The organism is Bradyrhizobium diazoefficiens (assembly GCF_016612535.1).
In the GTDB taxonomy this organism is placed as follows: Bacteria; Pseudomonadota; Alphaproteobacteria; order Rhizobiales; family Xanthobacteraceae; genus Bradyrhizobium; species Bradyrhizobium diazoefficiens_C.
The window spans coordinates 115,344-160,543 of record NZ_JAENXS010000006.1; the positions used below are offsets into that span (position 1 = coordinate 115,344).

A 45,200-nucleotide genomic window follows, 5' to 3' on the forward strand; every position below is an offset into this window, starting at 1 on the left:
GGCACAGGAATTGTGGCGGTTCCCTGCGACGTATGATGAAACCAGTAGCGCTGCTGTGCGCTCCAGTTCTGCGGCAACCAGTAGGCTTGCTCGATTTTCGAGGGCTGTGGCAAGGTCGCCGGCAGCAACTGAGCGACAAGGTTCGCCTTGCCCTTGATCGAGAGCGCGACATCGCGGAGCTTTTCCGGCACGAAGTACGCCATGCCGAGCGCAACCGCGGCGGCAACGCCGATCGCGACGAGTAAACCCGCCAAGCAGCGCCAACGAGCCATCCAAGAATGAAGACCACAGACGACAGAACGAAGCTTCGTAAGCAACCACCCCATCATTGTCCCCCGACCTTCAACTGCGCTGAAAAACCGCCACTTGCAGCGACCCGCCTTATCACTTGTTGAGCAACTGGCTGTTGACGAAAGAAACCACGTCCGCCGTTTCAGCTGCTGCGCGGCGTGTGATCGTTGGTGCGACTCCACCGTGCAGGAACGACGGGAACCACCCGAAATTACGAACGTTCCAGTTTTCCTTTGGCCAGACGGCATTGTTGACGCCCGGCACCGTGAAATTCTTGACGTTCCTGGCCAGGGGCTGCGCCGTCTCGGTGTGGCAGCTCACGCAGTCGGTGTTGAAGAAATGGCTTTGCTTCGGATCGGCAATAATCTTGAGGGTCTCAATGATGCGGCTGTCATCGACATGACCGTCGAGGAACATGGCCGTTGACACGCCCTTGCGATCGGCGATGGGCTGAGGCGGGCTCTGAAGCGAGGCGTGACGACACGTTATCGGGTTTTGATTATTCGTCGACGGCTGCGGGACGACGTGTTTTGCGCCAGAGAAACTGAGCATCTGGGCAACATGCATCCCGTCAAGCGTCGGACTGGGTACCGGTATAAGGCCAGCCTGAGGGACCTTCAGCATCGATACGAAAATCCACGGCTCGGGCGGGCGGGTCCCCATGACCGCCATGGTCTGGAGGCGCTGCGGAGACAGATGCTTCTCGAGCAGCGCCTTCAACGCATCCCGAAACGGCTTGGCCGAGGCGCCGCGCAGGCCCGGATGGACATTCATGTCACCCGCGGTCACAATTTTTACGCCACCAAACGTTCCGGCCGCCAACTGATCGCGGAGCGCCGCTACGTCGCGAATGATGCCTTTGAACGTCTCATCGTCCGGCTTCGATCGGGGAAAAGGTGCGCAACCATCGAGCGGTGGGTCAGGTGGCGAGAGAGTAAAACTGAATATCAGATGCCCGGCGATATCGTGGACCTTGAACCCGTCGGATCCGTTCGTCACCGGCTGGACGATGAGACGGATCTGTGGCTGCCGGCCGAACTTTGCGATGATCTCATTCGACAGACCGGGCGCTCCGGGATCGATCCGGATACCGGCAACGAACCAGGCCTTGATGTCTTTTACGCTGTCAGGCAGGGCGATCCTGGCGACACCGGAATCTGGCACGCCAGCGCGCTCGGGATTTTCTGCGTTCGCTAGAAAGCGCGCAAAATCCCCGTCCGACCAGAGCCGCTGCGGCGATCCGGTCGGACCGGCGAGATCCGACAGCGCAATCAGATTGGCCAAGTCGGCCGCATTCTGCGGTGGCGGAAACAGGATGGATAGGTCGTTGGCCGAAAGCGGCCTCAAAGCCGTTTGCGCGGCAACCGGGCGGGGTTCTGCGGCAGGGGCTATGGTCGTGCCCGCTGCCAGAAGCGTGAGTGACAAGAAAGAAGATCTCCAAACATCTCGCCATATCGCCATCACTTACCCCCTCCTAGATTCACGTCGCGAACCGATCTCCGCGACGACCACGTCACGCATTTGCAATGCGATTGCATAAGCCGCCCGCGGCCTTTTCAGCCCATGCGAGCATCTGCGCACTGCCTCTCATTGTTCGCCCCGGAACGCACTCGCCCATGTCTCAAGCGCGGAAGGATGCAGGACGCTTTGGATGCAGTTGAGAAACATCTGGCTTCTCGCCGCGACGATCTTCTGGATGGCCGGACCATTTTCCATGTCCGCCTGGAGCGAGCGCACTTGCTTCCAATCAAGCGAGTTGTCCTTGAGCAGATCAAACAATGTCCGGTGGCCGTAAAGATGCCCCCTGAAGTGAGCGAAGGCCACCTTGGCAGAGATCTTCGAATTCCAGAGCGCATCGGGGAACGTCATCAGGTCGAGCCCAGGCAGCTGCCCCAGTTGCTGCATCTGGGTCTGCGCTTCCTGGTACTGCTCGCGTCCGACCAGTTGATACATGCCCCGCAGCCGAAAATCCCAACCATCATCTGTCCCCGGCCGGTTGCCAAATTGATTGCCGTCGTAGCCCAGAACGGCATCGGCCAACTGTTCGGGATGGGCGAGGAGCGAGGTTAATTCGACCGATGGCTTGCCTGCGGCGACAAGAGCGCGATTGCCTTGATCGATACGATCGCGCCATTTCTGGGGAATTTGCGAAGCGTCCACAAACCAGAAATTCTCGCTCGTATGGGTAAAGTCCGCGCTGTCGTAGGAAATGGAACCGAGAATATAAGCGAGGATGCGAGGATCGGTTTCGGTGACCCGGTCCCATTCCTGCAACAACGCCTGGACCTGCTCGGTCTGAAAATACGCCAGATAGCTCTTTCGATATGGCGGGATGGCTGCCGGCATGGGCAGGTTGTTCTTGGACGCCTTCGCCAGCTCATTGTCGTGGGCCTGCACTCTTTCCAGATAGTTTTGATAGCCGCGCTCCTGCAACCATTTCTTTTCATAACAAGCAAGCAGTGGCTGCGGCTCGATCTTTATGGCCGGTTGCCTCTCCTTGGCGAGTTGATCCGCATACGCGGCCTCGGCCAGTCTGGAGTCCTTCAGTGTCTGAAACGCGCTTGCAACGTCTCCATTCAAAATATGAAAGATCTTGACCTGCAGGCAATCGGCATTGCTTTGCTTTGCGCGAGACTGATCGAAAGTGTCATTCGGCAGGCAATCCCAAAATCGGCCGCTGCTGAGCGAAATGATGTTCCCGGTTTCCTCCGACAACGTCCAGCCAAGCGGCAAGCTGTAGAACAGGCCGGCTATTTCAGTTCGGCCGAAGGTCGCAAACCGGGGCGCACTCGGTGCGGCATCCCGAGCCGTGAGGCGATCGATATCGGCGGCACGGTTGAGCGCAATATAGGTCCGCGAACCTTGCGTGCTAAACAGCGCTCGGACCGGTTCCATGAGCTCGCCGAACTCGAACGATCCATGATCTGCGAAATCACCGTTTACCAGAGACAGCAGATAAATTCGGAATTTTGGCGCGTCCGACGTCCCTTCAATACTCTTCAGCTTCGCAATCAGATCGAGCGCAGTTTCGATGCCGGAATTCTCCACATAACCACCGTCCACCAAGCGGGCGCGTGGATTGGCGGTCATGCAGTCGTTCTTCAAGGTTACCGTTGCGGCCGGCGTCACCCAAGGAAACCGCGCACTGGCAAAAGCCGCGGTGCTCAGCGGAATATGCAGCGACCGGCTCGTGACGGTCTCTATGCTTCCGTTTTTATCGCGTTTCAGGTTGGCGAGAATACACAGGTCGCTATCTTTCGGGTGAGACGGATCGATGTCGAAGGGAGAAATGACAACCCGTTTGCCACTGCCGGTATCGGTCGTGTTCAGGAGCAGTGCCGGCATGTTGCTGTCGGGCGCCCAATGCGATTGGAAGTCGGCTCTCAGCAAGTTAGATCGGTCGCCGCTGTTTTTTTGGGTCTTGATCATGCGATCTGCGGCATTCTCAAAAGTATATTCGAGAAAGCGCGCACGATCGAAGAAGCGGAAGGTGACCGGAGAGAACAACTGCGTGAAATCGGAAAACAGAACGCCGGCGACCAAGGGCGAGATAAAGTCGGTGGTCAGAATGCCCGCAACGCGTTGCTCGACCGCACCGGGGACATCGAGATCCTGAGCCCGGGTGACGCCGGCCAGGAACGCCGCAATCTTGTCGCAGGCCTGTCCGGCAGGAGCATTGGCATTTTGCTGCGCGGGGTCGGCATGAAGTGCGGCAGCGAAGGTGGCGGCGCCGACACTGCCACCGGACACAGCGCTGATTGCAAACAAATGCTGTCGAAATGCCGGACAGAGGTCCTGCATCCGCGCGAGAAATCGCGCCGCGTTATGGGCGGCGTAAATGCCGCCGCCCTGGGCCGTCACAATGAATACGGGATACTCACCGAGCCTCTTGGCCTCGGTGAGCCGAGCCGGCTGCAGCAACCAATCGTGAAAGGCGGTCGCAGCGGAGATGCGCGCATCGCCTGCTTTTGCCTCGACTACCGGACGCAGTTCATGATCGTCGCTTCCGGAGAGGGACGCGACTGCGAACAAGGCGCCGAAGACGAGCGGTATATAGGGAATGCCTCGCCGGATGGTCAAAAGTGCAAAGTGGCTCATGACCCCGACCACGCAGATCGTGAACAGAGCTATGACGCCGAACGTTCCGACAATCTGTGCAAGCCTATCCGGAAAGAGAACAAATGTGGTTGTCAGCAGAGCTATACCGAAAATCGTGAGCGCGAAAAACCTGAGGCTATGGAAATAGGACTCGTTTGCCCGTTTCGAGAGATCGAGGAGGCGTTTCTTTCCGCCCACCCACCACGCGAATAAGACGAAACAGATCAATAGGATCGCAATTCCGCTCGCAAGCAACACGAGCATATTCCGCTCGAACGCCAAGGCCTGATTCTCGATACGAAAGATGCTGCCGACCTCTTCGACGCCCGCCGGATATGCCGGTCGCGACAGGAACTGACCTGACATCGCAGCCACCATTGGCAGCGCTCCAAGGACAATCGGAGCAAGCCTGTAGATGATCGGCTGGACGGTCGCACCTGGCGCTCGGAGTTGCGACTCGGTCGTCAGTTGAAATGCGCTCAGCCAGACGGCGATCGCGATCACACTGATGGCGATGAATTCCTTGAGAGCCACCCAGCCATGATCGTCGGCCGCTATGCGATAGAGCTCGCGAATCTGATCAGGCAGGAAGAGCAGGCCCGAAAGCAACAAAGCCAGAACGATGATCCACCGGAGATCGCGCATCAACGCAAAAAGGTGCTCGCGCGTCGTCATGGTCCCTCCCGCGCACAAAGTCGGCAGACATCGCTTACCAGCAGGAATGCGATGATCGGCTGCAAATTTTTGCTATACTCGCTGCAACCAAGCGTCAGTCTCCTCTAAAATAGAGCCGGCCGATGAAAATGGCTCGGGAGGCACTCTCCCTAAGCGAGTACGGCGGCGAGAACCTACCTATAGTAGTTCTGACGCTTTGTCGAGAATTTCCATTGAGCGACAAAAATCCTTCAACCATCGACGACCAGGATGGGTGTGCCGCATTCCAGCCCTTCGTGAGCACAACATATTCGTAAATCCCACGGGCCGCCGGGGCGAAGCATGCTGCCGTTTCTTGGTTGTGCTCGCTGTCGGGACGACTGCCTCGCCGGTCATCCAGCACGCCGCATTCGCGCAAGCCGGCCCGGCATGGCTCGAGCAAGCCAAGGCCGACTACCAAAAGGCGGTTGCGGAAAATGACGCTGCACGGCAGCAATATGAGGCGCAGGCAGCCCCCTATTGGACATTCGTCAGCGACAAACGCCAACTCCGCAATACCAAGCGTCGCAACGGTGAGCCTCTTGTCGTCGACGACTATGTGCTCGCCCAACCGCCTATCTATGCGGGGCCGCCCAGACCGGTTGACCCCACGGCCCCAACCACTAAGGCGCCGGTCACGCGGACAGCCATCCCTGGCGTTGCGGATTTTCTCAGCAACGCCTTGACGCAGTTTCAGTTTGTGCCCCAACGGCCTCATTTTCCGAGCTCGAATTCAAAGCCGCCTATGTCGGGGTTGCAGCAGAGGCTGTTCTGACACGGAGCCAGATCGTAAGGGTCTATGCGTTTGAATCGGGAGGCAACGGAACGTACGACGTCCAGGCTGGCCTCGAGTATGACAGGCCTGATGCCCTGCCCATTTTCAACTGCGCTCGGTTACAATCAATTGCTCAATACCCACAGCGTCGAACTCATGGCCGAGAAAGGCGACCAGTTTCTAACCGCGCTCACCAGGAAGTCGGCGTCCCTCCGCGGTGAAGCACGGAAGGCGCTGGATAGAAAGATCGAGGTCTTGCGCCGAATGATCGAATTTGCTCGCTCAGTTCCCGACGATTGAAGCCAGCACGAGAGGATTGCTTCACGACTTTCCGCGTCCGAACTCGAGATGATGAACCTGACTGGCGATGGTAATGGATCTGGCCTGGTCAGCATGCCGCCGGACATGCGAGACCGAGTTCCGACGTCGAACTTGTTTCAGCGCGCAGGGTACGAGCGCAATCCCGTCGCCATCTGTCATAATACCGCAGCCGGCCTGTTTGCCGCCATCAATGCTGAAATAGATGTCGAGGGCATGCTGCCAGGGCCACCGAATTGGCCGCGGCTTACGAGGGCGCGATACGCCGCTCCGCGCGCTGAAGAACAAGAGACCCATTGCAGACGAGCTCCGAATATCGGAGAGATCACTTCGATTGGACGGACCAGGAAGCTCGAGCTGGCGAGGATAGGCCTGATGAGAAATCTTAAGCTATCGATGGGCCTTGTGACTGCGATGGCGACGCTATTCGCTATCGGCAGCTTGATCGAGGACAAGAAACTCTCGTTCTTGGTTTGGAGTTTGTCGGCGGTGCCGATCGCTGCCCTGTTCTATTCGGTTCGCCGAAAAAACAGAGTGATTTACGGCTCGATCGAGATGATCGCCGCGATAGCCGCGCTCTTTTTCCTGTTCCTGCGTCTCGGACCTGGCGAGCTGACCGTCGAGCTTATTGCGGCACGGACCGTGGCCATGCTGGCTATCGTGTACGTCATGGTACGTGCGTTGGATAATATCGGCGAGGGACTACGACCTGGGTCCCGCCAGGAAAGCCGTTGGACTGGCCTGTTTCCAAAGGCACAAAAGTGAGCACGGCGCTCATGTGAGCTGAAAGAATTGCAGGGCAGCATCGACCGGCCTAAACTAGGTGCATCGAACTTGCGACCGTTCCAGAGTTCCTCGGTGCACGTCTTGTCGACCCTTCGCGAGTCCTCGAACGAAATGCCGACACAGTTTCCCCAGCAATGCAACAGCTCAATGATCTGTTGCCGCAGCCAGAAAGACGTTGTCGTCGCCCAGAAGAGCTGGCGTCATCTCGATGGCCACAATCAGTAGCCAAGACTCGTTCTTGAGATGACGTGCACGATGAATTGAGCGTCAATGGCCCTCAACCGCCGCTGCCTGACTGGCCAAGCCGCCTCCAAAATCCGGCGATAGACGGCAATCTCTCTCGTTCGGATACCGCGTCCATCGCTGCGTCGGAAGATAGCTTGCGAAATTGCGGCTAAAGATGCTTTGGGAGGAAATGCTCAACAGGCGTCGATATCAAAGTCATCGGCGAGCCCGACCGAGCTGCACCCAACTTTATGCACGGCTATGCTTTCTTCCCAGTGCAGGTGTCAGCTTGGGGGCAGGCTCCTCCTTGCGATCGATCCGAGATGAGGCGAGCTTGTAACCGACCGCCGGTTTGAGCAGCCCTACGCCTGGAGACGGGTTCTCTCATGTCATCAAGTCTTTTGGATTCGGACGCGAATCTCCCATTTCCGCTAAGAAGCCGATTGGCGGCTGCGAGGACATTCGGGGAGGTGCGTTGATGACAGTCGCGGGATGACTTTACGAGAGCGGCCCCGGGTGTCTGCCCAATTGCCTTGGGCTCGGGATCTTGCCTCCATTTTTGGCTTGCACCTCCGGACCACGAGTGGGAAGACAAGCACACAAGCCGACTGTAAGCGAAGAACTGCGCATCAAAGAAGCCAACAAATTACCTGGCTAGGAATTTAGGGACAGACGACAGGAGCATTCGTCAGTTCGTGCCGACTGATCTCTGGCATACAGCGCTTCTGCTCGCCGTCCCGCAAAAGACGCGGCGATCAGTCGGATTGAGTGGACTGCTGAGCACAGCATGCTTGATTGAGCTCATCTTCAAAACTACCGGCGAATGTCCCAGGCTCACATGTTGAGTACTCTATGAGGATACTGACGCCACCATTGTAACTCGCCATCGTCGCAAAACCGGTTTCACTTGGCTGCGTGACGACGTTGGTCGTCGTCACGCGAAATGTCGGGCTATTTGCGGTTTTTGGTATTGGAGAGTTTCTCGCCTGGCCCGTCCTTGGCCTCCCCTTTGCCAGCGGATATCAATTTCGACTTGTCACCGCTGCCGAACGTGAAAGTGTCAGCGCCGGCACTGATCCCATTCCATACAACGGGCTCGGCGAGCGAGAGGAGCCAAAGCCCTTGAAAATTCGATGCGGCATTGAGTTGTCCCGTCCACACGGTCGTTGAGCCGCAGCCCCCGAAGTTGACTGTAAAGCTGATCGCTGTGCCGCTATTGGTTTGGGCGAGCCAGCCTGTCATCGCCTGAGGGGTGCCTTCGTCGCAGCTATTCGTCGCGTTGTTCATATAGGTGCCGGAGATGGCGCCCGTGCTCTGGTCGTAGTCGTTGACCGCCAGAACTGAGCCGTATTGGTTCTTCCAGGTCCAGATGGGCTGCGCCCGTGCGGGTGCCGTCAATAGCAGCCCCAGGCCAGCCAAAGCCATCCATCTTGTGAGTTTCCATTTTTGATGCATCACCGACTCCCATGTCGCTTCAGAAAGATCGCGCTTTGCCTATAAACCTCATTTTCAAGATGCGCAATCCCGCCGTGTATTACGTCATACTACTCCTGCGGGTTGCCGCGCGCATATTATTTTCCTGTCGACGGCAGAGGCGTCGTCTCGGTGCGGGTGGGCAGTATCGGATACTCAACCTTGGGCAACTGCCCGGTCAGCGAATTCAGAAACGCGACAATATCGTCTTCTTCCTTATCGCCAAGCTTGGCGCCAAGCTGAACTTCGGCCATTACGCCGACAGCTTCTTTAAGGCTCCAAACCTGACCCGAATGGAAGTATGGCGGTCGCAACGCGACGTTGCGCAACGGTGCTGCACGAAAAACGTATTCGTCGCTGGCCACTTTTGTGACGGCGGACCGGCCTTTGTCGGCGGCCGGAAGCAAGCTTGTGCTTGGCTTTTCGACCGCGCCAAACGGAAAATAGTCTTGTCCGCCAACGTTGATTCCATTGTGGCAGGAGGAGCATCCTGTTTCCATGAATAGCTTCAATCCTGCTTTCTGCTGATCATTGAGAGCATTTGGATCGCCTTCAAGGTACTGATCGAAAGGGGCTGCGGGCGTAATGAGAATCGCTTCAAAGGCTTCGATCGACTTCGCGAAATTGTCGAAAGTGACTGGCGATGCCTCGATTGGAAACGCCTTTTTGAACATGATCACATACTCGCTCATCGAGTTCAGCGTGTTGATGACATGATCTGGAGTGGCGTTCATTTCAGCACTCGCCTGCACGGGCCCCTTTGCTTGCGCCTTGAGATCCGGCGCCCGTCCATCCCAGAACTGCGCCACATTGAAGACTGCGTTATAGACGGTTGGGGCCCGACGTGGTCCCAGCTGCCAGCCGTGTCCAACCGACGTTGGACCGGCATCGACTCCGCCTGTACCAAGATTGTGACAGGTATTGCAGCTAATGACCCCACTAGCCGACATTCGCGGATCGAAGAACAGCATTTTACCGAGTTCGACCTTCTCGTGAGTGACCGGGTTGTCCTTCACCGCAGGGACGACCGAGGGGATCGGCCTGAACGTGCGCCTGGCAGCCTTCATCAAATCATCTTCTGCATCAACGTGTGATGTGACCAGCATCGCAATGACTGCAGCACACACCTTGCGTACAAGGGGGAATTGCAGGATCACGCACTTCTTTCTAGTAAGTACCATCGTTGCCAGTTCTCATTGATGCTTTGGGGAATTGGAAGGCACGACGCCGCGTTCGGCTATCCTGCATGGCGTAGTTCGGTCTCGCGAAAGCGCGTCGGGCTGGCGCTACCTCGTAGCTATTTGCGGTGCTCGATCTGACCGCGCGGCGCAGGTGGGCGCCCTTTAGACTGACTGGACCGCGCCGCGAGTTCAGCTAAGACAAATCTGACAAAGACACCTTTCTTTTGACCCACGGGTACGATTCGCGGGCACGCTCAGGTCGGCGCAATCGGCAGCCAGCTTGATCGAGGCGATTCTGTGCACACAGGTCTCCAACTTCCGACGACGTGGAGTGAGAATGGCAAGTCTTGTACCAGTTCTGGCGCGCGTGAAATCAGCGCAAAATCGCACGTTAAGAACATCGCGTCACACGATCAGAGCGATTGCGACCTATGTCCGAAATCAGACACCGCCGCTTCGAGGTAACCGGAACACGAGCTAACACCGAACGAGCCTGGCCGGGGCCGCATTTGTTCGATGCATCCTTACGAGAGCAAGGGACGTGAACGCCGCGTCCACCAGGGATACTTCCACCCGATTTACCTGGACCACGCTTGACAACGCCAAGCTACGCCGAGGGGGCGTCAATCGCGTACGCGCATCTACGTTCGGCCAAATCAATGATCAATATCTTGCAGCTGCTGGAGGCTCGCCGCAACCGCTGCATGTTTAGGGCACGTTGCAACTACCAACGCCGCCAATTGATCCGGATGACAGTTGCATGTCAGCTGTTGATTGGGCCGTGGGGTTGCCCGAGCGCTTTGGTCACGGGCAGCCGGAGCAGCGCGTGTTGAGAGCCCGACGAGTCGAGCGCTCATGCAAGGAGACAGCGCGCAACATCAACCACACCCGGCGGCCACGAATGTCCCTGAGCGACGCGCGGGCTCCCTACTTTCGCAAATGCTGCGTGCTGAGATTTGCTCCAGGAGCACCCTCTCCTTCCTGATGGAGGCTCACGATGCGCTTTCCGGTGCGATTGCCAAACGCGCAGGCTTCAAAGGCCTCTGGGCGTTAGGCCTGTCCATTGCCAGCTCCCTCGGCTACCGCGATGCCAACGAGGCTCCCTTGCACATCGTTGACGTCCTGAAACTTATCGACGAAATTGCGACGCTCGCCGTCTCTCGGGAAACGGAATGCCCTCGACCAGCACCGCAGGACGAATTCGTGCTCCTATCCGGACATACTCCTCGAATTCCGCACAGGGCCAGATCGCAACGCTAGGAACACCCGGTTTGGCTGCCGCCGAGCGAACCTCACGGAAGCGAGCGCCGCGCGGAAGCCTGGCTGACCTGGATCTCTCGCCCCGAGGTCCGCGAACGGTACGGCGCACTCAGCAGCATCAGAAAAAGCGCCCTGTGAGCTTCATATCGAGCAGCGGATCGGCTGCTTCTTGACCCCGTGATGACCAGCATGCCTTCGTTCGTGCGGACCGCCCACACACAGCTTCGTCTTCGCCGTTCCAAGACAATTTCGAAGATTGGAAATCGATCAGACATCTCGTTCAGCCCCTCAAGAAATAACCTCCACTCGTAGTCTGCATTTCTGCATCGGTAGCCAAATCTACCCCGTGGCGCTTGGTGCTTCGCTCCAGTGATTCTACGGACCGCGGCGCGGGTTCTCAGAAGGCTTTGATGAGCGCGTAAGGCCCAGATGGTATTCAGCCGGCATGTTTTTCCTTGGACACACCGAACTCGCTTCGCACACTCGCCTAAGATCCGTTTTTGATCCGGATAGCAGTTCCTCTGCCTGCAAGCTCGCCGCGCAGGGATCAAAACACGCAGAACTCCAGCTCTTTTTGTGCCATTATGCAGGATTCCGGACGACTCACTTTCCGCATGGTCGAGGGCGCCGCCCGACCCGCCCGCAATCTCGCTGCTCGGCTCGGCCGCGTTCATCCTCATCACTCGCGCACATAGCGCATCGCAGGCCTCTCCGTTCGCATCCATGGTCGCCCCGTTGCAAAGCCGACAGTGGCGGCTGTCTGGGAGCCAGAAGAGGCCGGGACATCATCGCAGATTATTGGGTGACCTCTTCTTGGAACGGAAGCGACTTGAGATCAGAATGATGGGTGAGAACATCTCGGACCGGGTGGGCGACATAGAGCGGAATCCGCACTCCGGGTCGCGCGTCAAGTTCGAACAGATATATTCAAGTCGTCGACCAGTCTTCACACTCCGCTCTCACCCTCGCCGCAGACTTTCCTTCTCCGCTTCGCACTCTTGCTGCCTTTGCGCACCCCTTCTCCCACCAGCAGGCCCCGCTCCCCTCAATTTGAGCCGTTATGGCCCCCTTCCTTCCATAGCATGAATTCGATCTTTCCGGGGACATCAAGATGCTCTGGAAAGTCAGGAAACAAAATCGGACTTCCATCGCGCACAAAGGTCGCAACATCACGATCATCCGTCGCGGTATAGTTTTCTCGCCGCGCCTTTCCGCTCTTGGAGTCGAATACAAAGCGTGTCGAATTGATCCATGATGGCGAGGTGGCGTTAAGACGATCAGCTATGCGCCACACACGACTCAAGCGCACGCGGAATGCCGCGGAGAAGTTGATGGGATCTGGAATGAATATCGAGAGATTGCGTACGCCCATCTGGTCGAGCATCTCCAGGAGTTGATAGAGGACGAAATGGTGATCATTCGTGTTACGTAATAGCGGAAACTGGTTGTAGAGCCTGATCTTGCGCTCTCGAAGTTTTTTGATCTTTTCAGACACGTCCCCGCAGATTTCATATGGGTGCACGATGTGAAAGACGAGACGGATGTTATGCTTTGCAAAGAGATCAATTTTCTCGGCGGTGAAGGCTTTCGGTTCATACACAATAGCCCTCGTATGAATTCGGATTGACTTAACGGATCGAACCGAACGGATTCCCTCAATGATTTCCGCCAGCCTGGACGTCGGCAGAATCAACGGATCACCGCCTGACAGGATAACCTCCATGACTTCTGGGTGGTCGCCCAGATAGTCGCGCAGCAGGTGCAGATCAGCAAGTCGTCCAGCTCGTTTGTCGGGTGCACCGATTTCTGTAAGCACGTCTGTGCGGAAGCAATATTGGCAATTCCCAAAGCATTCCGATGTGGTGAGGAAAAGTATGCGGTCAGCATACTTTCTGACGATGGACGTTTTGTGGGTGCGGCCGAACGCATTGGACCGATCGTCGACGAAGTCCTTCACCTCGTTCGGCGCCCTCAACAACAGTCTGTCTTGCGTTGGAAAGGACACTCGGTGAAGCGGGCCCAGATGATTGCCTAACGCAGCGACCTCCTCCTTGATCTTCCTGTGATAGAACGGCGTCACCTTCAGCGGCAGCAGACCCTCTTTGATCGAGATGGTCTTGAACCTCTCGTTGACAACGGATTGATCCATATCAGGTCAACTCCGTTCGATTGTTGCGGCTCAAGACGTATGCAAGGATGGCACTCGATGCGATAAAGGGGTGAGAAGACCTGAAGCCGGCGATGATCAGGACAGAGCAAATCACAATCGGAGTAGCGAGCAACCACGATACCAGCCCTCCCCGAAGCCTCACGAGTGCAAGCGCCGAAATCATGTAAATGAAAAGAAGATTCATTCCAGCAAGACTGAACATCGTTTCGATGTCGAGCCACCCAATCAGGTCGCAGGCCAGAACCAATAGCAAGCATCCAACCACGAAATAGACACCGGTCCGGGGTGCACCATTGTGCAAGCGCCCGAGGCAGGCCGGAAGGACGTGTCGTCCGGAGAGGTACAGAACGAGCCGTGAGATCGCGACAACTGACCCGAAGAGGTTCGCGGCGATCAACGATATGCCTAGCAGGGGAACCAGCCAGCCTGGTGCGGATGGTGCAAGTTCGGCCGCCGCCTGAAAGACTGGCGCACTGAAATTCGATTTTATATCAGCGACATGGACGAGCGCTGCGCTGCAAATGTAGACTCCACAGACAACAACAAAGGCCAACAGCATCGCCAGACCAAAATCCCTTTTGGGATTGCGAAAGTCTGCAGCTAGATGGGTCGCAATCTCCCAACCGCTGAAGGAGAAGAAGATCACGGGAATCTGGCTCGCAATGGACAATAGGTTTGCGGGTCGATCGAACTGAACACCCTTGGCCCGCACTGCCAGCACCATGAGGGCGAACAGGGTGCCTACCAAAAAACAGACTGACCAACTGCCGATGAGCTTCACGCCACGATGGAGTGCCTCGCCACCGGACAGGGCAAAGACGCCAGCCAGTAGGATGAGCAACGCGGCAAGCAGATGGACGTCGACACTGGGGCCTGTTAGCTTCTGGAGGTAGACAGCCCCCGCCAGCGTGATGGATGGCAAGCCCACCATCGTCGCTCCCAGAAACAGCAATGACACCAGCAATTCCAGGTATTGGCCAAAAGCCAGCTTGGCATAGTATGCAACACCTCCGGAACTGGGATATGCGCCCCCTAACAGGACCATCGTCGCCAGGATCGGCGCAGAGAGCAAGGCGCAGGCGAACCACACATAGATGCCGTCCTGGCCAATGTTTTCGAACACAAATCCTGGAAGGACAAGGATCCCGGATCCAATGATGACTGTGACGATCAGTAAAATCCCGGAGGCAAGCCCCAGATGTCCCTCGAGTTTGCTCTCGCTTCCATATTTCACGCTGACCTCGCATGAGCTTCCCGCAATAGCCGGCCATACGATCTGTCAATCGCCGGGCTAACGAGAGGGGTAAGCCAATCTACAAAACCTATGCTGTCATCGACGCCGCCGCTGAGTTCGCCATTGGCGAGCCACGGTCCTGCACATTCAAGGCTCAGGGTTCAAGCGGCAAGAACGGCCACGCCGCTGATGTACTGACCGTCACTTGAAGTGCAGAGGGCACTCGAGCGGGGCGTCCTCGTTGTTGTCGGGTATCATGTACTGCTGCCACTGCGCTTCGCCCAGAACGTACGATCCCAGCAGCCCGCTGTGTGCAACGTCATCGTAGGTGTCGATGTTCTGTCTGATCTTTGCCGTGATGGCGCTGCCTTGTTGATTGGCAGGTGCAGCAATGTCGAAGATCTTTCGTGGATTGATAATGAAAGCCAGCCCGGCGCCCATGTTTCTGCTTCTGCGGAGAACATGCGCTGGATGGCTTACATTCACGAAGAGTTCGCAGCCGTGAAAGCACATCGTCCAGGTGCGGTGCGCGGGATCCTTGGACACAAGCGAAGGCCACGGTCGCTGATCTTCATCGAGTAGAAACTGCATCGCTTCGATGAATATATGCTTGAATTGATCCGTGGTCGTGAGGGTCACGACCGGCTCAAACAGCACCAGGAGCGAACGGTTGTGGTTGACGTCGAGCGTGTCGATATTGATCTGATCAATGTAGGTGCGTAAGCCGGAAGCAAGAAGCCCAAGCTCATACCGCGAATTTTTGGGTTCGTATGGAATCAGGAGGAAACGCAAATTGCCGCGCTTGACCGTGTTGCGCGCGAAAACGCAAGGAAATGCGGTGCGGGGGCCTGCTTCATTTTCGAATTTCGAAAGGATGTGCGAAATCGCTGATTGGCCCCAGCGGAACTTATCAGGGAGCCCAGCAAGTTCGTCCTGACTGAATAGCATGTTTTCTCCCCTCATTTGTGCATTAGGCGCGTGTGTGCGATTGCCCGAGCCCTCCGCGCGCCACCAACCGCTTCTGCAGCGAGCGATTTCATAACCTGTCGCAGCATGTCGGCTCACCGCTCGATTGGACATATCAACGGCGTGAACCATCGATCACATGATGACTGTGCGCAATGTCCGCGTCGGCTCGGGAAAGCGCGGCTTTCGCTCAGTGATCGCTGCGCGGCGAACCTGATCATGGCATCTCCTGTCGTTGGCGCAGGCGTTTGTGGCTAGTCGTGCATGTGTCGTGCCAACGGGGACTCAACACGATCAATCTGAGAGCGATGGGTCTCATGTCCGACATCGTCGGAGATCCGACAATGCGTGCAAGCGTAAGCGAGAGCTCCGAGAGCTCGGATCGGCGAGCATCCTTCGGACGCGGGCCTATGGGCGAATTCGCTGATGGAGAAGGATGTACGATATGGCTTCAAGCAAACCGCGACGGCACGCGATGGGTCCCAACATGATGGCTCCTTCCGGCATCGGTCGCGATTCGATCCATGCAGACGTCGATCGAAAAGCTCGATCATGAGAGAACCATCAAATCCGCATCCACGGAGCAGATTTGGGCGCTCGGAGTGCGATCCAATCAGGATCCGACCACGACCGCTCCACTTCGAAGCTGAACAAAGGGATCAGATAGTCCCGGATGATGATCGTGACGTGAGGTTCGTGGGCCTCATCCTCGGTCAATTGCCTGCTTTCATCGGCATCCGCATATTGAGCCGTCGACTGGACCAAATGTCTCTTTCCGAAGCAAAGCCTCACGTCGTCGAAAAGGAATAGGGCGCCGGGCCTCAACAGCCGCACTGCTGCAAAGGCAGCCGCCAGATCGACATAGATCGAATGGCTCCCGTCGAGATAGATGACGTCGAAAGTCTCTCGACTTCGCGCCAACCTGATCAGGTTGAAAAGGTATGTTCCTGACGCATTTCCCAGAAAGGTGATGTTTCGATCGGCGATGCCCGGCCGCCGCCAGATCGGCCCGGCGTTCCGCGCAAACATGTTCGAAGTCCAAGCCGACATACTGGATGCCGAGCTCATTGATAGCCCTGAACCGCTCCTGCCTTAACGTCGGTCGTACACCGATCTCGAGAAAGCGGCACCCCGGATGCTGCCGAAGCAACTGGACCAGCCGAGCATGAACCGAGTGCCTGTACGCCCGATAGTTGCTGGGGAGCGGATGGCCGCCGTCAAATAGGACATCGTGACGGTCACCATCCATCATTCGTCTCGCAGTTGGTCGGAACATACATCTGACATGCCGTACGCACGGCCAAGAGCCCCACCTTCCCGGCCACGACCAACGATGGCTAATATCGGCCGTTTCCGGCAAACACTGCAAGACAGAGTGCCGAGGGCGCGCTGAAGCCAAAGCGGCGACATTCATGCCGGCACTTTGCTGAGGTCGCCTAATGGGGTCGCTTGATTTCGCTTCGCTCCATCCGTCGTGAGCGCCGCCAAATAGTGAGCAAAGAGCGATATCGTTCGGGTGTGCGAATCAAGGGAACTCTTGTCGCTCCGTCCCGCCAGCCAATCGTCAAACAGCCTTTTGCGGCCAGCGCCGAGATCAGCGTTTCGGACAAGCGTGTCCCGCGCGGGATAAGTCCGTTCGCGTAAAACTACGCCTCCGAGGAAGCCGGCATTCCGCCATACCGTGATGTGCGCCTCCCTTCGCAGTTGCGGATGACCTTCCACGCTTAACTGTGGGCGCTTGAAGATCCTGGCCTCGATCGCTGCGAAGGGACCGATATTCAAGCGAATGGTCTCGGACCCGTACCGTCCGTTCTTGTTGTAAATATCGGCCGGCAGTTGCCGCCAATTGCGCAACGACACGCTGGTCTGCAGAAGGTCGAGGCGAAACAGGCAGACGGTCTCGCGGCTTCCGGGACGCCTTGCGGCTCCAGACGAGACAATATCCGTCTCACCCCAGAACGGTGGCGCCGGAAACTGTGCAGCGCCTGGCGCATCGCCACGAAGCCTGCGGACCGCATCCGGGCCAACCTGCCCGACCTGGTCGGCGGCGGTCGCCCGGTGGACATCAAGCTCGACCGCCAGCCTCCCGAAGTGGTCCTCATTGTGAGCCAGCAGACCGGAGAGAATATCGATGTAGTGATAACCGGAATGGCAAAGCATTCCGTAGCCGTAGCGGTAAGGATGGTCCTCCCGGGAGAGGATCTCCTCCTCCGTGTTCCAGACTCCCGCGTGATGCTCGACACCGATGTAGGTGACCGGCGTGCCGAGGTTTCGGGAGGCGCGGCGCGCATAGCGTCCAATTAATTCATACACTGCGTTGTAGCGGCGCGGCGTCATGACCACGCAACGGCCGCCAGTCCGATCGCAGATTTCCTTGAGCTCGGCTACCGCATCAACGAGACGGTCCGCTGTAGGGCGTCCATTCGACCCCATCGGAAGAACGACGGGCTTGTCGACCAGGCAATCAAGGCCAAGTCCAAGAGCCGCGCGAAGGTAGCCCAAATGAGCCTTGGGTTCGGTCGAGACGATGACTTTTGCGCCGGGACGTGCAAGAGCCGTCAGGACGTCCTCCCCATGGCCGGAATACCAGATCGCCCGTCGCCGGAGATCGGGTACCCATGAGAGGCCCGCCGGCTTGCAAATGCGGGTCCGGAAAAAGGCATCCACATCGTCTCGCGCACTGTCGAGCTCGACGACATGGAAGGCCGATGCTCGACCGCTGGCCACGGCATCCTCGATCAGAGGAATATATTTCGCCCGGGCATAAGCACCGAGCCCGACGAGAATGATATCTCCTCGCATGCCTTCTGATACTCTCTCACTTTTCTCAATCAGAACTTCGGATGCGATGAGGGCAGACACTTGGTCGACCTGACGGATGCTGATAGGGTGAGATACTGCCTCCTCGCACGCCGAGAACCGCCGATATGGAGACGCCTTGAGTCCATCGATCGCTACGTCATGCGCAGGCGAGCGCACGGTTCTCGATATTCTTCAGGAGGGCGACCTGGCTCGGGCATTGGCCGCAGCCGCTGTTCGCCCGAAATTTCTTCAGAGCCGGCGAGGTACGCCAAACCTTCTCCAGGTCGAATTCCGGCGATCGGATATTGCCGAGGAGGAACTCGCGGCTATCGGGATCCCCGACGACGAAGGAACAGGGATACAAATCGCCGTTTGTAGAGAGGTAGACCGCGGTGGCACCACAGTCGCATTCGGTATATCTGACGTTTGGCCGCGGCTGCGAGGTATCGACGAAAATCGGCGGCGGCAGTTCAAGTTGCGCAGAGCTGGGCTGCGCAGCAATCTCCATCAGGGCTTCTTGCAGCTCTCGAATTTCGTCAGCCGATCCCAAGAGCGCATCCTCATTGCCGAGGGCAACGCCCGAGGCGAACATCGGCTTGACCCTGAAGGAGTAGACGCCGATTGACGACAGGAGCCGGTAGGCGTCAAGCGCCTCACCGATGTTGTGCCGGTTGGCAGTCATCCTGGCCTGCACCAAGGCCCCGCAATTGGCCGCCTCAGCCATCTGCCGGAGCGCAGAATCGTAAACCCCCGCCTTGCCCCGGAAGCGGTCCACCGTGTTTCGCTTCGCACCGTCAAAACTGAACTGGAACGTCAGCTTCTCGCGATCGTCAAAGAACGAGGCGACGTCACAAATTGGCACTTGGCCGAGACCCCCTGTATTCAGCTGGACGTGAAGCCCCCGCTTGTTTGCACGGGCCATCACGGCTGCCGTGCGAGGAAACACGTGCTTGAGAAGCGGCTCGCCACCCGTCAATGAGACTTTTCTCAGCGAATACTTGTCGACGAGAAGGTCCACGAACTCCTTCATCTCCTCGATGGATAGTTGTGATGGCTCCAAAAGCCGCTTGTATTGATCCCGATACTCTTCGGGAACATAGCAGTGCTCGCAATGAAGATTGCAGTAGAAGGACACACAAATTCTCGCGTGGTTGAAGACAATGGGTAGTGGATGGTCGCTTGGCATGGCATCCTCCCGGCTTTCTGCCAGAAAGGTTGCAGCAGGATTTATGCCAGTGCGACGCGCCGAATCGCTGACGACTTTGATGGTGCAATGTCGCATTCAAAACAGCTTGGCGGATTCGCGACATCAGGCGTGTTTGGTTTGAGACAGACGCACGCGCACGCTCCCCAGTCACCAAGCGGGTCTACAAACTTCCAACAGCGCGCCCGGCTCCATCGGCGTTTTCAGCCGCGGCATTGGCAGCGATGAGCAATTCATGTCCTACCCAATAAAAGTCGCCTCATCCGTCCCACCGACCACAACGCGTCGATGAGCAGAGCGCGGTCAGCGAGCGCCAATTACGGGAACAGCTCTTCTTGCGCGTTACGGAGCAGCGACTTCTGACACTTCCTACTAGTGGGGGAAGCCGGCGTAACCAGAACGAGTTGTCGCGTAACACCCGTTCGATTTCTCTCGGGATTAGCGAAGCCCGTTAAGCCCGTCACGGCGTGCAAGAGACGATGTCGGACGCGCGTTCGTAAACCACGCCTCGCATCGGCTTCGCGAGTGGCACACCGATTGCTGAAACGAAGAAGCCGCCGGCAATACGGTGGGTCGATTCCGAAGTTGCCAATGAAGCTAGCCCGATGACTCCTGATGTTTGCGCCGACGAGACAATGTCGACGTTGGCGCTACCTTCGTCAAGCGGCTCGCTGTCGCTTGCAAACAGCAACGGACCACGACGCGTTTGCTGCAGGTCGGCGCCAAGCGGACCGTTCTAACGAGAGGCAGATATTGGCGCGTTGCAACCCAACGATCCTGTGCCGCCGACGTTTGAGCCATATGGATCCGGCAGAGGTTCGCTGAGATGCATACCATCGAGCTTAGAAGGATGATGATCATGAAGCTCGACGAACCTCCTTCGTGCAGGCCCGCAGCGCCGACCGTCTTTGTTGGCAAGAACCGTCGCGGCAACTGGATTGCCTGCGAGCAGAACGGCATTTTTGGCGGCTTCTTCGTGAACCGCGCCGAAGCATTGAAGTACGCATTGCGCGAGAATGGTTATCATCCAGAAACGATCGTCGAGCTGTCACATGAAATCGAGCTCGATGTTTCCGTCAGTCCGGACATCATGGGTACGACGTGCGTAGCTTGATCCGTCGAGGGGGCGATTGAGCAGGGTGACCGCCTGAGGTTCTTTTCTGGTCGACGAGGGGCGGCAGTCGCTGATATCACGGTTGCGCACGGCTAGCATGTCACCGAGGTGACGCGCCTAATCATGCCGGATCTGCCGCGCTCGATCATTCGAGGCCCGCCGCTGGGTCGGCCTCGCAGTGATATCGAAATCGGAGCCCACGGCGCACCGAAAGTGTGACGCACGCTGCTCAAACGATAATAGGTTGGGCTTCGAGACCACGACACGAGACCCATCCGCATCTTGCCATTACCCTAGGCGATCTCGCCCGCATCGGCCCGGAGATCATCACCAAGGCCTGACATACGCTGCGATCGCGAATCGAAACGAGTGTCCTGCGGCTGTTGATCATTGGCAGCGGTCGGGCGCTGAAGAGCACCGCCACACAGTTGGAAGCGAAACCCGACAAAGGAATGGCCGAATTTCTACCTTCTCCAGGCCGATGAAGAGGACGAGCCGATCAAAGGAGAGTGCTGTCGGCCGACGCAGCCTCTTCGCGTTCAAGGCCGTAGAGGGCGCGTTCAACTGACCCTGCCCGACGCACCGGCGACATCGTGACCACACCCTTGCACGAGGAGGCTCTGAACAGGCTATCACTATCCCGGCCATACCGAGATGCTAGCCGCGCTCAGGGGCATCAAGGGCTCAGTGATGATGCTGCCGGACGACAGCATGCGCCTCAGTCATGTCTCCACGCGGATCTGATTAAAGCTGAAACCCATGCCACGCCTAATTTGCGCGCTCATTAAGTGAGCGGTGTTCTACCCGCTTCTCGTCGTGAGCGATCTCCCCGATCGGGCGAAACGCCTCGGTCAGTTTGGCTCCCCTGGCGAAGCAGCTTCAGCCAGACGAGACTGACGAGCACGATCGGCCAGCGCGAAATCGTTTGGTGTGCCCTACGCTTCCGCGCGTGTTTCAGGCGCTATCGCGATCGACACGAGGCAAGCACCCTTGCGATATGCACATTTGCGTGCGGTTGGAGGAACACAGCAGTAGTCCACCTCTGAAGTAACGCAATCCGCGATGTACGCGCCCAGCGCGTTGGCCTAGCCCGCATCATTGCACGCGAATATGTGCGCATGCCTCTAGGACAACAAATTGACTCATCCTTGCGGCCTGATGAACGGCTGACCATCCGGTGCTGCACTGCAACTTCTGTAGGTTTGTCAATTTGGCTAACGTCGACTTATGACGAAACTTTCTTTGATTTTGCGAGCTCCGCGTCCGATAGCATCTGGGTGCCGATGATGCCCTCCTTTGCCAAGTGACCGATCTCGGTGTCGGAGAGCTCGAGAAGCCCTGATAGGATCTCTTTATTATGTTGTCCCAGCGTCGGTGCCGCTGTGCGGATCGCATATGGCCGCGCACCTTCACGAATCGGTATCGAGGGTTGCGGATGCGGGCCAATGAAAGCGCGTTCGACTTCATGCAGAAATGCACGGGACTTGAGATGTGGATCGTTGAGCAGGTCAATTGGCAGGTGAGCCACGCCGGCGGCGACCCTTGTGGCCTGCAACTCGGACATCGCCAGATCCGCATTCCGGCTGAGCGTCCAGGCTTCGATAGCTCTCTCGATCAGATCCTCGATCCCGCGGCGGGCTTCCGCGGATTTCAGCGATGTGTCTGTGGCCCAGTCTGGCCGGCCGATCAGAACGGCGAGTCGCTGCCACATGTCGTCATCGGTCGCGGCTACCATGATCCAGTTGTCCACACCCACACACCGGAAGCAGCCGTGCGGCACAAACTGAGGATGTCGATTGCCGTATCTTGTCGGCGGCAGACCGCCGATCGACTGAACGGTGATCCATGGCGCCGCGAAGGGCATCATGCATTCGATCTGCGCCAAATCGATGAACTGCCCCTGACCACTGCTGCGGGCGTGAATCAACGCGACCAGAACCGCGGCGCAGCCGTTGAGCCCACCGACCGGATCTCCGAAGGCAGTGTGGCTCATAACGGGTGGCCCACCGGGGATTCCGACTACGCCCGGCAATCCCGATGCCTGTTCGAGAGTCGATCCGTACGCCCGGCAATCGCGATGGACGCTGTTCGAACCAAAGGCTGACATCGACATCATGACGATGCGAGGATTGAGCGCTTTGAGAACGTCGTAACCAAGCCCGAGCCTTCGCAGGACATCGACGGAAAAATTGTCAGCGACAATATCAGCTCGCGCCAACAGCCGTTTGGCGAGAGCGAGACCTTGCGGCCGCGTCAGGTCGAGTGTGATACCGCGCTTGTTGCGATTCATGATACAGAAGCGCACCGCCTTTTCGTACATTTGACCGTCAACGTAAGCAGCCCGCCTGTCAACGCCGCGCCACCAATCTGGATATTGTATGGCCTCGATCTTGATTACATCTGCACCGAGATCAGCCAGCGTGCGCGTACACAATGGCCCCGCCCAGCCCATCGTGAAGTCGATTACTTGAATCCCAGCCAAAGGCTGCCTGCGGGGATCGGCACAGCCAGATGAACCCGCCGCATTGAAGGACGGATTTGTTCGGTTCCTTGCGAAAGCCTGCTGCTCGCCGGGAGCCGGAACCTTGCCGCCTCGACGAGGGCCCGTCAATGTCAGGCGCTGCATCGAACCAACAGTTAAGCCCTCTTCTTCGCCAAGCAACACGGGCACAATCGCGCCACGCGCGCTTTTCTCGGTGTCGAGTAGCAAATCAGATATTTCGGGTACTGGCACGATCGGAATCTTCCGTTGCAGTCCCTCTACAAACCACTCCTGCGCCGTCCGGGCTTTAAGCTTCGGCAGAAACTGTCTTTCGATCTCGTCCACGTATGGCAGACGATCTGCACCGAGGACCAGACCCGGATCATCACGTAACTCCGATAAACCGAGCATATCGCAGAATGATCGCCATTGCGCAGGCGTTAACGTTGTAACTCCGAGCCATCCTTTTTTGGTTTCGTAAATGCCGGCCGGAAACATCGGCCAGAAGCGGTTAATGCCGATCCGGCGTGTCATTTCGTCTCGAACATGGGCTTCGAACATGTGATTCTCGCTGAGAGCGAGGTTCGCTTCAAAAATGCTGACCGACCACGATCGCCCTGCCCCACCCTGCGTCCGAGCAACAATCGAAGAAGCCACGGCTATGAAAGCCCAGAGGCCTGCAAGGATGCCCGTCTGGAAATCCGGAGCGTACAACGGCGGCCCCTCAACCGGACCGACCAGCTTGATGAGCCCGGCTAGCGCACGTACCGTCGAATCAGTTGCCGCGAATCCTGCATAGGGCCCGCGGCTGCCGAACCAGCTCGCTTCGATGTAGATCAAGCTGGGACGACGTTGCCGGATGGTGGCGACATTAATGGACTGGCAATCTGCGGGATCGACATCGCGACCGTCGATCAGAATGTCACAGCTTTCAAGTAATGCCATCAACCTCGTCATCGCGTGTTGGTCGGCCGGATCGATGATAACGCTTGACTTGTTGAAGTTCAGGAAAGCAAACCACGCGCTTTGGCCCCCCGGCGTCAGTGGCGCGGCGCGGCGAAGTGGGTCCCCTGGGGGCGGCTCGATTTTCTGAACATCGGCGCCAAAATCGGCAAACAACCGTGCGCAATAGCTTGTTGTGGCCGAGCTTCCGATCTCAACGACTCGCAGACCTGAAAACACTCCCATGATGACTCCAAAGTTCCGACCATGCTGCTGCCACGAATCATTGCCTGTTAAGCGATAGGACGCTGTCGATGCGCAGAGGACGGCGCGGCTTTACTAGGCACCGACGCGTGGATGGTTTGCGATTGGCCCGAGGTGGCGGCAACGTGACCAAGGGAACCGGCTCGGTACACGGCTGCCGAATGATAGCATAAGCAAGATTCTTGATCGATTTTGGATGGGGACACTCGCGAACTCAGACCATCAGCATTCAAGATCGATGCTGTTCACGGGCCAATTTTACACACTGCATTCCACACCAACAGTAAGTCTCTTAACCGCACCTACACGTCCAAGTGTTGATGGCTCTCCGAGCAACAAGCAAGGACTGCGCCAGCGCGGACTGCGGTGGAGCAATAGCTGCTGCGGAATTGGATGACGTGAACCCGGCCGGTGTTGTCGGAATGTTTGACATCAGAATACATCTACAGAGAGAGGCGTTTTGTTCTTATTGAGAAGAACGTAAAGCTGTAAAGTACGCAGCGGCTTTGCAACCGCCTATTTCGTACGCCACGCCATGTATGCCCCATTGAAGACGTGCGTTGTTCCAATCCGAGAAGAGCAGCTCACAGTCAGTGGGTAAAAGTTTGCGAGCAGGCGAGTTTGTGGTGCCGAGCGAGGCGCGCATCAAAAGCTCTGCGAACGTCGGGCGATCGCTCGAATAAGGAAGGAAGCCGGTGCGGTCCCTTCCAGCAGGCATCGACGAAGGCAGCTGGCTAGCCGACGACTCGGCTGCCTAACGAGGACGATGCGCACTGATCCATCAGATTAACGCGCAGTGGGCTCGAATCCGCTGGTCGGACATACAATTGGTGGGATTGTTGAGGTTCAAGTCCGAAGTGAAAATTGATTTGATTGAGTGCGCCCCACTAAGCACCGGTGCAATATGCCCGATCCCAGCCTTGGCACCGGCGCTTCGGCTCCAAAGGGCGGCAAAGGCGTCGGACACGTCCGAGCGGGCGGGGACAACCCCTTGCGAGTATTTATTCTCGGCAACGATGCGCGAAGGACGTTGGCCTGAAAAGTAAAAACATGCCTCGAAGTCGAAGACCGACCTGGGACCTGGCGAACCTTCATGTTGTTGCATAGAGCCTTCACGAGCTATTCCGCGCGAGCGTCATCGTTATCTGACGGAACGGGCCGGTCCTTCTGGGGGGGCGGCGGTCGTGTCACTCATTCCCAAGATGCAGTCGCACAACCGCTCTATATCGCGGGTCTCATGATCGGCCGTAATACACACTCGGATCCCCGCCCTTCCCTGCGCAACGGTGGGGAAGAACGTCACCGACGTATAGAACCCAGCATCGAGAAGCTCTCTTGCGATTGCAATCGCCTTGGCTTCTGATCCTGTTGCGATCATTCTGATCGGAAGTGAATTGCCTTGCTCTGCAGTTAAGACGCGACGGTCAAAGAGCTCGATGCGTTGCGTCAACCGCCTCTGCCGCTGACCGAGTTCTTCCGAACGGTGAATCTTGCACGAGCCAAGTGCCGCTCCAACTGCCGCTAGATTGGGAGGTACCGAGAATGCGTAGGGGACGGAATACCGTCGAAACAGAGCCTCCTGGTCGGGCGTCCCGAGCATCAACATGCCGCCTGATGCGCCGAACCCCTTGCCCAGTGAGGCTGCTATGATCGTCCGGTCACCGAGCCGGTGCGGAAACTGGGAGCGAGCAAATCCTTCACCGTGCCGTCCAAATAGCGATGTGCCATGTGCATCGTCGATGTAAAGAAAGAGGCCATAGCGCTCCTGAAGTTGATGCAGTTCGTTGATCGGCGAATGGCCTCCCATGGAGTACACTCCATCGCATACATAGGCGACCACCGGCTCCTGGCGGCACAGGCGTTCGAGAGCGTCAATGTCGTTGTGCGCAATCGTTTCCACCCGTGTTTCATCAGCGACCACGGGCTTGTGATAGGCGAGCGAGACGTGCGCAATGCGATCGAACACAACGACTGGTTTCCTTCCGCCCGTTAGTTGGCCAGATGCAAGGAGGGGCATTGCGCCTAAATTGGCGAGCATGACTGTGGAATAGGTAAGCACGCGCGCGCAGAACATATCTGACAGCGTTGCTTCAAGCTCTGCGAGGAGGTCGAAATTGAGTCGCGTTCGCGCGCAGGACCAGTGCAATGATCGATGCGCCTCTATCGCCTCTATCGCGCCAGCGACGATCACGGGATGGTTGTCGAGGCCCAAGTAAGAGCATCGCACGAAATCAATCACCTGCGGTCGACTTTCAAGCGAGCCGGAACCCAAAGCAAAAGCCCGTCCGATCGTTGAGCGTCCATGGATACCCATGAGGCCGGCCGCATGGGCCGCATCGAAATACCTCCTGCTCTCCTCGATCACGTAGGCGGTGTTACGAAAATGTCCGGTCGGCCGACCACCTCTAGAGAGCACATCTTGTTGCTGCATTACATTCTCCATTCCATCTGCGAACCCGTCGCCTTCGATAAGCGCGGCGCAATGGGCGGTCTAACGAAATCGGCGGAACTTGAGATGCCGCGCGAGGCATTCCGGGCAGCTCGGTCGTCTGCTCCGGCCACCAAACCACTACCGACGCCACTTGTGCAGCTACCAAGTCAGATGGGTTGGCTAGATCGAAGCGCCGCGCAATGTAGGAGGTGATAAGGAACGATCGCGCACTGGCCAGAGGCCGGTGTGGCAAATGTCTTCGCCATGATGTTGAAGTGACGGGCTGTAGCGGCCTTACTCCACCCCTCGAACCACAAAAACAACTTGGCACCTCGACCCTTCAGCGTCATGGGCATTCTTGTGGGTGTCTGTTCGGTTCTCCGCGACTCGCTCATGTTCGGCGAGTTCAGATTTCTCGGCTAGGACAGAATGGACAACAGCAATGCGGCTCAAATTCTCAAAATTGAGGAGTCTCTTTATGGATTTCACCATCTCGCCCAAACAAACGGAATGGCTCGAGCGCGTGCAGTCCTTCATGACCAAGCACGTGCGTCCGGCGGTGCCTGTTTATGACGAGCAGGATCGCAACGGCGAGCGCTGGAAGGTGATCCCGGTCCTGGAGGACCTCAAGAAAAAGGCGAAGGCCGAGGGCCTCTGGAACATGTTCATGCCGCCGAACGAACATGAGGATGACGAATTCCGCGGTGCAGGATTGACCAACCTCGAATACGCGCTGCTGTCGGAGGAGATGGGCCACATCTCCTGGGCCTCGGAAGTGTTCAACTGCTCCGCGCCCGACACCGGCAACATGGAAGTGTTCATGCGCTACGGCTCCAGGGAGCAGAAGCGCAAATGGCTGCGGCGGCTGATGGACGGTGAGATCCGCTCCGCCTTCCTGATGACGGAGCCGGCGGTGGCCTCGTCGGACGCCACCAACATCGAGACCCGCATCGAGAAGGATGGCGATCACTACGTCATCAACGGCCGCAAATGGTGGTCGTCCGGCGTCGGCGATCCCCGCTGCAAGGTCGCGATCCTGATGGGCAAGACCGATTTCAACGCCGCAAAACATCAGCAGCAGTCGCAGATCCTGGTTCCGCTCGACACGCCGGGCATCAAGGTCGAGAAGATGCTCCCCGTATTCGGCTTCGACGGCGCGCCGCACGGCCACGCCCAGGTGTTGCTCGAGAACGTGCGCGTGCCGAATGAGAACATCCTGCTCGGAGAAGGCCGCGGCTTCGAGATCGCGCAGGGCCGTCTCGGCCCGGGCCGCATCCATCACTGCATGCGCACGATCGGCAAGGCCGAGGAGGCGCTGGAGAAGATGGTGAAGCGGCTTGCCTCGCGCACCGCTTTCGGCAAGAGGATCGTCGAGCATTCGGTGTGGGAGCAGCGCATCGGCGAAGCTCGCACCAACATCGAGATGACGCGTCTGCTCTGCCTCAAGGCCGCCGACATGATGGACAAGGTCGGCAACAAGATCGCGCAGGCCGAGATCGCCATGATCAAGGTCGCAGCGCCCAACATGGCCCTGAAAATCATCGACGAGGCGATCCAGGCCTTCGGCGGCGCGGGCGTCTCGGATGAAGCGGGCCTTGCCAAGGACTACGCCCACATCCGCACGCTGCGGCTCGCCGACGGTCCGGACGAGGTGCACAACCGCGCCATTGCCAGACTTGAAGTCCGGAAGTATGCAAACTCCTCCAAGCACTAAGGACGGTGGAGAGCGCACCCTCGCTCTCGTTGCCGTCATTCCGGCAAGGTCCGAAGAACCACACCCGGAATCTCGAAATTCCACAATGCGCAGTTGCGGATAGCGGTTCGCCTTTTCGAGGCGCCCCGAAGCGACGGGAAATAAGAAAAACGGGGAGCGTCATGGCTGGCGGCGTCAAGAAAGACGAGGAGTTCTCGGGCACCAAGCCGGTCGAGGAGCGGCATCGCATCGACGAGCTGCGGCTCGAGGCCTGGATGCGCGACAGCGTCGAAGGCTATGAGGGCCCGCTGGTCGTCCTTCAATTCAAGGGCGGTCAGTCCAATCCGACCTACCGGCTCAACACGCCGAAGCGCTCCTACGTGATGCGCCGCAAGCCGTTCGGCAAATTGCTGCCCTCTGCGCATGCGGTCGATCGCGAATATCGCGTCATCGCGGCGCTCGGCAAGCAGGGCTTTCCGGTCGCCCACGCCTACGCGCTGTGCCAGGATGACAGCATCATCGGCGCTGCCTTCTACATCATGTCGATGGAAGAGGGCCGCGTGTTCTGGGATCCGTCGCTGCCGAGCCAGGATAACGATGCCCGCCGCAAGATCTTCACCAGCAAGATCGAGACGCTGGCCAAATTGCACATGTACGATCCCACAGCGATCGGCCTCGGCGAGTTCGGCAAGCCCGGCAATTATTTCGCGCGCCAGATCGACCGCTGGACCAAGCAGTATCGGGCGTCCGAAACCCAGCACATTCCGGAGTTCGAGAAGGTCGCCGAATGGCTGCCCAAGACCGTGCCGGAGCAGGCCCGCGTCTCGATCGTCCACGGCGACTATCGTCTCGACAATATGATTTTTCACCCGACGGAACCGCGCGTGCAGGCCGTGCTCGATTGGGAGCTGTCGACACTCGGCGATCCCATGGCCGACTTCACCTATCTGCTGATGCAGTGGGTCATGCCGGGCCTCGACGGCGCCGACGTCAAGGCGCTCAACATCCCGAGCGTGGAGGAGGCCGCGCAGATCTATTGCAACGTCACCAGGATGACGGTGCCGGATCTTAACTGGTACTTTGCCTACAATCTGTTCCGCCTCGCCGGCATCACGCAAGGCATTGCGGGCCGCGTCCGCGACGGCACCGCGGCGAATGCCAAGGCGCTGGAATCCGCCAAGCGCACCGTACCGCTGTCGAAGGCGTCGTGGGACTACGCGCAGAAGGCGGGCGCGGTGTAGACAAAGCTTCCCAACCAACTCACCGTCGCTTGTCGCAAAGCGCAAGCTTTGCACAATCAGGGTGAAATCATCCTATGCTGGCGAAGAGTTGTGGGAGAGAGCGATCCCGGAATCACATGCGAACTTCTCGTCACGTTCGAACCTCAGCCTCGGGAAGCACTACCGGAACGAGTGTCGGGCCCTCCGTTTGCCTGAACCCTTTCAACGAGCCATTTCGGTGGCGTGATGCGCGGAGGAAGGAACAGGGCGCGATAAAGCCGGTTGAGTTGTTCGGCGCTGCGTGGAATGTCGGCCGATTCCAAGAGCTCGGTCATCATGCGCTTGGAATAGAAGCGAGGCTCGCGCTTACCCTCGCCTATCAGCGCGGCCTGAGATTGCCGGGTAAGGGATCCATCTAATAGGCGCAGCCACACCTCACAGAAAAGCGCGTAGGCATAGTGTTGCGCTCTGGTCTCTAGGGAGAGAGCAGCCTCTGAGGGCAACACGGGGAACTGCAACTCGCCGATAATATCCCCCCTATCAGCCAGCTCGGAAAGGTAATGAACGGTCACTCCGAAGCTCTTGTCGTCATTGAGTATGGCATGCGTCCGCGTAAAACTGCCGCGGTATTGGGGCAGTGGAGCCGGATGGAGATTGATTCCTCCTTGATCAAAGCGCGAAAGAGTATGGGCGGAGAATATCTTGGGCCAAATCACGCTGACAAGAAAGCTTCCATGGCAGGGAATGTCGTCGATTGACTCGAAATATGGTATTCCATATCGGTCTGCGACTTCCCAAAGCTCTTCGGTGGTTTCGTCGCTCCACCACGTTTTCTCGTTTCGGTTTGCGCCGAGAATTGCTGAGACTAGATCTTTCCCGCAGGTTTCGATGATAAACAAAATGCAACGGGTTGCGAGTCCCCTGGTGCCAACAAATACGAGTCTCTTACCTATAATGGACATTCTGGACCTCATCTCCTACCAAACAGCCTGCTCGGGCAATCCCCGTAATCAGCAAGCCGGCAAATGTCGTAAGATGCATCACAAACTTCCTCCTCTTCGGGAAGCTTGCAAACCGTATGATCAACTTAGTTGGCAGGACCCGACAAGACCGTAAACTATCATTTCTAGCAGATTGAAAAACCTCGATGGGAGAGCAACGCTGCGCCACAGCCGTTCGCCGAATACATGGTCCCAGCGAGCGCGGTTGACCTCCGTGCCGATGGCGACGCGGTTGCTGGCGAGGTGAAATCTCATTATGAATGATACACCAAACATCAAGGATCGCGGGCCTCGCCTACTGGACTCTGCCGGTCACGCTTGCACGTCCTCTCGGGCATCACTCAAGACCGTTAGCCAGATGTTGAACAGCATGTACTCCCGTGTCTCCGGCCAAGCGGCCCTCAACCGCGGGACGATCGCGTTTCGCGGCATCACCAAGCGATTCGGCTCGGTCGTCGCCGTCGACGGGATCGACCTGGAGGTTGGCGCTGGCGAATTCCTCTCGCTTCTCGGTCCATCAGGTTCGGGCAAGAGCACATTGTTGATGATAGTGGCCGGATTCGAAACGCCGACGTCTGGTTCGATCGCCGTAGGCGAGCGGGACCTCACGTACGTCGCGCCGAATAAGCGCGGGATCGGTATGGTGTTCCAGCGCTACGCCCTGTTTCCGCACATGACCGTCGCGCAGAACGTTGCCTTTCCACTCAGAATGCGCGGCGTGCTCAAAACCGAGATCGGCCCCCGCGTCGAGCGCGCGCTCGCGCTCGTACACTTGCAACACTATGGTGCCCGGATGCCGGGCCAGCTTTCCGGCGGTCAGCAGCAGCGCGTCGCGGTGGCGCGTGCGCTGGTCTTTGAGCCGCGGGTGCTGCTGATGGACGAACCGCTCGGCGCACTCGACAAGAAGCTGCGCGAGGAACTGCAGATCGAGATCAAGAAGCTGCATGAGAGGCTCGGGGTCACGATCATTTACGTGACGCATGACCAGGAAGAGGCGCTGACGATGTCCGATCGCATCGCCGTGATGGACAAAGGCAAAATCCAGCAGGTCGGTAGCCCAACAGCGCTCTACCATGCCCCCAATAGCAGCTTCGTCGCCGACTTCATAGGCAAGATGAACTTCCTCAACGGCTACGTGCAGGCAATCGACGAAGCCCGGGTGAATATCCTTGTCGCCGGCGGCATCGTCGGAATCCCGCGCTCGCAGCTCGCGCCCGGAACAGCGCTTGTTACAGGGCAGCCAATTCGGATCGCCGCGCGTCCCGAAAGCATCGCCGTTACGGAGACCTCTGCGGGCTCAATTTCCGGCGAAATCGAGACGTCTGTCTTCCTGGGCTCGCACCGCAAGCTGATTGTGCGAACCGATGACGGAACGCAGCTTCAAATTCAGGTACCGTCCTCCTCTCGCGCCTCCAACGAGCCGAGGCGCGGCCGGACTCATCTCACCATCGATGCGACAGCCGTCCGCCTGTTTCCGCACGAGGTCTGAGCATGGAACCCTCCCCGAATACCTCATCCGACATATCGAATGCCGGGCAGCTTTCGCGTGGCCTGTCGCTCGGTCTGGCCTTGCCACTTGTCTTGCTGCTCGGCTTCGCTTTCCTCCTGCCGATCGGCAAGCTGCTGCTGGGCAGCGTCTTCGCGCCGAAGGCGACGGCCGAGCACTATGTAAGGATCGCGCAGGAACCGGTCTTTTTACGCATCCTTCTGCGCACGATCCAGACCGCGGCCGTCGTCACGATCTCCTCCTTCATACTCGGCTATCCGGTCGCGATCGTGATGGCCCGGCTCCAAGGACTGGCCGCCATGCTGATCGGGGCCTGCGTGCTGATCCCGCTCTGGACGAGCGTGCTGGTGCGATCCTATGCTTGGATCGTGCTGCTTCAGCGCAACGGCATCGTCAACAGTGCGCTCAAGAGCTGGGGGCTGATCGACCAACCCCTCCGGCTGATCTACACTGAGGGCGCTGTCATCCTAGCGATGACGCATGTGCTCCTGCCCTACATGATCCTGCCGATCTTCACGTCAATAAAGTCAATCCCGCCGGAGCTCGATCGCGTTGCGCGCAATCTCGGTGCCTGTTCTTGGAGGAGCTTCGTTTCCGTCACACTCCCGCTCAGCTTGCCCGGAATCTATGCGGGCGCGATCATGGTGTTCATTCTCTCGCTTGGCCTCTACATCACTCCGGCCTTGGTCGGCGGTCCGCAAAACCTGACCATGGCCACACTGATTGGCCAGCAGACGACTGATATGCTGAACTGGCCCTTCGCCGGAGCGCTCTCCGGCCTGCTGTTGGCGGTTACGCTCGCTCTCGTCGGGGCGTTCAAGCGATTCCTGCGTTTCGGAAAGGGCGCCTGATATGCCGGTCACAGCCTCTACCTTCCCGACGTACAGTGGCTTCGGCCGCAGGAGGATGGAAAGGATTCGGTCCCTGTCGTTCGGGCGCTGCCTTCTCAATCTTTTCGTTGCTCTCGTCTTGGCCTTCCTGTTGCTGCCGACTCTGCTCGTCGTGCCGATGTCACTCGGCGAAGCTTCCTATATCCAATTCCCGCCAAAAGGCCTGACGCTGAAATGGTACCGGGTCTATTTCGGCGACATGGACTGGATGAGCGCAACATGGTTCAGCCTGCGCATCGCACTGGCTACGACGGCAGCGGCAACCATCATCGGGATGCTGGCGTCCATCGCCATCGTGCGCGGCAAGCTGCCGGGCGCCCAGGCGATCCAGGCGCTGACGCTCGCCCCCCTGATCGTCCCGCATATCGTGCTCGCGGTCGCACTGTATCTTGTCTTCGCGCCGCTCGGCCTCACCGGCAATTTTGTCGGGTTTGCAATTGCCCATACGATGCTGTCGGTGCCCTATATCCTGCTGACCGTGACGGCGGCACTCCAGCGCATTGATCCTATCCTCGAACTCGCGGCGCTCAACTGCGGCGCGTCGCGAGCCCAGGGCTACGTCCATGTCGTGCTGCCCAATATCGCTCCGGGCGTTGCTGCCGGCGCGGTCTTCGCCTTCCTCGCCTCCTTCGACGAAGCGACCGTCGCCTTCTTCATCTCCGGCGTCGAAGGCAAGACGCTCACGCGCAAGCTGTTCGAGGACATTGACTATAACCTGACGCCGGTCATTGCAGCCGCATCGACCGTCACAGTCGTCCTGTCGCTCGTTTTGATGGGCGGCGTCGAGTGGCTGCGCGCACGCAGTGCTACCTCGGCGTAGAGTGCAACAAGCCCGAACAGGCATGCGACTGCGAATTGCACATCGCCAGAGGAGGCCCCGCATGACCGGTAGAAGCAATTCCACGCGCGTTGATCGTCTAGTGCAAGGATGATCGCGGCTGAGGTAAAGCGACACGGTCGTGTGAGACTTTCTAGGTTATTGCTGCCGGCCACGATCGGGCCTGCGGCCACGTTCTCTGGTTCACCCTGCAAGCCAGTGATAGACGTGCTTGTATTTTCGCTCCAGCCAAATTCCTGACGTACGGTTCATGCGGCGTGCCAGCGAATAGAGCGCTCTGAGTAGTGTATTTGCCATAGTAAGCGATCCACCCCAACCATCGCGTATAGCTCGCGAGCAATATCGTCCACTGTCATTCCGGTTCGCCTACGTCGGCCGCACGGCGTTCAGCTCGTGATAAGGTACCGAGAAGCGTGCTCTATTGACAGCTCACGGGTTGCAGCGGTTTCGAAGAGCGCTCGACTGTGGATCAAGACGGAGGCGGGCTTGTGGGTCGCGGCGCTGCAGGATCCCGGCGCGTCTCGGCAAGCCCAAAATCGTTCGCAGGGCACCAAGTAGCTTGTGACGGAGAACTGGCGCGGTCGCGCTTTTCCCGCTATTTGACGCATCACGCAACACAAGGAAACCATGCCGGGGCACTTGCTAGCAGAGGCCGTGACGCCGATCGTGCGTCAATCCAATCTGGGCGAACTGACTTACGAGCGGCTCAAGCAGATTATCGTGGCGCGCTCCTTTCCGCCCAACGAGAAGCTGACGGTCAGGTCCGTGACGGCTGCGCTTGGTGTGAGCACACCGCTGGCACGCGGATGCGATCAACCGACTTCTGATCGAAGGCTCACGCGTCAACGAGGGACTCAAAGACGGTCACACTACCATCTCTTATGGTGGAGGCTCTCGACGAGATCACCGCGACCTGGCTCGGGCTCGAAGAATTGGCCGCCGAGCGCTCGCTCCTGAAACATCACCCGTTCTGACATCGCCGGCCTTGAGCAGATGCAGAAGGCTATCAATGCCGGCCTCAACCACGGCGTTTATTGCGAAGTCCTGCGGGTCAATCGCGAGTTCCACTTCCTGATCCGCCAACGCTTCGGCTGGACGCGTCTCGTCGGGCTGATCGAATCGCTCTGGCTTCGGCTGGGTCCCTCGCTGAACGGCCTTTATCCCGGCTATGCGCAAGAGCGGCGCGACGTTTCGAACCATATGGCCGCCATCGAGGGGCTGTGCATTTAGAACGGCACGAAGGTGCGCGCCGCGGATGGAGCAAGATATCCGCGACGGCTACGGACCGTTGAAAGCCTTCGTCAGATCTACGCGCTAACGTGAGAGATCTCTCGGCACTCCCATGCTGCCAATCCTCGGGCTTCAGAACTGGCACCGGTATTTTAGAAGGTTTCACATAGTCGAAACGCCCGACGACGCGTTTGACGGTGCCCGTCTTCTGCTTCGTAAGATCGTGCGCCCATTGCTGTTTCTATCCCATGGCGAGCGCTGCGTGACGCCGCCTTCGCAGAGAAGCCGACGATAAAACCGCTCGCTCATCGTAAGTTCAAACTCTCCCCTATGCGAACACCACCACATTGTAGAGTCCACGCTTTATCGCCCGGGCCACAGACGCGACGCCAAGGCCGTTCCAAACAGGTCTGCCCTGTTCATCATCTCTTCCTACTCCGATCGCCCGACGGGCGCTCCCTCCTTGTGTGGCGAATGCCGGCCGGGAACGGCCTTTCCTCAGCCCGGCTTGCCTCCGCCGACGCGCAGATAGGCGCCGGCGACGTAACTGGCCTGATCGGATAGAAGCCATGCGATCGCCTCTCCGATCTCCTCGGGTTCAGCGACGCGGCCGATTGGAATCCCGGTCGCGGCAGCTTCGAGCACGGCGACATCGGGCATCCCGGTGCGGGTCGCGCCGGGGCTCACCGTGTTGACGCGGATGCCTTCGCCCGCGAGCTCCTGGGCTAGACCGAGCGTCAAGCAATTGAGTGCGGCCTTCGAGACGGCATAGTGGATCTCGACATTGGGAGCGCCGCTTGTGGACAGCCCCGACGAGACGTTGACGATGCCGCCCCCCTCCCCGCCGTTCTGCAACGACATGCGCGGGATCGCTTCGCGGATGCAGGCCATCGCGCCGAAGAGGTTGACGTCAAAGACCCGCCGGACCACAGCATCGGGAACGTCGACGTAGCGGCCGCGCATGCCGACGAGTCCAGCGCAGTTCACCAGTCCGCGCAGTCGCCCCAGTTCGGCGTCGCAGCGCGCGAACAGTTCCGCGACGGCGCCCGCATCGGTCACGTCGGCCTTGATCGCGGTCGCCCGCCCGCCTGACGCAACGATTCCTGCGACGAGGGCATGGGCCGCGTCGTCGGCAGCGACGTAGTTCACCGCGACCGCCCAGCCGCGCTGCGCAAGCAGACGGGAGGCGGCCGCGCCGATCCCCCTGCTGCCTCCGGTCACGATTGCAACAGCGCGGCTTGCATCCGCAGTCATTTGCTGAGCAGGTCCATCACGCGGCGGGAGATCATCTCCCGATTATCGGCGATCCATTTCGCGTCCGGTTCGATGGTCCTGCTCCAATTCGTCGGATTGGTCGGCATCGAGCCCCACTCCGCCTCGCTGAGATATTCACGGACTGCAGAGCTGGGAGTTGCGACCCCGACGTCCTCAGTGAATGCCGCATGTTCCTTGGGGTTGTGCAGAAAGAATTCGAGGAACCGATAGGCGGCGTCGCGGTTTGGCGCATCGCGCACGATGCTCCAGTATGTGACGTTCTGAATCGACTCGTCATAGGAAAAACGCAGCGGCACGCCCTGCGCGATCGACGGCACGACGCGGCTGACCCAGAGCAGGCCCATCACTGCGTCACCATCGCGCATCGCAGCCTGGCTCTGCTCGCCCGTGCTCCACCAGACAGAGACGTGTGGTTTGATCTCCTCCAGTTTGCGGAGCGCCCGCTCGACGTCGAGCGGGAACAACCGTTCCTGTGGGACACCGTCGGCGAGCAGGGCGACCATCAGCAACCACGGATGGGCTGAGGGTGTGCTCGGCAGGCTTCGCGGACCTGGAAAAGTCTTCATATCCCAGAAATCGGCCCAGTTCTTCGGCTGCTTCTCGTTGAACTGCGTCGTGTTCCAGGTCAGCACCCCCGCTCCGATGCTTCGCAACACGCCATGCGGAGTGCAGGTGTTGGGCAGTTGGTTCTCCTTCGCGGCGGGAATCCGCGCGCACTCGATCGGCTCGAGCAGTTCCTGATATCGACCGATCAGATCCTCCGGAAAGGCGGTCACCACATCCCATTCGGTGCTTCTGGCCTGCCGCATGGCCGCGAGGCGCGCCCACTGCGGCCCGAGGCTGGCGCCGACTGGCGCGATGCGGATTGCCGTCTGGTTGGTGAAAGGCTGATAGAAGTGTCGCACCAGAGCTCGCTCGAAGGTCCCGCCGCTGGTGACAACGACCAGAGGCCGTTGCTGCGCCTGGCTGCCGGCGCCAAACACCATCAGAGATGCGGCGAGAATCGCAGCAAGCCTCAGACTACAGTTCATCGGACTTCCCCTCTTTATAGCGGTTGCTCTCGCGGCAGTCTGGCTGTGCCAGGGCGGCAATCTCGCGCGCGCTTCTCGTCTCGATATCCAACAGAGCGTCAAGGAGCCGCTCCGCCTGGGGGGCGCCAAGGCTTGGCCTCACCAACACGTGGAACTTGCGCGCGATCTCATCGAGCCCGAAATGTGGCCCCCCCGGCGCTCCCCCCGGAATCTCTGCGTAGCCTTCACGAACAGATCCGTCAGCGAGCATAATCCTCAATCGGAACGGCAGCAGCGACCGCCGGAGGAAAGCGTCGTCCGCACCCGACAGGAGCGACAGAGAAACCTTCGCTGCCAGCTCCCGCGCTTGCGGCTCTTCAAGTGCGCTTTCGACCAGACCCTCGGCAGAGGACCGCCCCAACAGTTCGAGCGCGATCAGCAGGGGAAGATGAAACTGCGCTTCGATGATTGTATCCGGCCACTCCCCGGCGAAGTCGCGAACGATTTCCCCAAACGTTACGACCTCGATGCGAGCAACTTCGGCCGGTTTAATCGGCTGTTCGGCGGTCAGTGCGCGAAGGACATCCAGCGCCGGATGTACCCAGCGACAGCAGCCGTAGGGCTTGCAGCCGACCTGCATCAGTCGGAACTCGGAGCCGAGCCCTCGAGCCATTTCCGCGCTATCAAATCGGTCCGATCCCGCCATTCGCCAAAAGCCGGTTTCGCCATCGAAGATGTCGCGGCTTCCGGCAAAGCCGCGCGCGGCGAGCGCGCCGGCGGTGACCGCGCCCATCGTTGCCCAAGCGTAATTGTTCTTCAGCCACGGCATCGGGCGGCCATGGAACTTCCGCAGGAAGGGGACCGGCGCGTGCTGCGCCGCGAGGCCGAAGACGTCGCGCGTTGCTTCGGGCGATAGGCGATGAAGTCGCGAGACCGCGCTGGCCGCACCATAGATCTGCCAGGTCGCGAGGCCGAGAACATCGGCGGCGCGCTCCGGCGACGGGCGGATCGCGGCCCCCAATCGCAAGGACATCTCGTAACCTGCGATGATCGCCACCAGCAGTTCGCTACCGTGCCGATCAAGCTCTTCGGCCACCGCGATCGCACCAGGGATCACCGATGTTCCTGGATGGCCGAGCCTGACGAGGGAATCGTCGAAGCTCAGCAGCGTCGCCGCATAGGCGTTGACGGCGGCCGCCTGGGGAGCAGGCAGACGCGTTGATCGGCCGAACACCGCTGCCGTAGGCCTGCCACCATGACTTTCTTGATATTCGAGGAAGCTGGCCGCTATGCCCGTCTGGGCACCGGCGATTGCGCAGGCAACATTGTCCGCAACAAGCCATTTCGCCCAGGCTATGACGTTTGAGGGCAGGTCACCGTACCTGATCCTCGCTACATAATCTGCGATCTGTGCGGTCACACAGCTTTGCGTCGCCGGCATCGCATCGGGGTGGGACGCGTCGTTCAGGAGACCATTCGCGGTCACCCGTCCAGCAGCTTCTGCGGTCCAAGTGTGCTGCGGGATTTCGGTCGAGATATGATGCTGTTGTGTCATGGGCAGTCTCCCTGATCCCGGAGTGCCCGGCGGCGGCAGATCGCCCCGCCATCGGCACGCCCGCAGTCGCTTTACCGCTGCTCCTGTAGCGCGGGACCACGCTTGCTAACAATTTGCTCGGCGGGACTCCGCGACGATACTGCTGATGCGCCTCTGTCGTGACTATTGATCAAGCTTCTCAACTCGTCGCCGGTGGTCCAGAGAAGCCAATCGTCGTCCACAATATCCTCCGCCACAAGCTGCAGTTCGGATCCACGAGGTTCAGAGTGCGCTACATCGTACACGCGCTTATCTATCGACCAGCGCCCAGCAAGTGCGCACGTAAAGTCAGGGGCCCACATAGCGAGTGACACGCCTCGCATTATCCCCGCCATGATCTTCGTTAGACCTTGCCCTCTAAAATCTGTTCGCACCCAAAGGTCCCCGTGATAGACTACCTTTCCGGTGATCCTCCGTGCGCTAGGTGCATTGCAGATGCAGCGATCTTGGGGATGTGCCTGTTTGTCCGGGTCTGCATAAAAGAATTTCAGAGATTGGAGATGTTCGGCGAGGTTGCTTTGCGAGAGGTCATATAGCCGAGCCGCATCGACGAGAGCGACCTCATTATTCGCATCGACGCCCACCACCCAATATCCTTCGCCAGTTTTGATGGGCGAGCGATCCGGCCGGAAGATTGGGTACGTCTTTCCTTTAGTTGGAGTCGCCTCTGTTATCGAGACATATTCATGAAAGTCGAATCCTATCGAAAGATTGATGCCCGTCTGGATGGCTGCCTCGTCGTACGACTGGATGAAGCGCGAGACGCGCAACGGATCGACTAAGCCTTTCATTGTTATACCCTCTCTCTTATCGCCCGTGGGGCCACGTAGTAGGTCACAGTACATGATCGAGGAGCGTCGGGAGACTACCTACTCTGGGAGGACGTTGCGACCTGGCTATGCTGGCCTCCGCAACACAGTACGTAGTATCCCGTTGAGCCGCCGCATTGTGCCGACAAATGGGTTTGGCGGGTGCAGGAACCCGCACGCACGACTCTGGTTTGCCGGAAACACACCCTGGCACCATCTCACACTCTGCCGTCGGGCCGTTGACAGAGTCTTTTGCACTGCTCACCGCAAAGAAGCATATCCGTTAGAAGATGTTCTAGGACCGCATTATGAGAAACAGCAACGCCGCTCTGCACGAATGAGCGAGCGAGCAACCTTCAGCCAGCAGGATCGATCTTGAGTGTGGATCATTATGCCCACGCGTTCTTTCCCAAAGGGGTCGACGAAGTGGAGCTGCTTCAATTGGGAGGATCGACTTCCGCTAGCTCATCCTCTGGAGTCGCAGACGGGCCGAACGCCACACCCGGCACTGCTCCAGCACTGGAGTCGCGTCCCGTTCAACAGGTAGTCCCGAGATGTGGCTCATTTTGAGAATTCCAATGCTTCAGCAGATCCGCGCCTTTGACGGCCCGACCGGCTCCCGAGATTTCGAGAGGAAAATTGTCGAGGAGAGGCAAGGGACCAATTTCCCTCTCCAGAAGGAGGCTGGGAACGGGCAAAGCACCCGATGATCGCGCAGTTATCAAATCATATCGTCCTACCCCGAGCGCATCAAAGCATCGCGTTGAACCAATCAGCCGCACATTTTCGGCCCTGGACGAACCCACATTAGAAGAATTCGGCTTGATAGCCGGATATACTTGCAGAGCTCCTGACGGCCGGAAAGGAACAGTGATGAATGTTGTCGAGCCTCTCAGCGTCAATTCGGCCTTAGATGAGGCGCTTCGCGGTGCCATCGGCTCCTATGTGGCGCGCAATCCCTGCAGTGCGAAGCAGCATGCGTCGGCGTGCGCAGCCATGCCCGGCGGCAACACCCGCACTGTGTTGTTCCATGAGCCGTTCCCGTTGACGATCCATTACGGGAAGGGCTCCGCAGTGTTCGACGCCGACGGCCATCGCTATTTCGATTTCATGGGCGAGTACACGGCGGGCCTTGCCGGGCATTCCAATCCGTTCATCGGCGAGGCAATCAAGCAGGCGGTCGACAACGGACTGAGCCTTTCGGGCCACACGCGCGTGGAGGCGGACTTTGCTGCGATCATTGCAAAGCGCTTTCCAGCGATGGAGCTGTTGCGTTTCACCAATTCCGGAACTGAGGCGACGCTGCTAGCGTTGACGCTCGCGCGCGTCGTGACCGGCAAAAAGAAGGTGATGGCTTTTGATGGCGCCTATCATGGCTCCGTGTTCGCTTTTAAGGCAGCGGTCAATCAGGTTAACGTGCCGTTCGATTGGCTGCTTGCGCCCTACAATGACGCTGCCGCGGCGGCAAAGCTGATCGCGCGGCATGCCGGCAATATCGCCGCTGTCATCGTCGAACCGATGCAGGGCTCTGGCGGCTGCATTCCCGCCGAACGAGATTTCCTGTTGGCGCTACGCAAGGAGACCGAGAAGGTTGGCGCGCTGCTAGTGTTCGATGAGGTGATGACCTCGCGTCTTGCGCCTGGCGGACTGCAGACGCGCTACAGCATTCGTCCAGACCTGATGACGCTTGGCAAGTATGTGGCAGGCGGTCTGTCATTCGGCGCCTTCGGCGGTCGCGCCGACTTGATGCAGCGTTTCGATCCGCGCAAGCCCGGCGCCCTCGCCCATGCCGGCACCTTCAACAACAACGTGCTTACCATGTCCGCCGGCGTTGCGATGATGACGAAAGTCGTCACGCAGCACGCGCTGGATCGCGTCAATGCGCGCGGCGAGGCGCTGCGTACACGGCTGGAGGCGCTGTGCCGGGAGCATCATGTCCCCCTGTGTGTCACCGGGGTGGGTTCGCTGTTCACCATCCACGGCGTCGCGGGACCGGTGAGATCGATTGCCGACGTCAACGCGCAGGATCAGCGCATCAAGGAACTAATGTTCTTCGATCTTCTCGAGCAGGGAATCTACTTTGCCCGGCGCGGCATGGCGGCGCTTTCGTTCGAGATTGATGACGCAGCCTGCGAAGCTTTTAGCGCCGCTTTCGAGCAATTTCTCAAGCTGCGGGGACCGTTGTTTGCGACAGACGCGATCAGCCCACGCCGCGCTCGCGGCTGATCCGCGTCTCGAGGGTGCGCAACAATTTCTCGAACAGAACAATGCGCTCGGAGCGCACATTCAGGGGCACGTCCATGTCCAATCCAAGCCGCCGCACCGTGCTCGCTGCTAGCGCCACCGCGCTGTCGTTGCGGTTCATCGGCCGTGCGTCCGCCCAAGCGCAATGGCCGAGGCGGGTGGTCAAGGTGGTCGTACCGTTTGCAGCCGGCGGTACAACCGACATTCTCGGCCGGCTGATGGCGCAAAGGTTATCTGAGGAATACGGCCAGCAGTTCATCGTCGAGAACAAGGCAGGCGCCGGGGGTAACCTCGGCGCCGATTACGTTGCGAAGGCTGATCCGGATGGCTACACTCTCGTGATCGGCACGCCCGGTCCGCACGTCATCAACCAGTATATCTACAGGAATCAGCCGTTCGACGGCGCAAAGGACCTTGCGCCCGTCGTGGTGATTGCGCGCGTGCCCAACCTGATCTCGGTCAATCTCGATGTGAAGGCGAAGACGCTGCAGGAGCTCATCGCGCTCGCCAAGGCCAACCCGGGCAAACTGTCTTACGCATCGCCGGGCACAGGCGGCACTGGCCACGTGGCGACCGAGCTATTGAAGTCGATGGCCGGCATCGATTTGCTACACGTGCCCTATCGCGGCAGTGCGCCGGCGCTCACTGACGTGATCGGAGGCCGGGTCGAGATGTCGCTCGACAATCTTCCTGCGGCGCTGCCGTATGTGGAGGGTGGCAAGCTCCGCGCACTCGCCGTCACCACCGCAAAACGCTGGCCGGAATTGCCGGACCTGCCGACGGTCGCGGAAGCCGGGGTCCCGGGTTACGAGGCCTCGTCCTGGTTCTCGATCGCGGCTCCCGCCAACACGCGGGCAGACATCATCACCAGGCTCAACAGGAGCGCGAACAGCTACCTGGCGGACAAGGAGATGGCAGGGAAGATGCGCAAGCTCGGCGCCGATCCGGTCGGCGGCTCGCCCGAAGAGATGGCGAGGCTGATCGCCGGTGAGAACGTCAAATGGAAGAAGGCGATCGAGTTCGCCGGACTTAAGCCGGAGCAGTGAGGCTACCCATGTTGAAGCTCGACAGACTGGCGCTGAAAGGGTGGGCGCAAACGGTGCTGGGGATCGTCGACCCCGCCGCCTTAGGACCCACTTTGATGCACGAGCACATCATCTGCGATATCACGCCGCCGAAATATGTTGCGGCCGGCATCGAAGACCTCGAGATCGAGCTTTGCAATTGTTGGCAGATCAACTACGGGCAAAGGCGATCCGGCCTCAAAACCAAGCTCAACCAGCGAGATATCGCGGTAAACGAAATCCGTGAGATGGTCGCTGCGGGCGGACGCACCATTGTCGAGCTCACCTCGGGCGGCTTGAAACCGGACCCTGTCGGACTTGCGGATATCTCGCGGGCCAGCGGAGCTCATGTTGTGATGGGCTGCGGTCATTATGTCCACGAGTTCCAGGACCAGCGGAATCACGACCGAACAGCCGAGGACTTCGCGTCTGAAATGGTCTCGCAGGTCCTGGAAGGTGCGTGGGGAACTGACGTGCGCGCCGGAATCATCGGCGAGATCGGTTGTCAAGCGCCGTGGACCTGCCTTGAGCGGCGCGTGATGCAGGGCGCGATCCTTGCGCAGCAGGAGACCGGCGCTGCGATCAACGTGCATCCTGGCCGTCATGAAGACCAGCCGCAGGAGGTGGCGGAATTCTTCTTGAAGCAGGGCGCGCCGATGGATCGCATGGTGATAAGCCACATCGACCGTACGATCTTTGACGAGTATCGACTGCTGCGCCTTGCCGAGACGGGCTGCGTCATCGAGTTCGACCTGTTTGGCATGGAGCAGTCCTACTACAGTCACGCGGACATCGACATGCCGAACGATGCTGTGCGCCTACGCCTGATGCGAGCACTGGTCAAGCGCGGGCATCTCGAGCAGATCGTGATCAGTCACGACATCTGCCACCGTACGCGTCTAACGCGTTTCGGCGGGCACGGCTATCAGCACATCTTCACCAATGTGATCCCGATGATGCGTCGCCGCGGCTATAGCGAGACTGAGATCGACACGATCATCCTCCGGACACCGAAACGGCTGCTGACCTTCGTCTGATCGCGCACTCCTCTGGGCTCATCGCCGCAGCTCCCGAATGAACGGCAGCATCCGAGCGCGTTCGCAGGTCGCAATCAGCCGAGGTAGACTAGCGATCGTTCTCAGCTGCTCCGACGGGCACACGTCCCAATGGGGGCAGCATGAGGTGATCTGGTCTTCATAGGCTGGGCACGGTCTTCAATCGTCCGCCAGCCTGTTGAACACGTGCTCTGCACTCCGTCTGAGTAATGAAAGAGACTGGTGACCGAAACAGGTGCAACCGGCAATAGCGCGAGAACGAACCTAAGCGCACGGCTTTTGCCTTGGGGACGTAACCAAAGCCTCAATATTCCCGCTTCGCCTGTTTGAGGTGTCCCGCTAAGAAGGACAAATGCCTCATTACGCCGCTTTTCGACGCCGGGGCCAGTGACGCGAACGTCTTGCCTTCATCGGCGAGCTTCTTCAGCAGCGGTGCCGGCTCGAGGTTCGGGTCGTTGGTCTCCTTGGCGTAGAAGGCCAGGCGATCGGAGATATGCTTGAGGCCAACACTGTCGGCCCAGTACATCGGGCCGCCGCGGTAGATCGGCCAGCCATAGCCATAGAGCCAGACCACATCGATGTCGGAGGGCCGCGCCGCGATGCCTTCGGCGAGAATCTTCGCGCCCTCGTTGATCATGGGATACATCATGCGCTCGAGGATCTCCTCGTCGCTGACCACGCGCTTCTTGCGGCCGAGACGCAGCATCGTCTCGTCGATCAACTTCTCGACCTCCGGATCTGGCATCGGCGCGCGCGAGCCGGCTTCATACTTGTAGTAGCCCTTGCCGGTCTTCTGGCCGAAGCGGCCGACTTCGCACAGCGCATCCGCAATCTCCGACTTGATGCCGCGATCCTTGCGCGAGCGCCAACTGACGTCAAGGCCGGCGAGGTCGCTCATCGCGAACGGCCCCATCGGCATGCCGAATTTCGTCACCACGGCGTCGACCTGCTGCGGCAGGGCGCCTTCGAACAGCAGCTTTTCCGACTGCTTGCCGCGCTGGGCCAGCATGCGGTTGCCGACGAAGCCGTCGCAGACGCCGACCACGGCCGGTACTTTCGCA

34 protein-coding genes and 1 pseudogene (1 of these 35 only partly in view) are annotated in these 45,200 nt (G+C 58.9%); 15 read left to right on the forward strand and 20 right to left on the reverse strand.

All coding sequences use genetic code 11. The features are described from left to right. The 3 genes from JJE66_RS36515 to JJE66_RS36525 all read right to left on the reverse strand — a co-directional run. Positions 1-254 carry the start of a di-heme-cytochrome C peroxidase gene (locus tag JJE66_RS36515; protein WP_246756849.1) on the reverse strand. Its footprint begins 1,945 nt before the window's first position, so only the first 254 of its 2,199 coding nucleotides appear in the window; its start codon is at positions 252-254; its stop codon lies beyond the left edge, outside the window. A 130-nt stretch (positions 255-384) separates the two neighbouring features. Then, positions 385-1,716 (reverse strand): hypothetical protein, encoded by a 1,332-nt coding sequence (locus JJE66_RS36520; protein ID WP_246756850.1) that lies wholly within the window; start codon positions 1,714-1,716, stop codon positions 385-387. Between the two features lie 162 nt (positions 1,717-1,878). Then, on the reverse strand, positions 1,879-5,064 hold the full coding sequence (locus JJE66_RS36525) for a hypothetical protein (RefSeq protein WP_246756852.1): 3,186 nt from the start codon (positions 5,062-5,064) through the stop codon (positions 1,879-1,881). A 334-nt stretch (positions 5,065-5,398) separates the two neighbouring features. On the opposite strand from JJE66_RS36525, the gene JJE66_RS36530 reads away from it, so the two are divergent. The 3 genes from JJE66_RS36530 (at position 5,399) to JJE66_RS36540 (ending at position 6,940) form a co-directional block, all read left to right on the forward strand. Further along, positions 5,399-5,857: a hypothetical protein gene (locus JJE66_RS36530; protein WP_200520622.1), complete on the forward strand. Its 459-nt coding sequence runs from the start codon at positions 5,399-5,401 to the stop codon at positions 5,855-5,857. 78 nt (positions 5,858-5,935) lie between these two features. After that, positions 5,936-6,157 carry a hypothetical protein gene (locus tag JJE66_RS36535; RefSeq protein WP_200520623.1) on the forward strand — a complete coding sequence of 74 codons (222 nt, stop codon included), beginning with the start codon at positions 5,936-5,938 and terminating at the stop codon, positions 6,155-6,157. 48 nt (positions 6,158-6,205) lie between these two features. Next, a complete protein-coding gene (locus tag JJE66_RS36540) occupies positions 6,206-6,940 on the forward strand; it encodes a hypothetical protein (RefSeq protein WP_200520624.1) in 735 nt (244 codons plus the stop codon). A 1,197-nt stretch (positions 6,941-8,137) separates the two neighbouring features. Here JJE66_RS36540 and JJE66_RS36545 read toward each other — a convergent pair. Both JJE66_RS36545 and JJE66_RS36550 read right to left on the reverse strand, forming a co-directional pair. Continuing rightward, positions 8,138-8,641 (reverse strand): avidin/streptavidin family protein, encoded by a 504-nt coding sequence (locus JJE66_RS36545; RefSeq protein WP_246756854.1) that lies wholly within the window; start codon positions 8,639-8,641, stop codon positions 8,138-8,140. A 116-nt stretch (positions 8,642-8,757) separates the two neighbouring features. Further along, positions 8,758-9,765: a cytochrome-c peroxidase gene (locus tag JJE66_RS36550; RefSeq protein ID WP_200520662.1), complete on the reverse strand. Its 1,008-nt coding sequence runs from the start codon at positions 9,763-9,765 to the stop codon at positions 8,758-8,760. Between the two features lie 1,014 nt (positions 9,766-10,779). Between JJE66_RS36550 and JJE66_RS38790 the strand changes: the two genes are divergently transcribed. Then, on the forward strand, positions 10,780-11,100 hold the full coding sequence (locus JJE66_RS38790) for an isocitrate lyase/phosphoenolpyruvate mutase family protein (RefSeq protein ID WP_200520663.1): 321 nt from the start codon (positions 10,780-10,782) through the stop codon (positions 11,098-11,100). A gap of 1,045 nt (positions 11,101-12,145) precedes the next feature. On the opposite strand, the gene JJE66_RS36560 is transcribed toward JJE66_RS38790, so the two are convergent. The 7 genes from JJE66_RS36560 to JJE66_RS36590 all read right to left on the reverse strand — a co-directional run bounded on the left by JJE66_RS36560 (position 12,146) and on the right by JJE66_RS36590 (position 20,167). After that, positions 12,146-13,249 (reverse strand): radical SAM protein, encoded by a 1,104-nt coding sequence (locus JJE66_RS36560; protein WP_200520625.1) that lies wholly within the window; start codon positions 13,247-13,249, stop codon positions 12,146-12,148. Position 13,250: 1 nt separating this feature from the next. Then, positions 13,251-14,504: an amino acid permease gene (locus JJE66_RS36565; RefSeq protein WP_200520626.1), complete on the reverse strand. Its 1,254-nt coding sequence runs from the start codon at positions 14,502-14,504 to the stop codon at positions 13,251-13,253. A 201-nt stretch (positions 14,505-14,705) separates the two neighbouring features. Beyond that, positions 14,706-15,452 (reverse strand): YqcI/YcgG family protein, encoded by a 747-nt coding sequence (locus JJE66_RS36570; RefSeq protein ID WP_200520627.1) that lies wholly within the window; start codon positions 15,450-15,452, stop codon positions 14,706-14,708. 582 nt (positions 15,453-16,034) lie between these two features. After that, on the reverse strand, positions 16,035-16,499 hold the full coding sequence (locus JJE66_RS36575; protein WP_200520628.1) for a class I SAM-dependent methyltransferase: 465 nt from the start codon (positions 16,497-16,499) through the stop codon (positions 16,035-16,037). A gap of 381 nt (positions 16,500-16,880) precedes the next feature. Further along, the gene (locus JJE66_RS36580; RefSeq protein WP_200520629.1) at positions 16,881-18,332 is read right to left on the reverse strand and encodes a hypothetical protein; all 1,452 of its coding nucleotides are present in this window, start codon (positions 18,330-18,332) and stop codon (positions 16,881-16,883) included. 97 nt (positions 18,333-18,429) lie between these two features. Continuing rightward, positions 18,430-19,458 (reverse strand): radical SAM protein, encoded by a 1,029-nt coding sequence (locus tag JJE66_RS36585; RefSeq protein ID WP_200520630.1) that lies wholly within the window; start codon positions 19,456-19,458, stop codon positions 18,430-18,432. 478 nt (positions 19,459-19,936) lie between these two features. Further along, positions 19,937-20,167, reverse strand: a complete 231-nt coding sequence (locus tag JJE66_RS36590; RefSeq protein WP_200520631.1) for a hypothetical protein — start codon at positions 20,165-20,167, stop codon at positions 19,937-19,939. A 168-nt stretch (positions 20,168-20,335) separates the two neighbouring features. Here JJE66_RS36590 and JJE66_RS36595 point away from each other — a divergent pair, with 168 nt between their 5' ends. Together JJE66_RS36595 and JJE66_RS39070 are read left to right on the forward strand one after the other, a co-directional pair. Further along, positions 20,336-20,590 (forward strand): hypothetical protein, encoded by a 255-nt coding sequence (locus JJE66_RS36595; RefSeq protein WP_200520632.1) that lies wholly within the window; start codon positions 20,336-20,338, stop codon positions 20,588-20,590. A 639-nt stretch (positions 20,591-21,229) separates the two neighbouring features. Continuing rightward, a pseudogene (locus JJE66_RS39070) lies at positions 21,230-21,334 on the forward strand (4-hydroxythreonine-4-phosphate dehydrogenase PdxA); the annotation flags it as partial. Positions 21,335-21,815: 481 nt separating this feature from the next. On the opposite strand, the gene JJE66_RS36605 reads toward JJE66_RS39070, so the two are convergent. Together JJE66_RS36605 and JJE66_RS36610 are read right to left on the reverse strand one after the other, a co-directional pair. Next, on the reverse strand, positions 21,816-24,260 hold the full coding sequence (locus JJE66_RS36605; RefSeq protein WP_200520634.1) for a CoA transferase: 2,445 nt from the start codon (positions 24,258-24,260) through the stop codon (positions 21,816-21,818). Between the two features lie 1,159 nt (positions 24,261-25,419). Further along, positions 25,420-26,709, reverse strand: coding sequence for an aminotransferase class I/II-fold pyridoxal phosphate-dependent enzyme (locus tag JJE66_RS36610; RefSeq protein ID WP_246756856.1), 1,290 nt, complete (start codon positions 26,707-26,709; stop codon positions 25,420-25,422). 478 nt (positions 26,710-27,187) lie between these two features. Between JJE66_RS36610 and JJE66_RS36615 the strand changes: the two genes are divergently transcribed. After that, positions 27,188-28,423 carry an acyl-CoA dehydrogenase family protein gene (locus JJE66_RS36615; RefSeq protein WP_200520636.1) on the forward strand — a complete coding sequence of 412 codons (1,236 nt, stop codon included), beginning with the start codon at positions 27,188-27,190 and terminating at the stop codon, positions 28,421-28,423. Positions 28,424-28,584: 161 nt separating this feature from the next. Next, entirely contained in the window at positions 28,585-29,643 is a 1,059-nt protein-coding gene (locus JJE66_RS36620) for a phosphotransferase family protein (protein WP_200520637.1), read from the forward strand. 143 nt (positions 29,644-29,786) lie between these two features. Here JJE66_RS36620 and JJE66_RS36625 read toward each other — a convergent pair whose 3' ends face one another. Next, positions 29,787-30,584: a formyltransferase family protein gene (locus JJE66_RS36625; RefSeq protein WP_200520638.1), complete on the reverse strand. Its 798-nt coding sequence runs from the start codon at positions 30,582-30,584 to the stop codon at positions 29,787-29,789. 397 nt (positions 30,585-30,981) lie between these two features. Here JJE66_RS36625 and JJE66_RS36630 point away from each other — a divergent pair, with 397 nt between their 5' ends. From JJE66_RS36630 to JJE66_RS38360, 4 genes are all read left to right on the forward strand, one after another. Then, positions 30,982-32,112 carry an ABC transporter ATP-binding protein gene (locus JJE66_RS36630; RefSeq protein ID WP_200520639.1) on the forward strand — a complete coding sequence of 377 codons (1,131 nt, stop codon included), beginning with the start codon at positions 30,982-30,984 and terminating at the stop codon, positions 32,110-32,112. Between the two features lie 2 nt (positions 32,113-32,114). Then, positions 32,115-32,981, forward strand: a complete 867-nt coding sequence (locus tag JJE66_RS36635; RefSeq protein WP_200520640.1) for an ABC transporter permease — start codon at positions 32,115-32,117, stop codon at positions 32,979-32,981. A gap of 55 nt (positions 32,982-33,036) precedes the next feature. Then, on the forward strand, positions 33,037-33,840 hold the full coding sequence (locus JJE66_RS36640) for an ABC transporter permease (RefSeq protein ID WP_246756857.1): 804 nt from the start codon (positions 33,037-33,039) through the stop codon (positions 33,838-33,840). 1,011 nt (positions 33,841-34,851) lie between these two features. Beyond that, the gene (locus tag JJE66_RS38360; RefSeq protein WP_246756859.1) at positions 34,852-35,088 is read left to right on the forward strand and encodes a hypothetical protein; all 237 of its coding nucleotides are present in this window, start codon (positions 34,852-34,854) and stop codon (positions 35,086-35,088) included. 498 nt (positions 35,089-35,586) lie between these two features. On the opposite strand, the gene JJE66_RS36650 is transcribed toward JJE66_RS38360, so the two are convergent. The 4 genes from JJE66_RS36650 to JJE66_RS36665 form a co-directional block, all read right to left on the reverse strand. Continuing rightward, complete coding sequence (locus tag JJE66_RS36650) at positions 35,587-36,342, reverse strand: SDR family NAD(P)-dependent oxidoreductase (protein WP_200520642.1); 756 nt, start codon at positions 36,340-36,342, stop codon at positions 35,587-35,589. Beyond that, complete coding sequence (locus tag JJE66_RS36655; RefSeq protein ID WP_200520643.1) at positions 36,339-37,349, reverse strand: ABC transporter substrate-binding protein; 1,011 nt, start codon at positions 37,347-37,349, stop codon at positions 36,339-36,341. Before JJE66_RS36655 ends, JJE66_RS36650 begins: the two co-directional genes overlap by 4 nt. Positions 37,350-37,383: 34 nt before the next feature. Then, positions 37,384-38,928 carry an MmgE/PrpD family protein gene (locus JJE66_RS36660; protein ID WP_200520644.1) on the reverse strand — a complete coding sequence of 515 codons (1,545 nt, stop codon included), beginning with the start codon at positions 38,926-38,928 and terminating at the stop codon, positions 37,384-37,386. Between the two features lie 71 nt (positions 38,929-38,999). After that, on the reverse strand, positions 39,000-39,758 hold the full coding sequence (locus JJE66_RS36665) for a hypothetical protein (RefSeq protein ID WP_200520645.1): 759 nt from the start codon (positions 39,756-39,758) through the stop codon (positions 39,000-39,002). A gap of 657 nt (positions 39,759-40,415) precedes the next feature. Here JJE66_RS36665 and JJE66_RS36670 point away from each other — a divergent pair. The 3 genes from JJE66_RS36670 (at position 40,416) to JJE66_RS36680 (ending at position 44,121) form a co-directional block, all read left to right on the forward strand. Continuing rightward, the gene (locus tag JJE66_RS36670) at positions 40,416-42,002 is read left to right on the forward strand and encodes an aspartate aminotransferase family protein (RefSeq protein WP_200520646.1); all 1,587 of its coding nucleotides are present in this window, start codon (positions 40,416-40,418) and stop codon (positions 42,000-42,002) included. 74 nt (positions 42,003-42,076) lie between these two features. Then, positions 42,077-43,066, forward strand: a complete 990-nt coding sequence (locus JJE66_RS36675) for a tripartite tricarboxylate transporter substrate binding protein (RefSeq protein ID WP_246756861.1) — start codon at positions 42,077-42,079, stop codon at positions 43,064-43,066. A gap of 8 nt (positions 43,067-43,074) precedes the next feature. Next, positions 43,075-44,121: a phosphotriesterase gene (locus tag JJE66_RS36680; RefSeq protein ID WP_200520648.1), complete on the forward strand. Its 1,047-nt coding sequence runs from the start codon at positions 43,075-43,077 to the stop codon at positions 44,119-44,121. Between the two features lie 322 nt (positions 44,122-44,443). On the opposite strand, the gene JJE66_RS36685 is transcribed toward JJE66_RS36680, so the two are convergent. Further along, positions 44,444-45,200, reverse strand: a 757-nt coding sequence (locus JJE66_RS36685) for a 3-hydroxyacyl-CoA dehydrogenase family protein (protein ID WP_246756862.1), incomplete at its 5' end; no start/stop codon positions are given.

What these genes read in the sequence shown, in the direction of transcription:
- JJE66_RS36525 (WP_246756852.1), bottom strand. Translation starts at nt 5,064, where the DNA reads ATGACGACGCGCGAGCACCTTTTTGCGTTGATGCGCGATCTCCGGTGG.
- JJE66_RS36535 (WP_200520623.1), top strand. Translation starts at nt 5,936, where the DNA reads ATGACAGGCCTGATGCCCTGCCCATTTTCAACTGCGCTCGGTTACAAT.
- JJE66_RS36540 (WP_200520624.1), top strand. Translation starts at nt 6,206, where the DNA reads ATGATGAACCTGACTGGCGATGGTAATGGATCTGGCCTGGTCAGCATG.
- JJE66_RS36545 (WP_246756854.1), bottom strand. Translation starts at nt 8,641, where the DNA reads ATGCATCAAAAATGGAAACTCACAAGATGGATGGCTTTGGCTGGCCTG.
- JJE66_RS36550 (WP_200520662.1), bottom strand. Translation starts at nt 9,765, where the DNA reads ATGCTGGTCACATCACACGTTGATGCAGAAGATGATTTGATGAAGGCT.
- JJE66_RS38790 (WP_200520663.1), top strand. Translation starts at nt 10,780, where the DNA reads ATGCTGCGTGCTGAGATTTGCTCCAGGAGCACCCTCTCCTTCCTGATG.
- JJE66_RS36560 (WP_200520625.1), bottom strand. Translation starts at nt 13,249, where the DNA reads ATGGATCAATCCGTTGTCAACGAGAGGTTCAAGACCATCTCGATCAAA.
- JJE66_RS36570 (WP_200520627.1), bottom strand. Translation starts at nt 15,452, where the DNA reads ATGCTATTCAGTCAGGACGAACTTGCTGGGCTCCCTGATAAGTTCCGC.
- JJE66_RS36575 (WP_200520628.1), bottom strand. Translation starts at nt 16,499, where the DNA reads ATGTTTGCGCGGAACGCCGGGCCGATCTGGCGGCGGCCGGGCATCGCC.
- JJE66_RS36585 (WP_200520630.1), bottom strand. Translation starts at nt 19,458, where the DNA reads ATGCCAAGCGACCATCCACTACCCATTGTCTTCAACCACGCGAGAATT.
- JJE66_RS36595 (WP_200520632.1), top strand. Translation starts at nt 20,336, where the DNA reads ATGAAGCTCGACGAACCTCCTTCGTGCAGGCCCGCAGCGCCGACCGTC.
- JJE66_RS36605 (WP_200520634.1), bottom strand. Translation starts at nt 24,260, where the DNA reads ATGGGAGTGTTTTCAGGTCTGCGAGTCGTTGAGATCGGAAGCTCGGCC.
- JJE66_RS36610 (WP_246756856.1), bottom strand. Translation starts at nt 26,709, where the DNA reads ATGCAGCAACAAGATGTGCTCTCTAGAGGTGGTCGGCCGACCGGACAT.
- JJE66_RS36615 (WP_200520636.1), top strand. Translation starts at nt 27,188, where the DNA reads ATGGATTTCACCATCTCGCCCAAACAAACGGAATGGCTCGAGCGCGTG.
- JJE66_RS36620 (WP_200520637.1), top strand. Translation starts at nt 28,585, where the DNA reads ATGGCTGGCGGCGTCAAGAAAGACGAGGAGTTCTCGGGCACCAAGCCG.
- JJE66_RS36625 (WP_200520638.1), bottom strand. Translation starts at nt 30,584, where the DNA reads ATGTCCATTATAGGTAAGAGACTCGTATTTGTTGGCACCAGGGGACTC.
- JJE66_RS36630 (WP_200520639.1), top strand. Translation starts at nt 30,982, where the DNA reads ATGTTGAACAGCATGTACTCCCGTGTCTCCGGCCAAGCGGCCCTCAAC.
- JJE66_RS36635 (WP_200520640.1), top strand. Translation starts at nt 32,115, where the DNA reads ATGGAACCCTCCCCGAATACCTCATCCGACATATCGAATGCCGGGCAG.
- JJE66_RS36640 (WP_246756857.1), top strand. Translation starts at nt 33,037, where the DNA reads ATGGAAAGGATTCGGTCCCTGTCGTTCGGGCGCTGCCTTCTCAATCTT.
- JJE66_RS38360 (WP_246756859.1), top strand. Translation starts at nt 34,852, where the DNA reads ATGCAGAAGGCTATCAATGCCGGCCTCAACCACGGCGTTTATTGCGAA.
- JJE66_RS36650 (WP_200520642.1), bottom strand. Translation starts at nt 36,342, where the DNA reads ATGACTGCGGATGCAAGCCGCGCTGTTGCAATCGTGACCGGAGGCAGC.
- JJE66_RS36655 (WP_200520643.1), bottom strand. Translation starts at nt 37,349, where the DNA reads ATGGTGTTTGGCGCCGGCAGCCAGGCGCAGCAACGGCCTCTGGTCGTT.
- JJE66_RS36660 (WP_200520644.1), bottom strand. Translation starts at nt 38,928, where the DNA reads ATGACACAACAGCATCATATCTCGACCGAAATCCCGCAGCACACTTGG.
- JJE66_RS36665 (WP_200520645.1), bottom strand. Translation starts at nt 39,758, where the DNA reads ATGAAAGGCTTAGTCGATCCGTTGCGCGTCTCGCGCTTCATCCAGTCG.
- JJE66_RS36675 (WP_246756861.1), top strand. Translation starts at nt 42,077, where the DNA reads ATGTCCAATCCAAGCCGCCGCACCGTGCTCGCTGCTAGCGCCACCGCG.
- JJE66_RS36680 (WP_200520648.1), top strand. Translation starts at nt 43,075, where the DNA reads ATGTTGAAGCTCGACAGACTGGCGCTGAAAGGGTGGGCGCAAACGGTG.